This window comes from Stenotrophomonas sp. STEN033 (assembly GCF_056856655.1).
On sequence record NZ_JBXFWM010000031.1, the window covers coordinates 1 to 49622 of the forward strand.

Below are 49622 nucleotides of genomic sequence, written 5' to 3' on the forward strand. Positions count from 1 at the left end.
GGGCTCTACCGGTAACGCTTCTGCCGAGCATGGCTCGGCACTACTGTCAGGATTATCGGTAAGACTTTTGCCGAGCATGGCTCGGCACTACTGTCAGGATTATCGGTAAGACTTTTGCCGAGCATGGCTCAGCACTACGGTCGGGATTATCGGTAAGGCTTTTGCCGAGCATGGCTCGGCACTACCGGTAAAAACTGCGGGCACAAAAAAAGCCCGCTTTGAGGCGGGCCGCAGACGCTCGGAGAGCGATTCGTTTATCGGTTGATGTGGAAATGCCAGTCGCTGAAGTGGACGAACAGCCGGGTCTCCGTGTCCTGTTCCGGGCCGTCCGCTATCAGGCAGTGCGCGTCCAGCTCCAGCGCGTCACGCACCCGTTCAGCGATCAGCCGACACTGCCCTTCTGTAGCCGCCATCACCTTGACCGTTGGCCGAAACCGATCCAGCCCGGGCCTGCCGGCGATGTAGTTATCCGGAGTGGTACCGATCTCCTGGATCGTGATGTACGGAGCAGTGGCGTTTTCAGCGGCAGCGCCACTTTTGTAGATGCTGGCGGCAGGCACCAGATCCGTGATTCCGGGGGTTGCTGCAAGCAACATATAGACCGGGGATTCCATAGCCATCAGCGCCCAACCTTCTTTTCTGCCAGCTCCACGGCACGCAGGAAAGCGTCACGGAACACGCGCAATGCCTCCCCGCCCTTCGCCTCCAGCGCGGGGCGCAGGAATGGCCTTGCCTGCATCTTCACGGTCCCAAGCTCCAGAAATCGGCCATAGAACGTCTTGCCAGCGGAGCGGACCTTCTGCCCTGCCCGCCGTGCCCGGCGATTGCGGACATTGTCTGCCAGCTTGCGAGTACCCCCCTTCATGCCTACGTCGTAGCGTTCCGTCACGCCAACCGACTTCGGGTTCGGATGCCGCTTGGTGACAATGTTTTCGCGCAATGCGCCCGACCGGACAGCCACCCGGGTCTGGGCCTCGGCGCGAACCACCTTGGCGGCCTGCATCAGCGCGTAGCGCAACGGCCCACCGCCCTTGGAGCCAAGTGCCGGCGGCAGCGCACGAAGACGGTCGCCAATCTCTTTCAGCCCCCTTATCTCAGCCATCGTTGACCCCGGCCCCCACCAGCAGCGTCATCGTCCGGCGGGCTGTGTGATCGACAATCGGCGGCGCTTTGATGCTCCAGACCATCCCGTCCCACGCCACCCGCATTTCAGCAGTGATGCCGGACAGATAGCGGACTTCGAACCGGCCAACCGTTTCGGCCCGGATCGACTCGGCTGCAAGGAACTCCCGGCCAGGCCCAGAAACGAAGTCCGCTGGCACACTCGCATGCACATCGACCCACGCCCATTCTCGGTCACCATTCGCGGCGATGACCTGCTGCCGCCTCTGGATGGTGATGCGGTGGCGCAGCTTCCCGGCTTTCATGGGCATATCTTGCGGAACGGGAAGAGCAGGTTGTCGACCGTTGGATTTGCCGCCAGCGGTCCCGCCACCTGCGCCTCCCGGTTTTCGAACAAGTCGCCAACCATCAGCAACAGCGCCGAACGCAGAGCTGCCGGAACCAATCCAGCTGTCGCCCCGTAACCCGCAGTGAACCGGATGCGCACTGCACCAGGCTCGGTACGGGTAGCCGGCCAACGGCCACCGAACACCGGGATGATGTAACCGGGATCGCCAGCCTCAACCACATAGGATGACGACGGCAGCGTCTGCACGACGCCGGCAGGATCCGTATAGTTGATCGACGTGATCGCCAACAGCGGTGGGAGCGGCAACACGAGCAGCAGCGACGGGAAGCCATCAAGCGTCAGCTCCCATTCCTGCTCAATAAGCGCCCGACCCAGCACACCAGTGACACCATCCAGGTGTGAAACGGCACCGGCGATCATTGCGGACAGCTTTGCATCGTGGGCGGCATCAAACAGCTCAACATGAGCCCGCGCTTCGTCGACCGTGATCGGCGTCGTGCTTGGCGGTGAAATCTGGCGCAGTCGCATGGTCATCTCCAAAGCACTGACGACAAGGGCCGGCGCGCCGGCCCCTGCGATCAATCCTCTGCGGAATCCCGGAGGGATTCGGCGTACTTCACCGCTGCGGGATCGGCGTCCAACGCGCCGGCATTCCCCTTCAGGGTTGCTGAATCAACGGTGATCACGTCGTTCGGCTGGCGCTGTTCGCCGGCGATCACGCTGGCCACCAGCACCCGCGCCTTCACCTTCTTGCCGGCAGGCGGCGGCGGGGGCTGCTGATTCTCGGCGGCACCTTCCGCCTTCAGTGCATCGATGCTTTTCTGCAGCAGTTCATCGCGCTGCGCGGCCTCCAGCTTGTTCCAGTCATCGGCAGACAGGCCGGAGGCGGTATGCGCGTGTGCTACCAGGTTGCCGAGGGGAATGATCCGGCCCTCCGCCAGCTCCACTTCGGCGGGAAAGCTATCGGACCCATTGAGTATCACTGCGGGGGCGCTGTTCGCTGCCTCGTTCTTCTTGGACATAGCCGTTTCCTCTACTCATGGAAAAGGCGCCCGGCCGAAACCGGGCGCCGCGCATGCCTGTGACCAGGCGATGGCCGCGATTAGGTCGCGGCGTTCTGGTAGTACTTGACCGTGGCGCCCGACGTATCGAGCAGGTTGCCGCCGGCGCGCTGCCAAGCCAGGAAGCCGACCTGGCCTTTCTTCGTGTAGACCGAGTCCGTGAAGCGGAACAGCGTGGCAGCCATCACATCGCGGATGCGGTAGTTCGACAGCCGGCCGAACAGAATCGACTTCGCATTCGCCGCCATCACCGCAACATCCTGGTTGACGGTGATCGGGCGGTTCAGCACGGTGGCCGGGGCGGAGCCGAAGTCCGGCACGAAGATCGGGCGGCCTTCCAGATCCTTCAGCTTGCGCAGCACCTTCACCGATGCGTCGTTCATCATGAAGCCGACCCCCGGCGCATTGCGGTAGGCGGGGTCCACCGCATGTTCCAGATCCACCAGGTCGTCATAGGTGACGGAGGTGGTCTGCCCGGTTGCGCCCACCTTGCCGGAGGATGCGCCGATCACGATGCCGCGCGGCTGGGCGGTGCCGGTGCCGGTGGTGAAGTACGTGTTCTGGATGCGGGCCAGACGCTCGGCCAGCAGATCCACCACGATCGAATCGATATCGAGCTGCGAGTCCTGCAGCAGCTCCAGCGGCACGGTAACCACCTTGGAGCTGAACTTGTAGGTGTTCAGCGCCACCGTGCCGAAGGCCGGATCCAAATCAGTTGCGGCAGTGTTCTCGGCCACCAGTTCGCCAACATTGCCGGTGTCGTCCATCGTCGGCCAGTTCATCGGGTTGCCCTGGGAGGTGGCAAAGCTGGTCGCCACATCACGCATCCCGCCGAAGGCCTTCATGGCCTTGATCAGCTCGGCAGCCACCGACGACTCCACCGAATAGCCACCCTCGGCCGGCGTGGTGGTGGACATGGTGTTGCGGACGATCTGCCATTCCTCGGCCGACAGAGCGTTGTCGCCGCCACGCAGCCACTTGTTCAACAATGCGTTACGGACTTCCTTCCCGTCGATGCGATCGACGATCTCGATGCCCATGTTGCGGGCACCGCGCTCAACGTCCAGTGCGTTGACCTTCTCCAGGCGGTCGATCTCGGCCTCGATGCGGCCGATCTCTTCCATGTTTGCGTCATAGGCGGTCTGGTGTTCCGGCTTCCAGTTCGCGCCGGCGTTGTTCTCCAGAAGATTACGGGTGTCCTTCGCCAGAGCGGAACGGCGCTCCCGCAGAGCCTGAATCGACTTGCTCATTGTGTTTTCCTCTTGGGCATAAAAAAACCGCCTTTCGGCGGCGGGGTTGCGCGCGGGAGCGGTTCCTACGCGGTGCAGGTTTCGACCAATTCAAGCGCCCGCATGCGATGGGCGTGAGCCAGGTCGTGATCGGTCTGGGCATCGTTGGTGATGACCGGGACTTCTTCCGGTTCGGGTTCGGGCTGCAATTCGGCCGGCGGCCGGTCGTAGGCCGACAGATTCCAGGTGCGAGCATTGGCCGTGCCATTGGCAGCGCCTCCGGCGATGCGATCGGCGAAACCATGCTCCACCGCTTCGGCCGCGGTGAAGTAGGTTTCGTCATCCATCCACTGCTCGACCTGGTCGCGCGCGGCGCTGACCTTGCCCATGTAGTCATCGACGATGGAACCGTCCACCTTCTCCAGCAGATCGGCGGTTTCTCGCAGGTCGTGGCGGTTGCCGAGCGCGAAGGTCCAGCCGTTGTGGATCATCACGAATGCGCCCTGCGTGATCTCGATCTCGTCGCCATGCATGGCGATGAAGGAAGCAGCCGACGCAGCGATACCGTCGATATGGACAATGATCCCGCCCTCATGCTTCTTCAGTGCCGCCACCATGGCCCGGCCTTCGAACACGTCGCCACCCGGGGAGTTGATGTGCAGGTGGATGGTCTTGCCATTGAGCGGCGCCAGGTCTCGGGCGAACTGCTTGGCAGTCACGCCGCCATCGGTCCACCAGTCATAGCCGATGATGTCGTACAGGTAGATGGCAGCCTCGTTCGCGCCTTCCTTGGCTTCTATCCGGTACTCGCGCGGCGCATTACGGTTAAGCGCCTGCAGGCGGAGCAGTCGGTTCATCATCTTGTTCATCAGGCTTTTCCTTGTCGTCCGGCTTCTTCGCCGCCGCCGTGGGTTTGAACAGCACGTCACCACCGGGGACCGGCGGCAGGTTCTTCAGAGCGCGTACTTCGTTGACGGTCATCCAGCCTTGCGCGCCCGGGCCGCCGAGCGCCTTGCCGAAGTATTCGGCCTGCGCCTTGGAGTCGCCTTCCAGCTGGCCGTCGACATTGAATTCAACGAAGAAGCGGTCAAGCCTTGGAAACAGTTTTCGATTCAGCTCCTGCGCGTAACGATGCAGGTGCGGACGTAGCGCATAGCGAACGAAGCCCTGCGACATCTGCTCGATGCCGCTGCCCCAGCTGGTGCTGGCCGAGGTCTCGCCGATCATATGCGGCGGGACACCAATGGCCCGAGCGATGTCGACAACCTGAAACCGGCGGGACTCCAACAGCTGCGCATCGGCGGCCGTCATCGACAGCTCCTGCACGTCCAGCCCTTCGGTCAGGATCAGCGGGATTTTGCTGTGGCCCTGGCCGCTGCCGTACTTGGCAACCCACGCATCCCGGAACTCGGTCTGCTGCTGCGGCGTCATCGCCTTCGGCGCCTTCACGGCGTACTGGATCGAGGCGCCGCCACCGAAGGTGAGTGCGGCATGTTCGTCAGCCTTCAGCGCAATGCCGATGGCCTGCCGTGCACCAAGGGCAATGACCGACGGCGAGCAGGTGCCGTTGAAGCCGAAGTTCGGGAAGTGCAGAACGTCGTCTTGGTCGGCAACGAAGTAACCATCGCTCCCGTCCGCGAGCTTGTCCTGGATCCTGTAGAGCAATCGCTGGCCGCTTCGGGTGATCTCCACATTGTCGCGCGGCACCGGAATCACGTTCGTGACAACCGGCGAATACTTGCTGGCCCGCACCAGGTAGGCGATTCCATCGCCGCGCAGCAGGGTCTGGGACATGATGAACTCCCAGAACGCGGCGGCGCTGAACCGTGCGCAGGGCTGTTCGTTGAACAGCCACCAGTAATCATGATCGCCGGCCTTCTCCCGGCCGCGCCGGCCATCCTCCCCCACGACCTTGCGGTAGAAGCTACAAGGCGTGGTGGAGACCGCGCCGGCCAGCAACCGGACGCCGGCATAGACAGCGGCCACCTTCATGGCCGTCCGCTCGGTCACCACCGCGCCGGAATCCGTCGCGCTGGCACCGAAGATCTGACCCATCCGTACAGCATCGGATGACGGGACATCCTGGTATTCAATTTGCGCGCGCACCCCAGCCGCTACCTGCGCGCTGCGATCCATGGCAAGCGCAACGCCAAGGCGCTCGCGGGCAAGTTGTGCGGTCAAGGTGAGACTCCCATCAGAGCGAGACAAAGCCCTGTTGAATGGATTCCGGTTCTGGTTCGCCCCCGCTGACGCCAATGGCCATCAGCAGCGCGACGATGTCGTCGATCTTGTCGGCCGAGCGCTTCTTATCCGGCGCGTTGTTGAGGTTTGCGTCCTTCCGCGCGACAAGATTCGCCGCGCACCAGGCCAACACAGGATCACCGCCATGGGCCAGCTTCTTGCTGACGTAGGCCAGTTCCAGCGCCTGCATGGCGGGGTGGTAGGACTTCGGCCCCTGGATGAACTCCACCATCGGGACCTCAGCCTCGACGAGACGGCTGCACAGTTCAGTCGCATTCCAGCGGTCGAACCCGATTGCCTGGATATTGAACTGCTCGCGCGCCTCCAACACCGCAGCCTCGATGACCGCGTAATCGGTCACGTCGCCTTCGGTTTGCTCGAGATACCCCGCCGCAACCCAGCCTGCATATGGCACCGTGCCGCGCTCGGTCCGCTGTTCGATGGCACCCTTCGGCACCCACCGTCGTCCCCAAGTCAGCAGCATGTCTTCCACTTTCCACACCAGCCGGAACGCGGTCATGTCACGCGTGCTGGCAAGGTCGAGCCCTCCCCAGCACGGCACGTCACGCAACGCCTGCAGGTCCACCGCGCCACCGCAGGCCTTCCACTTCGGCAGGAGAATGAAGCCGGACGCCGAAGCGGCAGGCCGGTTCAATCGTTTGATCTGGAACTCGGCCAGCTTGGAAGGCATGGCCTTCGCTTCGGTGGCCTCCTTCTTAATCGCCGCCAAGAGGTGCGGATTGGTATCCGCCAGCGGATTGGCCTTGATCCAGACTTTAGGATCGAAGTCGGCATCGTCATCGTCGACCGCGTGGAACACGGCCAAGAAGTGATCGGCGGCCACGCCGAACACCCCTTCCAACAGCTGTTTCGCGAACTGCCTTATCTCTGCCCACGGCCCCGGATTCGCGTAGCCCTCGGTAGTCGTGTAGAGCCACAGCGGATTGCTGCGCGCACCGGCGGCGGAGGTCAGCACGTTCAACAGGTCCGCCGTCTTGTGCGCGTGGATCTCGTCCAGTCCGACGTGGGACGGGTTCAGACCATCCTGCGTCGAGGCCTTGGCGTTGATCGGCTTGAAGCTGGCGCCGGTGTCGAACTTGGTAACCGCGTTGGCCCAGCACTCGATGCCGAACGCTTCTCGCAGCGCCGACTTCTTCTCCGCCATCCGTTTTGCGGTGTTCCAGATGATCCGCGCCTGGCTGCCAGTGGTAGCCGCGCTGATCACCTGCGCGCCTGGCTCATCCTCACAGCACATGCAGTACAGGAGGATCGCCGCAGCCAACGTCGACTTCGCGTTCTTCCGCGCCACCGCGAACAGAGCCGACGTGAAACGGCGCGTGCCGTCGGCTTTACGGAACCCAAACAGCTGAACGATGAAGAACACGTGCGATGGGTGCAGCACGATGTTCGGCTGTGGTGACCCATCCGGATTCTTCCACACGCCTTCAACGTGCGGGAGCTTCTGGATGAAGTCGCAGGCGTCGTTGGCATGCCATGGATCAAACGTGAAAGGCGGACGTTTTCCGTTTGCCCGCTTCAGGTCATCCAGGAACCGTTGTGCTGCCTGCCGGATCCGCTTTCCGACTTTCACCCCTTTTTTGTCAGCGATCGCCTTCCGCGCGTAATCGATGGCTACTTCGACAAAATCACTTGGATCCGCGCGCCGGCTTCCGCCCGTTGCTCGCGAACTCGTTTTCTGCCGGCGTGTCGCCATGGGGTCGTACTTTTCCTTGTGCGACCGGGGTCAGACCGAAGTCGTTCGCCAGGCCGCGGTATTGAGCCAGCATCGAAGCGTTCGGCGCTTCGCCGGCGGACCACAGCTGGACCAGCTTTCCGTGGAGCGCGCACATCTGACCAAGAGCAGACATCCCTGCTTCGGTCAGCAATTTGTTGGCAACGAGGATCGGTGCGAGGCGATTCCACTCTTTGATCGCGTGCGCATTCGGAAGCCAGTCCGGCGGATCCGGTGCCTCAGAGACGACGGGCATATCCACCAATGGCGGACCCTCACGATCGGGCCGAGCCGTTCCGGCTACCACCTTCAGGTTGTGGGGCTTGCGTGGGTTCGCCATCGTTCTACCTGCGGGATGTTCCCCTCTCAAAAATCGGTTTTTCTCAACTGACGGTGCAAAAATTTAGTTGGGCGCACGTGTCGAGAAAGGTTCGCCCCAGACTTTTCCCCCTCCCCCACCGGCCCATTCATACTTTTGTTGATAACCTGTTGATAAGTTTCATTCAGTTCCACATTCAGCCCGTGGAACATGGCTATCGATACTCGTTCTCATGGGCCTCTCACGGCCGTTGCTGGTCCATGTAGCGATGACCTTCGGCTACCTGTTCCGGGTCGGTATCGCCATCCACCGTCACGCTGATCTGCTGTTCCTGCTCGCGGTCTTCGATCAACACGCCGGTCAACCCTTTCACCACGAGTGTCAGTTCGCTGATCGCATCAATCAGTTCGCGACCAGTTTCCTCAGTCATCTGGTTCATCACTTCCTCCGGTTTCCCCAACCACCATCATCAGTCGCAGTCTTCCTGCTGTGACAGGGGGCGCACAAAGGCTGAAGGTTGTCGGCCTGGTTGTTGTTTGCGTTGCCGTCGATGTGGTCAACCTGGTTGGCACCGCGCGTGATGCCCTTCGCCACGCACATACGGCAGAGCGGTTCGCGGGCCAGCACCGACGACCGGATAGCACGCCATGCTGCACTGTTCGTCGCCAATGCTCGACGGGCCTGCCGGCTCAACTCCGGCTGGCAGTAGCGCTTTGCAGCGGGGTAAGCCACACGATGCTTGGGTGCTGCCTTCGGCATCAGCGCTGACCCTCCCGCTGCCGGTCCAGGCAATCGGCCGTGCTGGCCCGCTTATTCTCACTATCCACAAAGCCCATCACAGCCGAAACATAAGCGGCCGCCCACTTCCGCCAGTCCTTGCTGCCAACCGGCGGCGCATCAGGGCGCATTGCAATCGTTCGTTCGCTGCACCCTGCAGGAGGCACGTATTGCGGCGGCGTAGGCTTCTTGACTGGCCCGCACGACGGCAGCGTCACCAGCAGGATCAGCACCAGCAGGATCACGGAATATCGTTTCATGGATGGCTTCCTTCGCCACTTCGGCACGCTGACGCACTTCTGCAGCTTCGACATCAACCCGTTCTGCTGTCTGCTGACTGACCTGGACGCTCTCAGTGATGGCCCTCACTTCAGCCTGTGCTGCCTTGGCCTCAGACTTTGCAGCCTTAGCTTCAGCGCGCGGTGCACTGCCACCCTTGTGGAAGATCAAGAGAGCAGCGCCGGCCACCAGCACCAATAGCCCGATCAGCGCATACAGCCTGAAGGTGTGCATATCACCCTCCAGCCAACATACGGGCAACGAGGGTTGCCCACTGATCGAACGTGGCATAGCCGGCAGCCACCAGCACCGCGCCAACCAACGCTATCCCGGCGATCAGATTCCAACGCCTGCGATCGAGCTGAGCCATGACGATCAATCTCCAATCAGCGGCGCAGCCGAGGCCAGCACCGGAATAACAACGAACTGAAACGTCGCGCCGATCTTGAACTGACCGAACATCGCTGGGTTCTGAACCATGAACCGCGCATCAGCGCTCGGCCCCCAACGCGCGAACGTGTTGCATTCGTCGTGTTCTTCATCGTCGGCCGCGTCATTGCCGACAGCAGCGAAGTGGACGGTCTCGCCTGTCTTCTTACCGTTGAACTCATGCACCTTCACCGCGGTGACCTGCATCAGCGCGCGCATCGTTTCAGCCTTGCTCGGCCAGGCACTTCTGGTGGCGCTTCAGCTGCCGCTCCCACACGCCCCAGCACCGGCGATTCGGCTGACCATTGATGGTGGTAGAACAGTCGTACCCACCCGCCTTGCGCCAAGCCAGCAGTGCATCGCAGGCCGCGCGGTAGTTCCCTTCCAGCAGACGCCGCCGCATCGACGACGCCCGCCAGTTCGCGGGGCCGTACTGGTAGGTGAAGTCCATGAACAGATCGTATTCGCCCTGAGTCAGGCTGACGCCCTGCAGTGAATCCCGGAACACCTGCTCATCGCGTGACACATGCGCCTGCGCTGTCACCAGCGCGCGCACCGGCGTGGTGGTGTCACCCATGCGCACCGGCGCCCCATCGTCCTTGATCGTCGAGCCGAAGCCGTATGTCGGCCGATCATTCTTCGTTGGGATGACCGCGGTATCCGTATAGCCCTCTTGGACCGCAATCCCGACCAGGCCGGCCGCACTCAGTGACAACGCAGCGACAATGATGCGAACCGGCGAAGCCTTATTCGGAAGCGTCGACATCGGCCTTCACCTTCTTGGGCTTTCCAAACCAGCGATAGACCTTCTCGCCGATCAGAATCAGCGTATAGACCATCGCGAGGAATGCAGCAGCGGCCGACCAGTCAAACCCCGCCAGCACAGACGAAAAGAAGCTGACCGCCAACCCGAGGTTGACGTTGTCGAAGGCGTTCTGGCGCACGGTGTTCCTCCGAATAGCCGACACCCCCGGCTGCTGGAAATGAAAAAGCCCCCGGCGCTTTAGCGTCGAGGGCTTGTATGGATGATGGGAATTTATAGGGTGTTTTCTGTCCCGTCAAGTGGTCAAGCAATCATCGGCTCACAAAGCACATTTCGCAGCGCGCGTAAGGCCGTATCTCGTTCACCTTCCAACCACGATGCAGCTTCATTCACCCGCGCCTGAAGCACCTCACGCCGTGAACAGATCAGGTAGGCGTACTCCGCAAAATGGGTAGTGTTGTAGGTTGCACCAGCGAACTTCCTGATCGCGAGCGCGCCACCGAAGCGTGTCAGAACGATGCGTTCGCGGGTGTCTCCCTTCCTGCGTTCCTGATCCTCCCACGACCGCTGCAGCGCCTTTTCATGTAGCAAGGTCGAACCGTAGTAGGTTTCCAGCACCAGCATCGCCGTCTTCCCATGCGTGGTCGCCACCATAGCCAGGCACGCGGCAATGTCCTGGTCGGTAAGGCGCGCCGCATGTGTTCCGCCGAAGCCTTCCCGAAGATCCACATATGCACTCTTGCCCATCAATGCCGCGATTCGCTCTTCCTGCGGTCGACGCTTGTCCTTGCTATTGAAGGTCTCGTTCATCGTCAGATCCCCTGGCGCTCGTAATTGGTTGCCAATCGGCTGAACTTCTCGATCTGTTCGTCCAATGCCTTGTACTGCTCATGACGGCTTCGCCTGCCGGCATCACCACCCGTCCCGCTTTGCTTCTTCAGTTCAGTCTTCTCCGTCTGCAGTTCGTTGACCTTGGCCCGGGCCCATGCCGCTTTCGTTGGGTAGCGCATGGGCCGCCCTTTCGTCTGGGCAGCAGCCTTCCGGCGCGCGATCTCGGCATGCAGGTCGTCTATCGAGACCTTGCTAAGGTCAGTCATTCTTCGGTCGCTCCATCGTGGTGGTGATGCGGACATGCACTGCGCCATGCGGCGGCAGCGGTTCGCATAGGTCGGTGATCGGGAAAAATCGGCTGTCGTTGATGCCCATCGCATCGGCGATGCCATCCAGCGCGGGCTTCATGCTGGATTGCAGGCCATCGCGGTCACGGTTGCGGCGGTTCGGGGGGAAGCCGTCCAGCCAGACATAGAGGCGACCTTCCGCCGGCAGGTCCACGCGCAGGAACTGCCAGCCCGCCTCCACTGCGCGCAGATGCGCATCCTGGCGCGCCGCCTTCACCACCCCAGACTTCTTGCCCCAATGCGAACGTGCATTTGGATGCAGCACGCGGGCCGGCCACGGCAGCACCAACATCGGTGCCGGAGTGCGGTAGTTCTCAATGCGCTTGGCTGGTGGCGTGTCGGCGGTCTGGGCTTCATAAAGCGCGCGCATCCCGGCCGGCATGTCTTCCACGTTGCAGAAGCGCAGGCTGCGCATCGACTTCGAACTGCTCATTTCTGCACCTTCCGCTTACCCCGCCTACCGCGCTTGAACAGCGCCACCTCAATTTCATGTGGCGAGGTGCATCCCCCGACAACCAGGTGCCAATGCGATGCATAGCTGGGAAACGCAGCAGTGAATTCAGGCCGCAGATACCGTTTCCCAAGGAAGCGGAAGGACATGGGTTCCTTCATGCCTGTCGCTCCAACACCGCAGTGGCTTCATCCGCCAACCCAGATCCGAAGGCGACTTCGTCGTAACCGGTTCCGGTCAGCCCAGAGGTAGTGGACGCTGTAGCCGACAACGGAGCGGGCGCGGTGATATCACCGAACAGACGTTCGATGTCCCCCATGTGTCTGGCGGCAATGTCTGGGCTCGCCGGCTTGGCAACCGTGACCGTCGGTGATGGGAGTTCCTGCGAGGGTTCCGGCAGCTCGGATCCTTGCATGCGGGCTTCCAGTGCCACGTCGTAGGCGGCACGCAGCAGTACGTCCGCACCGCGCATATCGGCCTGCCGCAAGGCGTAGCCGTCAACGTATCCCAGCACGAACCGGGTGAACGGCGAACGGGATGCCGTGGCTTGGGTTGACTCCAGCCGTACGCGGGCGAACGTCGGGATTCCCAAGCACATGGCCCGGAAGCGCGGAGCGCTTGGCGGGAACTCGCCGCCCTCTGTGATGCAAGCATCCAGCCCGGTAGCGAACTGCGCACCAGTCACACCGGCCAGCGCGCGTTGCCATGTTTCGCCGTCGATGCTCAGCCGGTCGGTGTCCGGGTTCACCGCGCTGGCGCCATGTGCCGATGCCCAGGTATGGCCGTACAGCGCCGTCATCCGCTCCCAGAGCCGGCGCAGGAACATTTCGCGTGGCGGCTCAGCGGTTGCCAGTGCGGAGGTCGCGTTCGTCGGCGCGGCGGTGGCTGTCGGCAGCGCGTTCGGCAAGGCTTCGGCGAGGGGTTTCATGGGTGGCGTTCCGGTGCGGTTGGTGGCGGTTCAAGTCTTCAGCGGCGCGGCGGATCCAGTTCCGCCAAGTTGCGTCCCAGTCCTGTTTCCGGCCCTTGGCCCCGGCCACGGCGTGCCAGTAATCGCGGAACTTCGCCGCTTCGGTGCGGCCGTCCACGCCGTTCTCGGTGGCGAACAGCAGGTCGTCGGTGTTGGGTTGCCAGGCCGCTGGGAGACGGGTGCCGGTGGCGGCAGGTCGATGGCGCTTGTCGTCGACAGCGCGCGCCTCAACCCCCGAACGTAGTGAGGGGGTTATGGTTATTGATGGATCATGTGAACCTGGTTCACCGGTTCCGGTAGTCTGGTTCACCGGTGAACGTGGTTCATGGGTGAACGTGGTTCCGGGGAGGGGTGAACGTGGTTCCGGGGTTGAACCGCTATTCAGCGGCAACTCCAGCTGGCCCATTGGCAGATCCCACACCGTCGGACGCTGACCATATGGGTAGTTCTTTGCGGCGGTGATGGACTGGTTGCCACGCTGGATCACACCACCAGCTTCCAGCTGCTGCAGGATGTTGCGGATGCCGCGCACTGTCATGCCCGTTTCAGCGGCAAGCGTGGTCGCACCGGGGAAGGCGTCACATCCATCTTGGCCGGCATAGTTCGCCAGCACGAGCAACAGGTGGTTTTGTGCCGCAGAAAGGTCGCCAACACGTGCGCGCTTGATGGCCCAGGCCATGGCTTGAACGCTCATGCCCTCCCCCCCTGCATCCGCTCCATTACAGTCGCCAGCTCGCGCAACAACGGTGCACTGGTGTCCTGCATCAGGTTGCCGAACTCAGCAAATGGACCCCAGCCCCCGTAGTAGCTGATCGCGGCTCCCACGACGACCATTTCTGCCGACAGCAGGCGCATGCGGGCCGGCAGGTCGTGCAGCTCAATGCGTTCGTCAACCATGGCAGCCTCCACACATCGCGGCCAGGCGTTCCAACCGCTCGGCCTCGGCCAGGTAGTGCGCGGCGTGTTCCCGCTGCTCGGCGGGGCTGAAATAGGGATTCACCGTGGCCGTTTGCGCTGCCACACGGTTGGCTTCCGCCAGCCGGCGCGGGTCGTCGTCCAGAAGGTCGAGTTGGTCGGTGGATTTCATGCCGCGACCCTTGCCGATATTTGCGCCCGATCCAGATTGGCCCGCGCCAGCGCCGCTATCGGTGGAGGGCTGACGCTGTTGCCAACCATGCGCACTGCCGCGCTGACACTGAGGGGCGTGCCGTTAGCGGTGCGATCGATGATGTAGTCGCGCGGGAAGCCTTGGGCGCGGAACAGCTCATGCGGCTTGAGCATGCGCAGGCCGATGTCCACGATCACGTAGGGTGTGCCCTTGATCACCACAGTGACCAAAGCGAGGCGGTCGCGAGTGGTGATGGTGTCCACTGGATCTCGCAGCGTTGGCACATTCGCACCAGTGCCGTAGTACTTGACCAAGAAAGCGGCCACACGCAACGCACCAGCCTCCTGTTCGGGGCTTAGGGTGCATTCCACGACGCCGAAGCGGGTGGCGCCTGCAAGGATTGTAGGCAGTGGTTCCTGCAGGTCATTGCCGACCACGTTCTGAGCCATTGCAGTGAGATGGGCGGCGACCAGGCGCTGCTGGCTGCCGCTGGCAGTGATGGTGCTGACTGGATCGCGCGCATCATTGCCCGCGCCCTGATAGAAGCCACCGTTGGCCTGCTCGAGGAAAGCCGTGGCAAGCCCATGGTGGCCGCCCTGTGCCGCGATGGTGCTCAGCGGCTCCTGTGGGTCGGCACCAGCCATGTTGTTGCGCAGCGTGACCAGTGTTGCGGCCGAAACGCCCAACGCGTGGGCTGCACCTGCCGGGCGCGCCGCACCGGCCCCAGCCGTGATGGTCGGTACCGGCTCGGTGGCAGGCGTGCCAATGCTGTCGCCTCGGAACTTGACCAAGTGCGGAGCGACCAGTGCGGTGTCTGCCTTAGTGGTCATCGTGTAGAGCGGTTCGCCGCCGGAGCGTGGCTCCGACTGCCCGGCCCTGCCGCCGACGCCCGCGAGGATCGGCGAGACAACCGAGAAGTGGCCGCCTTTGACTCCTGCGCAGACGGTCCGCAGCGGCTCGTCGGCAGCCATGGTGCGTTGATTGCTGGCATTTGCATGTTCGGCAATGAAGGCCGTTGCCGCGGCGGTGTTGTTGGTGCTGGCAGCCGCTGCCGGCACGATGAAAGGGTCGGCTGAGTTGATGACGTGGCGCATAATGCCCTTGGCAATTCGGCGCATCGTGGCCTCAGCCAACGGTCTGGCGCGAGTAAAGATCGACGGGCAAGGGATACCAAAGTCCAGGCAGTCGGCGGCGGTCACCCGCGGCTGCTGGTTAAGGCCCGGGCCATGGGTCGGTGCCGGCCACACAATTGGCACGCCGTCACGGCGGCCCAGGAGGAACAGGCGCTCCCGACTTGTGCCGGCGCCGTAGTCGCTTGCGATCAGCTTTTTCCATTCGACCACGTAGCCGAGGGCGCGCAGGGCGGCGACAAACTGGCGCCAGGTTCGGCCGCTGTGGCGCTTGTCCGGCACCAGCTGCTGGTTTTCCACCGGCACCCGCTCACCGCGCTCTGCAACGGCCCCATCCATCTTGATGACGCGGCCGGTTTCCTTGCAGCGCTTCGCCACAAGTGGCCCCCACGTCAGGATTTGCCAGACGTTCTCCATCGAGAAGATGCGCGGCGCGGTGGTGGTGCCGTTGAGCAGGTCTGCGCGCATGAGCATGCCGATCCACTTCAGCACCACCCACGACAGAGCACGGGTTTTCCGGCTGCGTGGCTGACCGCCCTTGGCTTGGCTGAAGTGAGTGCAGTCCGGAGAGGCGTGGAACCAGCCGATGGACCGACCAGCAACATCGACGCGCGGATCTGCATGCCAGATGTCTTCCCGGTGGTGCTGTGTGAGCGGGTGGTTCGCGGCATGCATGCCGATCGCCAGCTCGTCGTGGTTGTAGGCCAGCGCTGGATCGATGCCAAGAGCCTGCTTCAGCCCTTCGCTCGCGCCACCGCCGCCGGCGAACAGATCGACAACGATCTCATCGGGCAGCAGATGCGACTTCTGCGGCAAGGGAAAGTTGAAGTGCAGTGATCCGTCAGCCATGTCGCACCTCTTCTACCGATTGATGCCAGTGGATACAGGTCCTCATTCCCCTGCCCTCCCTCTGACTCCCTTCGATTCCCTGCGACTCCCTGGCGCTCCCTCTGCACTCCCTGCAATTCCCTCGGCTTTCAGAAGCCGGCCAAGTACGTTGTGTTCATCCAGTTTTCTGAGTGCCCACTCATGCATCACATCCCTGGCAATCTCGGAGCGGTCCCTGCCCGTAACGCGGTTAAGCGCCTCCAAGACGCAATCCGTCTCGGTGGTGATCTTTCCTCGGAAATCCTTCAGCGGAAGGGACATGCAGTACCTCGCGAGCCGCAAGCGGCGGCTTGTTTGTTAATTCAGGGATTGCCGCTGAACGCTTCGGCGCCCATGCGGATGGGTGGACGGGCGTGGGCCCGTCGGGGTATTGCCGGGAAAAGCGGCGCCGCCGTTGCGGTACGCTGCGCAAGCGACCGATGCCGGATCTCCGATGCACTGACTAGGGATGGCATGGCGGCCACGTCAGGCGCGCTCCACCGGCACGGTGCGGGCGGCTTCGAGCCACCACACCACCAGAGTGGAACCAATGCCGATCAAGGACAGGATCACGGACGCCATCAGAATCCATTCAAGGATCCGGACGGGAATCGGGAAGAGGCTGACCAGGGCGAGCAGGCCGATCAGGTACAGGGTTGCCGCCCGAATCATCAGAAGCCGGTCGCGAGTGCTGTTCTTCACCTCCAGCTTGTGGCCTTTGGTGCCTCTACTTGCGGTGGTTGCGTGGTCTTTCACGATCCCTCCCAAGCCGAGTGTTCCGCCGGCCGTGCATTGGGCAACGGTCGCAGCGCGCGCCGTGTTGATGCTTCTGATTGCCAGCGAGGCGGCATGGAAGACCGGTCGCCGATGGCGGCGGTTCGCGTGCAAGAGATAGCCACGTCAGGCGCTCTCCACCGGCACGATGCGTTCGGCATCGGGATCTGGTTCGGGCTGGGTGGCAGCGGCAGATGTGCCGCGCAGGTACTCCCAGTCGACGTCTGGTCGCAGAAGCTCGCAGCGGACCGAACCGCCACTAGCCTTCTCGATGTTGATGCAAAGGCCCTCACCGAGCAGTTGCCCGGTACTGATGGCCTTGCGCAGATATCCAATCGTGGTGCCGATGGCAGCGCAAAACGTCTGCCGGGCGTCGTTGGACAACGAATTCAAATAGGTTCGGAGCTGTTCCATGGCGGAACATTACCAAACGGTAATTACCAGTTCAACACTGTTTGGTCATTTACCATCAAGTAATCGACTATCGCGCCATGCCTGTTCAGAACCAACACGTTGTCGCCGCACGCCGCGCCAGGCTTCAGGCGTGGATCGATTCCCATCACAAAGGGAGCCAAGCCAGCTTCATCGCTGCCACCGGGATCAATCAAGGGGAGTTGTCTGGCCTGTTGAAGAACAAGTCATTCGGCGAAAAACGAGCAGCAAGCTTGGAAATTCAGGCGCATATGCCTGGTGGCTACTTGGTCAACCCGTTGGCGGACCAGGCGGAGCCATCCCATGCTTCCGCTTGGGCGGCCTATCAGGCGGCACCAGCTGCGACCCGGGCAGCAGTTGACCTCCTGTTGTTGCCGAAGAAGCAGCGCGTAGCGTTATTGACAGCTTCACCACCAGCACTAGCAGGTGGTGTTGATCTCGTTGAACAGTATGCGCAGATGGCGCTTGCTGGTCGAAAAACAGCATGAACAACTGCTATTGAGGTTGGTCTGGTCGGATGGGGAATGGGTGACTTGAAGAGAAGCGTTGGGGCGCAGCGATTTGAGCCCCTTTCTCCAGCAACCTTTATGCCCACTGATTTCACAAATCAAAGGGGAAAAAGAAGTGAACATGCTTATCGCAACCAGCACCACCGGCTCCAGCTCCGGACTGGCATCGATCGCTGTTGCCATCATCTTGCTGATTCTGTATTTCCTGCCCGCACTGGCTGCACAGCACAGGGGGCGCGAAAATCTATTCATGATCGCGGGTTTGAATTTCTTGCTGGGATGGACGGTACTCGGCTGGATTGTCATGCTGATCATTGCTTTCACAGGCAAGACTAAGGCCGATGTCTTGCGCGAGAAGGAACACACGGAACTACTGCGCAAGATTGCGGAAAACGGCGGTACCCCCCCGCCGCTGTAACGCCCGTAACTGCTGCACTCGAATCCCATCAGGCACCAACTAGGTGGAAGCGCCTGAAAGCTGAACGCTGGATAAATATATTACCATTTGGTATTTCATTAATGATTACCGTTTGGTAATTTGACCCTGCCCTGAACGAACAGGGCAGGCGACCGGCGGGTCGCAAGGGTTCCCCTCCTTCCCTCGACCCGCCGGCGCCTCTCTCTCAATCAGAGGCGCCGAATGAACACCACCACCGATTTCGTCATCCCGCAGAACAGCTTCGCCAGCGCACCGGCATTGGAAGTGCGCGAGCTGGGCGGCGGTGATCGCATCTATCAGAAGCAGGCCCTGGCTGAGCTCGCCGAACTGGGCGGCGACTGGCGCTTGGAGACCCCGCACGAACTGTTCGCTTTGCGCTCGCCGCTGAGCCACCAGAACGTCAACGGCGCGCACAGCCACGACGACTCGATCCAGCAGGGCTACTACTGGACCAGCGAGGAAATCCCCTGGTATGAGGGCGGGCGCGTCGTGGTCGGCTTCAACTCCGGCTTCGTCCTCAGCAGCAGCGCCGACTTCCGTGCGTTCGCTCGCGCGGTTCGCGTGGCCGGTCAGTAATTGGCCCCTTTGACGAGGTCGCCGAAGCCATGAACGGACAGCGCGCGAATCACTTCACCGACGCCTGCAGCCGGGCGCACTACAAGCCGAACCCTCTGCGGCTTGTGGCGTCTCCCCAGAGCCACGCGGAAACGGTCACTCCCCTCGACCAATCCGCCGCCCGGCTGCAGCGCGTCACCTTTCCGAAGCCGGCTACACCCGGCAAGACCCTTAACTTCTGGTCGCTGACCTACCGCGACAAGTTTGTCGGGCGCGCGGCGCTGGTGCTTGGGGTTTCGGGTGCGGCGGTCGTCACCGCCGGCAAAGCACTGGGAGTGCTGTGATGAACGGTAACCAGAAGAGCCGCTGGAAGCCTCTCACGGAGCGGGCCGCTGATCCAGCCCCGCTGCCGTTCGATGGTGTCGATTTCTCACTGTCGCCGCGCGAGCGTGACCAAGCAAAAGACGCAGCGGAATTCCTTGAAAAGAGGCGCTGCCGGCTGAACGAACGCGACGGAAAGCGAGGCGACCGTGAACGCTGATAGCGCACGCGTGCGCGACGCCATCCTCCACCAGGCAACCGAATGCGAACGCTGCCTGCGCTTGGCAATGTTTGCAGAGGAAGAACCGGCACTGTCGTTGGGGCTGATTGAAAGCCTCCGAAAGACCGCCGCTTACCACTCCGACCATGCGTTCCGCTGGTCGCGTCATTTCACTTCCGAGGCCACCGCATGAGTACCGTAACTACAGGGGCGATTGCCCTGGAAGATGGGCAGCGCGCGTTCACCATGAACGGGCAGACGGTTGCACTGACGGACACCGAGTTCCGCGTGTTGAAGGCGCTGGCCAGCAACGCAGGATCCGTTGTCACGCGCGGTGAACTGACCTCCGTTCTCTACGAAGGGAAGGGAGCGCCGGCGAAGTCGAACGTGCTGGAAGTACTGGTGGTGCGCCTGCGGAGGAAGCTGGCAGACATCGGCGCCCCCGCCATGATCCAAACCACTCGGAGCATTGGCTATAGCTACGTCGGAGCGGTGCAGTAATGCGCGCCGTCCCGGAACTTCGGCTGCTGGGTCATGGGCTGGATGCCATCGTCATTCCGACCGCCCGACCGCTGAACTGGCTGGAACGGCTGTTCCGGGTTGGCGCTCCCACCGATCACCGCTATCTGCGCACGATCTCCGATAGCGATCGCCTCGCACGATATCTCGACGCCGCGCTATTCAACCCGATGTATCGCGACCAACAGCTGCTGGACCTGCGCGAGTGTCGCGGTGCGAACTACCTGAAAGCCTGGCGCACCGGCAACTTCCCGAAAGTCGGACGGATCCGTCATCTGATCGCAATCCCCCGTCTCTCCCTGTTTCGTCGCGCCAACAGCGCGCGCGGCTGATCACCTCCCCGTCCAGATGCGCGCGCGGCTACTCCCGCTCGAAACACCACCGATTGACAGGCAGGTCTCGGATGCCGCCCAGGCCGCCGAGCAGGAATGTCTGATGCGGCGCCGCGCGAACTATTTCCACATCGAACGCATGAGCCTGAGTGAGCGTTCCTTCTTCCCTCCGGATTTCGATCCGGGCCAGGACTACGACAACCTATGAAGCTGATTCCAAACTGGCTACTGCGCCTCATTGCGCCCGCCATCATTCGCCGCGCCATGCCCACGCCGTACTTCCATCTGAAGAACGCCGACGGCTCGCCATACATGAACCGCTATTGGCTGTTCCGGCTGTTCCGCGAGGATGACCAAGACCATGAAGGCGGCTCCGGCCAAGACACCGCGCACGGCAGGATTGCAGCGCGCGTCCACTGGATCCGCAGCAGCGATGCGGGACGGGTTTTCCATGACCACCCGTGGGATTTCATCACTATCATCCTGCGCGGCGGCTACTTCGAGCTGACCCCGATTGACTCGGTATCGCTTGATTTCCGAAAGTGCTGGCATGGCGCCGGTTCGGTGCTGTTCCATCGTGCCGAGGACTGGCACCGCCTGCAGATATCCCCCGAGCATGCTGGGGATGAGACCTGGACGCTTTTCATCATGTTGCCGAAAAGGCAGTCATGGGGTTTCCGCGTTCGCGGCCAAAAGATCCCTTGGCGCGCTTACCTGTCCATCTGTCGCGCCCGCAACGAAATCACCTGACCCGCCCGGCTCTGGCGTAGCCGGGGCCCCACCTTGCCCAGAAGGATTACCACGTGCATCCGACCCTCTTCATCAACATTGAGAACATCCACCTGAGTGGCGGCGCGCTGGCCGGCGTTCCCACTTTCACCGACGGCTTCATCCCCGAGGCACCCGGCGAATTCAACGACTGGGAGAAGCGCATCTGGCGCAGGGGCTATGAGGCAGCGCACGGCGGTAGCGCGCCGGCTGGCGAAACTCTCGAAAAGCGCGAGTTGGGTGGCGGCGAGAGGATCACCCAGCAGCAGATGCAGGAAGAACTTGCGGCGATGGGCGCGGATTGGCACCTGGAGACCCCCGCCGAATTGTTCGCCCACGTCGACTACGGCCACAAGAACCAGCATGGCGCCTATAGCCGCGACGAATCCCTGAAGGACGGCTACTACTGGACCAATCAGGAAACCCCCTGGTATGAGGGCGGGCGCGTCGTGGTCGGCTTCAACTTCGGCTACGTCGACCTCAGCTTCGCCTACGGCCGTGCGTTCGCTCGCGCGGTTCGCGTGGCCGGTCAGTAATTTGACCTTGGACTGACCATCATGGGCTACCAAACCCCAAAGCTCGCGCAGGATGTCCGTCGTCTCCGCATGGAGATCGAGAACGCCGTGCGTGGTTTCGACCGCTTCCACAAGTACAGCAGCGGCGATGATCTGCGCGAGCAGGTGAAAGTGGTCCAGCGCGCGGTGAGCCGCTCCTGGAACGATAAGGAACGGCAAGCGCAATGGCTGGAGAAGCTGGTTCACGAGGTTGACCAGCTGAAGGCCGACATGCAACTGGCGCAGGATGTGCGCGCCTTCCGCAGCCTGCGTCAATTCCAACACCTTTACCTGCAGGTCGATGGGATCGGTCGCCAAGCCGGCGGCTGGTTCAAGCAGAAGCACCCCAGTGCCCAGAATCCGCAGCGGCAGCACCGCGGCGGAGCGCGGCCAGATACTGAGTACCCATGCCGCCCCGTTGGGGTCAATTCATGACGAGCGCGCGCTACCAGAACGGATGCGCCCGTGGGTCCAAAGCGCGTGGGGAGGCGCTGCCCTGGTATGAGGGCGGGCGCGTCGTGGTCGGCTTCAACAACGGCAACGTCAACAACAACAACGCCAACAACCGTGCGTTCGCTCGCGCGGTTCGCGTGGCCGGTGAGTATCAGGGTGCGGAAGGTAAGCCGCTGTTTCATGAACTATATGACGCCTATCTGTCGGCACGCCGGGGGAAGAAGCCGAGCCGTAACAAGCTGGCGTTCGAGACACGGTGGGCGGACAACCTGCTGGTGCTGGAGCAGCGCATCATCGCCGGCACGTGGGAGCCATCGCCATACACCTGCTTCGTGGCGACCAGACCGAAGGCTCGCGAGATCCACGCGCCGGACTTCGCTGACCGCGTTGTCCACCACTGGGCTGTGGCGAAGATCGAGCCAGCAATCGAGCGGGTGTTCATCCACGACTCCTTCGCGAACCGCGCCGGCAAAGGCAGCCATGCTGCGGTAAGCCGTGCCAGGCAGTTCATGCGCCAGGTTCACAGCGGCGAAGGTGGCGGCTGGTATCTGCAGCTCGACATCGCGAACTTCTTCTACTCCATCCCGCGCCGTCGGCTCTGGGAGAACCTGAAGCGTCACATGGTCCGCGCGGCGGTGCCGGAGGCAGTCCAACGGATCATGCACGCGCTGTTGCGCCGCTCCGCGATTGAATCCGGTGTCCGCTATCGTTCCACGCCGGAACAGCGCGCGATTGTGCCGGCCCACAAGCAGCTGGCGAATGCACGGCCAGGCCGCGGGCTGCCGATCGGGAACCTGCCATCGCAGTTCCTCGCAAACGTCTACATGAACGAGTTTGACCAGTACGTGAAGCATGTGTTGCGCGTGCGGCGCTATATCCGCTACGTCGATGACTTCGTGCTGTTCCACCGCGACCGCGCCCAACTGGAGCGATGGCAGGTCGACATCGAACGCTTCCTTGCTGATCGACTTGGCCTGTCACTGAAAGCAGACATCCGCCTGCGCCGATTGACGGATGGCCTGGACTTCCTCGGCTATGTGATTCACCCGACCCATATGCGCGTCCGCCGCCGCGTGGTCGCTCATGCCCGCGCGGCTATCGCCGAATGGGAGCGGGACCATGTCCGGGACCAGCATCTGGTGGCTTCGCCGGATGACCTGCGCCGGATCCGCAGCCAAGTCGCGAGCTACGCCGGCCACTTCCGCCATGCCAATACCTTCCGGCTTCGCCGTGGCCTGAACCACCGGTTCCCATGGTTGCAGGATGCCACTTTGAATCGCCGCTTCCACCATTCCCTGGAGCGGCAAACGCTCCGTATCCGCTATGGAGCACGTCATGACTGATCCAGCCACTACGAAATCCCCCAGCTATGACGCGCTGCTGCTGATGATGCAGTCAGTGTGCGGCGCGCTGGATCGCGCTGGCCTGGATGATTGCGATGATCCCGGAGAGGCTATCGACGTGATCCGCGAGAAGTACGAAAGGCGCATCGCTCTGCTGGAAAGCACCCCCGCAGCGCCGGGGATCGACCTTGGCACGGTTGTCCGAAGCTGCTGCGAAGCCGAGCAGGCGGACCCGGATCACCCCGACACGATCTGCATCAACGTCAACGACCTGACCGCGATCATGCAGCAGTGCGTGATCGACGCCAGCCCCAAGGGCGGCAGCGATGCGGTGGCTTGGCACGGCCCCGACGACCTACCAGAGGTGTCGCCCGGCGATATGGGCTGGTTCTGGGTCGCGGTGCGGCGCGCCAACGGCATGACCTACAACTTTCCGGCGAGCTACTTGAACGCCATGTTGCTGTCCGACGATGACGGCCGTCATGACGAGCCAACGGCGGGGAACCGTTACAGCTATGGTGCCGCCGATGAGGACGATGGCAGTTTCCCCGCTACCGGCTGGCACGAAGCCAAAGAGCACAGCGAATACGACAGCATCTACATGCCACTGCTCGCGGACGGCGACGAGCTGATCGCATGGCGAGCCGTCGAGGATTTCACCCTGCAGGCCACCAGCGCCGAGGTGAAGCCGTGAGCGTGCTGCCGATTGATGAAGTGCGCGAGCGCCTGCACAACCTTGCCGACTATGCCGGTGGCTGTAGCTTCCCCAGCCTTGCCGGGGATCTCCGGGCACTTCTTGAAGATCATGCCCGGCTGCGCGCAACACTGGCCGAGAGCGAGCAGAAGGCCACCAGCCACGGCGCGGGGGTGGCCTGATGGGCATGGACTTGTATCCCCGCAACAAGGCATTGGGCGAGTTCACCGCTGGCGCCTTCTTCTGGCCGTGGATGCTGGAATCAGGCGTCGGCCTTCCGGTCGGCTATGGCAAAGGATTCACGCCGGGCCAGTACCTACAGATCAATCGACCTGATGGCATGTCTCTGGCGCACAACGACGGCGCGCGCGTTACAGCGAAGGAATCCAAGCAGATGGCGCAGATTGCGCGGTGGGTCGCCGCCTATCAAGACTCACTCTATGCCAAGTGGGAGCGGATGCCCGAAAGCGAGCGTAACGACATGGCCGCGCTGGAACGCTTGGTCCATTGCAACAAGCCAGTACGGCGGGACTTCGTTGCAAGGCTTGTCGCATTTGCAGATTGGGCAGAACAATCGGGAGGCTTCCGTGTCCACTGAGAAAATGGATGACCAGCAGCTCGCCAGGGAGTTGCTGGCGCAGGCCTACGCGAACGAGGGTGGCTGGGTTGCAGACGCGGCTGCCGAAGTGCGAGCGGGCCACCTTGACCGGCACGACAAGGCAGCAATCGCAGCAATCACCGCCGCCCTGCGCGCCGCGCCGGAGGGGTTCGTGATGGTGCCGGTGGGAGTGCTACGCAGCATAGGTGGCTGCGCCTATCCGGTTTCGACCGATATAGACCCCCGGGGATACAGGTGGTCGGAGGCGTACTTGGACGAGGCACTACCGCATATCAGGGCCGCGCTCGCCGCCCGCCCGCAGGGGGTGAAGTGATGGCCGGTGGAATGGAATGGGTACGCAGGAACTACGGCGTGCCAGCAAAGCGCGGTGGTCGCGTCGAGTACACCGGTGATGGCAGGCCCGAGCTGGGCACGATTCGATCTGCAAGTGGTGGTCACCTCGCAATACAGCTTGACGGCATCAGCCACACGATGCCGTTTCACCCGACGTGGGAGCTGCGCTACTTGGACAACCAGCAGGAGGTGAGCGATGCGTAAGACCTGCACCACGTGCGACCGCGCGCCGCTGGAAGGAGAGCAGCATGGCTAACGATATCGCTCTGCTGCGCATCGATGCGGTCATCGCAAAGGTGGGCATGAGCCGCACGACGATCTATCGCAAGATCAAAGAAGAAAAGTTCCCAGCACCGCGCAAGTTGGATGGAATTGCCGTGTGGTTTCAACCCGAAATAGATGCCTACATCCTCGATTTTGTCGAGGGAAAAACCTGGGCACCAAACATGGGGCAAAACATGGGGCAGGAACTGCGGCCATGAAAAAAGCCGCTGTAATCAGCGGCTTAGTTCAAAGCTTGGCGGAGTGAGAGGGATTCGAACCCTCGATAGAGCTTTTAACCCTATACTCCCTTAGCAGGGGAGCCCCTTCAGCCACTCGGGCATCACTCCGTTTCTCTTGCCCCGCTGCGTGTATTCCTAAGCGGGGCGCGAAGAATAACGTTAAACGAGGTGAAAGGTAAACCCCTTATTCGGAAGTTTCTTCACTTCCCGGAGTCGCGGGCTCATCGCCACGCTGGATACGCTGGAAAATCTCCTCGCGATGGACAGCAACGTCCTTCGGCGCGGTAATACCGATACGTACCTGGTTGCCCTTGACGCCGAGCACGGTCACGCTGACCGAGTCGCCGATCATCAAGGTTTCGCCTACTCGGCGAGTCAGGATCAACATTGTGTAAATCTCCATGGAACCGGTGGGTTTCCCACCGGCATTGGCGCGCTTCGAGCTATGCGCCCCACGACAAAGGGGAAAAGACTCCCAATGTTACCGTCAGGGCGCAAACACCTTCAAGGTGCACGACTTGTCACATTCAGGCCAGATGCGGCTTGACCCATGCCACGACGCCCTCAAGGGCCGCCACCAGCTTGGGACCATCCTCACCGCCACCCTGGGCCATGTCCGGACGACCACCGCCCTTGCCGCCGATCTGGGCCGCAACGTGCGCCAGCAACTCGCCCGCCTTGACCTTGCCCAGCGCCGCACCATTCACGCCCGCCACAAGCGCGGCCTTGCCGTCCTGCACACCGGCCAGCACGATGATGGCGTCGCCCAGCTGCTGCTTCAGGCGATCCATCGCGTCGCGCAGCGCCTTGGCATCAAAACCTTCCAGACGCACCGCCAGCACCTTCACGCCGGCCACATCGACCGCCGAGCCGCCGAGATCGGCAGTGGCACCAGAGGCAACCTTGGCCTTCAGGGCTTCCAGTTCGCGCTCCAGCTTCTTCTGCCGCTCACCCAGCTGGCGGATCTTGTCGACCACGTCGCCGGCACTGCCGCCGAGCAGCTGCGCCGCTTCGTGCAGGCGCGCCTCCTCGTCGGCCACATAGTCCAGCGCGCCCTGCCCGGTCACCGCCTCGATACGACGCACGCCCGAGGACACACCGCCCTCGGAAGTGATCTTGAACAGGCCGATATCGCCGGTCCGCGAAACGTGGGTGCCGCCACACAGCTCGGTGGAGTACTCGCCCATCTTCAGCACGCGCACGTTCTCGCCGTACTTCTCGCCGAACAGTGCCATGGCACCGAAGTCCAGCGCTTCCTGCATGCCCATGTTGTGCACTTCGGCAGCGTTGTTGGCACGCACCTGCTCGTTGACCTTGCGCTCGATGACGGCCAGTTCTTCGGCGGTGATCGGCTGGAAGTGCGAGAAGTCGAAACGCAGGCGATCCGGCGCCACCAGCGAGCCCTTCTGCTGCACGTGGGTGCCCAGCACTTCGCGCAGGGCTGCGTGCAACAGATGGGTAGCCGAGTGGTTGAGGATGGTGGCGCTGCGACGCGCGGCATCAACCGCACCGGACAGCACGTCACCAACCTTCAACGCGCCCTGCTCCAGCTTGCCGACATGGCCGTGGAACTGCCCGGCGAACTTCTGCGTGTCGCCCACGGCCAGTTTGACGCCGTTTGCCGACAGCACGCCGGTATCGCCAACCTGGCCGCCCGACTCTGCGTAGAACGGGGTCTGCGCGGTGAACACGATGACCTCATCGCCCGCCTGCACGGCGTCGACCGAACGACCGTCCTTGATCAGCGCGACAACCTTCAGGCCATCGGCCTGCAGGCGGTCGTAGCCGAGGAACACCGTCGGGCTGAGGCTGGCAACAAGTTCGGCGGAAAGCGTCACGCCGCCACCGAACTTGCCGGCAGCACGCGCGGTCTCGCGCTGGTGCTCCATCGAGGCATCAAAACCGGCCATGTCCACCGTCATGCCACGTTCGCGGGCGATGTCGGCGGTCAGGTCGACCGGGAAGCCGTAGGTGTCATACAGACGGAACGCGTCGACGCCCGGAATGACGCCATCGCTGACCTTGGCGGCGACGTCATCGAAAATCTTCATGCCCGAATCGAGCGTTTCGGCAAAACGCTCTTCTTCGGCCAGCAAAGCGCGCACCACGGTGTCGGCCTGCGCCGGCAGTTCCGGATAGGCCTCGCCCATCTGCTCGATCAGGGTCGGCACCAGCTTGTTGAAGAACGGCTGGCGCACGCCCAGCATCCAGCCATGGCGAAGGGCGCGGCGGATGATACGGCGCAGGACGTAACCACGGCCTTCGTTGGACGGCAGCACGCCATCGACGATCAGGAAGGAACAGGCACGGATGTGGTCGGCGATGACCCGCAGCGACTTGTTCTCCAGGTCGGCCATGCCGGTCAGCTCGGACGCCTTGCGGATCAGCGCCTGGAACAGGTCGATTTCGTAGTTGGTGTGCACGTGCTGCAGGATCGCCGCCAGGCGCTCCAAGCCCATGCCGGTGTCCACGCACGGCGCCGGCAGCGGCTGCAGCGAACCGTCTGGCTGGCGATCGAACTGCATGAACACCAGGTTCCAGATTTCGATGAAGCGGTCGCCATCTTCATCCGGCGAGCCCGGCGGGCCACCGGCGATATGCTCGCCGTGGTCATAGAAGATCTCGGTGCAGGGACCGCAGGGACCGGTATCGGCCATCTGCCAGAAATTGTCCGACGCGAACGGCGCCCCCTTGTTGTCGCCGATGCGTACGATGCGCGATTCCGGGATGCCGATCATGTCGCGCCACAGCGCGTAGGCCTCGTCATCGGTCTGGTAAACGGTAACCAGCAGGCGATCGGCCGGCAGCTTCCAGACCTGGGTCAGCAGCTCCCAGGCCCAGGCAATGGCGTCCTTCTTGAAGTAGTCGCCGAAGGACCAGTTGCCCAGCATTTCGAAGAAGGTGTGGTGGCGGGCGGTGTAACCGACCTGGTCCAGATCGTTGTGCTTGCCGCCAGCACGCAGGCAGCGCTGGACGTCGGCCGCGCGCACGTAGCTGCGCTTTTCCGCGCCAAGGAACACGTCCTTGAACTGCACCATGCCGGAATTGGTGAACAGCAGGGTCGGGTCGTTGCCTGGCACCAAGGGTGCCGACGGCACGATGGTGTGGCCCTTGCCCTTGAAGAATTCGAGGAAGTCAGCGCGGATCTGTGAGGTCGTAAATTTGGCAGGTGTATTCATGGGGACTGGCGGTAAGCTGGCAAACGGGTCCCGGCAGCCTGTGCAGGCGCGGGAATTCGGGACAACCGAAACCCTGAAAGGGTATCAGGCCCAGCCCGCCCAGTCCTCATCAGTCCTCGGGATCGTAGCGACTGGCCTGGCGGATGCAGTTGCCATCAAACCCGCGCCGGGCCAATAGATCCGCGGCTTTGCGCCGCTGTGCCAGATCTTCCGGGCCACTGGCACCAAAACGGCGGCATACCAGCTCACGCGCATTTTCGGTCCAATCGCCTTCAAACGAGGCCATGGCGGCCTCGATCAACTCGCTATCCAGTCCGTGGGTGCCCAGCTCTGCGCGGATGTGCAGCGGCCCGTAGCCGCTGGCTGCACGGCTGTGAACCAACGACTGGGCAAAACGGGTGTCATCCTGCCAGCCTTCATCGGCCAGCTTGGCCACCGCCGCATCGACCGCATCAGGATCCACGCCGCGGGACTTGAGCTTGCGGCCAAGTTCCTTGCGCGAGTGTTCACGCCTTACCAAAAGCCCCAAGGCACGCTGCAACGGCGTCTGCTGGCGCCCCCGCTTGCTTTTGCCCGCAGGCTGATCATCGATTTCCGTCATCGTGCCCACCACGCTCTATTCCGCCACGACCAACCCCGCCCCATCCGTGGCGCGGGATCTTCATGGACAAAATGCCGCAGGAGCGGACGACGTCACTGACGATGCGCCGCCCGCCCCCGCGGGAAAATCACTCCTCGCCGTCCTCGTCGTCGCCTTCTTCGCGCGCCGCTTCGGTGGGTTGGAACTTTTCGCGAAGCTCCGCCTCGAGGCGGGCCGCAACCTGCGGGTTGTCACGCAGATAGCCGCGGGCGTTGTCCTTGCCCTGGCCGATGCGCTCCTCGCCGTAGCTGTACCAGGCACCGGCCTTGTCGACCAGCTTGGCATCCACGCCCATGTCGATCAGCTCGCCTTCGCGGGAGATGCCTTCGCCATAGAGGATTTCGGTGATGACCTGCTTGAACGGAGGCGCCAGCTTGTTCTTGACCACCTTGATCTTGGTCTGGTTGCCAATGATCTCGTCGCCCTTCTTGATCGCACCGATACGGCGGATATCCAGGCGCACCGAGGCGTAGAACTTCAGCGCGTTGCCACCGGTGGTGGTTTCCGGGCTCTGGCCCGGCATCATCACGCCGATCTTCATGCGCAACTGATTGATGAAGATGACCAGCGTATTGGAGCGCTTGATGTTGCCGGTCAGCTTGCGCAGCGCCTGGCTCATCAGGCGGGCCTGCAGGCCCGGCAGCTGGTCGCCCATTTCGCCTTCGATTTCAGCACGCGGGGTCAGCGCGGCAACCGAGTCGACCACCACGATGTCCACCGAGCCCGACCGCACCAGCATGTCGGCGATTTCCAGCGCCTGCTCGCCGGTGTCCGGCTGCGACAGCAGCAGGTCGTCTACATTGACGCCCAGCTTGGCCGCGTAGATCGGGTCCAGTGCGTGCTCGGCGTCGATGAAGGCAGCGGTGCCGCCCAGCTTCTGGCATTCGGCAATGGCCTGCAGGGTCAGGGTGGTCTTGCCGGAGGATTCCGGACCGTAGATCTCGACCACGCGGCCCTTGGGCAGACCGCCGATGCCCAGTGCGATGTCCAGCATCAACGAGCCCGTTGGGATCACTTCGACGGGTTCGACAACACGGTCGCCCATACGCATTACCGAGCCTTTGCCGAACTGCTTTTCGATCTGACTCAGTGCGGCGGTAAGTGCGCGCTTCTTGTTCTCGTCCATCGTGTTCGTCCTCGGGGTTGATTTCGTTGATTTCGTCATGGGGTCCACTGTAGGGGTGTCGTATCGCACAGGCTGAGACTGCAACCGAGACGACAAAATTATTTGGCCGACAAGGATACCGACAGCAGCCCAAACACCCGCCCTACGTAAGGAAAACAGTCAGTTGCGGCTGCGAAATGCGCAGATCCCGGCTCAGCTGGTTTCAATTCCGCGCGCCTCACACCGGCCGGTTTCAGCGATTTGGCCTGAGCAGGCCGCAATACAGCCCTTCGATGGAGAAATCCTGATCGGGCAGGACCTCGATCGGCGCGTAGTCCGGGTTGCGCGGCAGCAGGCGGATCCGGTCCTTGGCGATCTTCAGCAGCTTGACCGTGATCTCATCGTCGATGCGGGCGACCACGATCTGCCCGGAAACGGCATCACGGGTGCGATGAACACCGATCAAGTCGCCATTGAAAATGCCTTCATCGATCATCGAATCACCCTGCACTTTCAGCAGGTAATCCGGCGCCGGCGAGAAGAACACCTTGTCCAGTACGACGTAATCGTCCGAGCCGATGTCCGCGCCAATCGGCAGACCAGCAGCGACCCGACCCAGGATCGGTAGGCGCAGCACATCGTCATTGGCAGCCTGCGCCGGCGCATGCGACTCGGTATCGCCCTCGCCTTCCTGACGCAGCAGGCGGATGCCGCGGGCACGGCCGGGAACGCGCTCGATGGCGCCAGCCGCTTCCAGTGCGTCCAGGTGGTACTGGGCCGAGCGCACACCCTTGAAACCAAAGGCGCGGGCGATCTCGGTCTGCGATGGCGGCATGCCCTCGGCCTCGATGCGCTCAGCGATCAAGTCGAGGATGGCCTGCTGGGTGTCGGTGAGGTTCATGATTAGTAGTATTACTACTAACAAAAAGATCTGCAAGCCCCTCGGCGAAGATCAGTGGTGGCGACCGCTGCGCCAGATCGAGAACAGTATCCACACCCCGCAAATGCCCGCACCGACGAAGCCGCCCAGGCCGAGCGCCAGGAACCAGCGGCTGGAAAGCCCACCTACGCTGTGCATCACGATCGAGGAGCCAATGATCAAGGCAGCCGTAATGACACCGACCACCAGGCGGTTGGCGGCGCGGTTCACCTGATCGCCAAAGCCCTGCAACGCCGTGGTTTCCACGCGCAGCTTCAACTGCCCGCGCCTTGCAGCCTGCACCAGCCGGCGTAGATCGCGCGGCAGTTCACCGGCGAGATCCAACATCCCAAGCAGGCTGCGGCGGCCACGCTTGAGCAGCGCCTTGGGCGCATAGCGCTGCAGCACCACCCGTTCCAGGAATGGGCGCGCCGCACTGGCCATGTCGAAGTCCGGATCCAGCTGCCGGCCCATGCCTTCCAGGGTCAGGAAGGCCTTGATCATCAGCGCGAGGTCGGCTGGCAAGGTCAGGCTGTAGCTGCGCAGCAACTGGGTGATGTCGCCGAGCATCAGGCCGATGCGCAGGTCCTTCAACGGTACGCCGCGGTATTGATCGACGAATTGGCTGATGTCCTGCTGCAGGCGCGCTTCATCCACCTCCACGCCGCCGGCCCAGTCCAGCAGTACGTCGGCAACCACCTGCGGCTCCTGCTCGACCAGCCCGTGCAGCAGCTGCGCGACCTGGAAACGGCGCGCTTCGGACAGCGCACCGACCATGCCGAAGTCGATCACGCCGATGCGGCCGTCGCGCATGTAGAAAATATTGCCGGGATGCGGATCGGCATGGAAATAGCCGTCTTCCAGCACCATTTTCAGCACGATATCGGCGCCACGCCGGGCCAGCGCTGCACGATCCAGACCGGCGTCGTCGACGGCCTCCAGCTTGCGGCCGGGAATGCCATCAACGAAGTCCTGCACGTTGAGGCTTTCGCAGGTCCACTGCCAGTGCACGCCGGGAATCAGGATGTCATCGCGGCCATCGAAGTTGCGTGCGATGCGCTCGGAATTGCGGCATTCGGCGGCGAAATCCATCTCGCTGCGCAGCGACTGGGTGAACTGCTGCACCACTTCCGCCGGCCGATAGCGGCGCAGATCCGGCAGGCGTGCCTCGACGATCTCAGCCAACCGCGCCAGCAGCCGAAGGTCTGCTTCAACCACGTCGCGAATGCCGGGCCTGCGCACCTTCAGCACCACTTCGCGGCCGTCGTGCAGACGTGCGCGATGCGCCTGCGCCAAGGAGGCGGCAGCCATCGGGGTTTCATCCAAGAAGGCGAACACCTGCGCTGGAGGCGCTCCCAGATCGGCCTCCAGCTGCTCGCGGATCGCGGCATAGGGCAGCGCAGGCACTGCGTTCTGCAGCTCGGACAGCTCGGCGATCCACTCCGGCGGCAACAGGTCCACGCGCGTGGCCAGCACCTGGCCAAGCTTGACGAAGGTTGGCCCCAGTTCCTGCATCGCGCTGCGCACGCGTACTGGCGCGGTCATCCGCAGCATCTGCTGGCTGTCGTTCCAGCGCACCAGCCGGCCCGCGCGTTCCAGTACCGAAGCCAGGCCCGTACGCCGCACCACGTCGCCGAATCCATAGCGGATCAGGACTGCCGCTATCTCCTGCAAGCGGCCCAGATCACGTACCGTGCCCAGTGTTTCCCACATCGCAACTTATCCCGGTTGGTGGCCGGACCAGCATGTCACAGATGCTCGTCGATGCCCCGCAATGCCGCCGCTACGGTTTGCCGCCGTATGGCATCACGGTCGCCATCGAACTGGAACAACTGCGCACGCGCGTAGCCACCGCGGCGCTTCCAGCCTATCCAGACGCTGCCGACCGGTTTGTCCGGGCTACCGCCGCCGGGGCCGGCGATGCCGGTCACCGCCACCGCGATGCCCGCACCGGAGTTGATCAACGCGCCGGCCACCATTTCCAGCACGGTTTCACGACTGACCGCACCGAACTGCTCCAGGGTCTGCGCGCGGACGCCAAGCAGGCGCTGCTTGGCTTCGTAGCTGTAGACCACCATGCCGCAGTCAAAAAACGCAGAGGAGCCGGCGATATCGGTCATGCTCTTGGCAATCCAGCCGCCGCTGCAGCTTTCCGCGGTTACCAACTGCAGGGCGGCGTGCCGCAGGCGTTCGCCGAGCGCGGCGGCCAGAGCATTGAGTTCGGCATCGGTTGGATTGGACATTGCGATAGGGGGCTGGACGAAAACCCTTATGTTTTACCGCAGATGACACCCGCGTGGGAGTTGTAGGAGCGGCGTAAGCCGCGAAGCCCACAAATCACCAGATTGCACGGGTGCTACCAGCTTCGGGAACCCTTGCTTGGCGGCTTACGCCGCTCCCACAAACAAGACAGCCGGCACGAGGCCGGCTGTCTCTTTCCGCCCGAATCACCATTCGGGCAGCTTTTCCGGCAACAGCGGGCGGATCACCGCGCCGTCTTCGCTTGCCGCCAGCTTCTCGGCTTCGGCAATCGGGATATCCACATCGATCAGCCAACCTTCTTCATCAGCCTGTTCGCTGCGGATGACTTCCAGCTGGTGCAGGCGCGCACGCAGGCGGCCAGCACTTGGCGGCAGACGGATCTGGCCGGTGACATGCTGCAGGCCCAGACGCTTGCCCAGTACCGATTGCAGCAGCTCCAGCCCACGGCCATCGCGCGCGGAAACCCATACCCGCTCGCGCCGTGATTCATCCGGCACGCCATCCTGTGCGTCGTGGCGCACTTCGGCACCTTCGATGCGATCAATCTTGTTGAACACCAGCAACTGCGGCAGGTCACCCGCGCCTACGGCCTCCAATACCTCATCGACCTGGGCGATACGCTCCTCGCGCAACGGATCAGCGGCATCGACCAGATGCAGCAGGAAATCCGCCTCACGCGCTTCGGACAGGGTCGAGCGGAACGCCGCCACCAGATCGTGGGGCAGGTCGCGCACGAAACCGACGGTGTCAGCCAGCATCGCGTTGCCGCCGGGCAGCGTGATACGCCGCACGGTTGGGTCCAAGGTCGCAAACAGCAGATCGGCCGCGTACGCACCTGCGCCGGTCAAGGCATTGAAAAGCGTGGACTTGCCAGCGTTCGTGTAGCCAACCAACGCGATACGCGGCATTTCGCTGCGCACGCGCGCGCGACGCATCTGGGTGCGCTGCACCTCGACCTTTTCCAACCGCTTCTGCAGCTGTTCCACCCGCTTTTGCAGCAGACGACGGTCGGTTTCCAGCTGGGTTTCACCCGGGCCACGCAGGCCGATGGAACCACCGCGCTGACGCTCAAGGTGGGTCCAGCCACGGACCAGCCGCGTGGCGATATGCCGCAGCTGGGCAAGCTCGACCTGCAGCTTGCCTTCATGGCTGTGCGCACGTTGGGCGAAGATGTCCAGGATCAGCCCGGTACGATCAATGACCCGGCGTTCCAGGTAGCGCTCCAGGTTGCGCTCCTGCACCGGGCTGAGCTGATGGTTCACCAGCACCAGATCGGCGCCAGTGGCATCGGCGGCAGCCTTCACTTCCTCCAGCTTGCCGCTGCCGATCAGGGTGGAGGGGTTCGGCCTGTCCATGCGCGCACTGATGGTCGCGGCAATGCTCGCCCCGGCCGAGCGCGCCAGATCGGTGAACTCCTCCAGTACATCTTCTTCCAACCGGCCAACATGCGGCTGGATCAACAGCGCATGTTCGCCCTTCTTCGAGCGGTCAAACATGCGCCGCCACCTGCTTATTCGTTGTCGATATCGTCATCGCTTGCCTGAGTTCCATCACCCGACTGCACGTAGCCACCACCCGGCCCCACGCGCACGTTGCGCGCCGGCACCACGGTGGAAATGGCGTGCTTGTAGACCATCTGGCTGACGGTATTGCGCAGCAGCACCACGAACTGGTCAAACGACTCGATCGTGCCCTGCAATTTGATGCCATTCACCAGGTACACCGAAACCGGCACGCGCTCGCGGCGCAACGCATTCAGAAACGGATCCTGCAAAGACTGCCCCTTGGACATCGTCTACTCCTCGTTATTGTTTTTATGGACCGGACCGATGGCGGCATCCCCTGCCCGTCCGGAACCCCGATGGTACACCGCCGCGCGCCCGCTCAGCCTTCCACAAAGCGGGAAACCGCGTTCCGCACACCAGACATGTCCCGAACAGGGTCAAACCAGCGCGCATCCAGCTCACTACGCAGCCAGGTGAGCTGGCGCTTGGCCAGTTGGCGGGTGGCGAACACGCCCTTGTCGCGGAACTCGGCGGCTGTGCCCTGCCCGTCCAGGAACTGCCAGGCCTGCCGGTAACCCACCGCACGTACCGCTGGCAGGTCCAAGGGAGCGGCTACCGCTGCCATCTGCGGCAGCGCGCGGAGTGCCCGCACCTCATCCAGGAAACCGCGCTCCAGCATCAGGTCGAAACGGCGCTCGATGCGCTGATGCAACACGGCGCGATCGGCCGGCGCCAGCACCAGTTTCAGCACCCGCGCGGGCAGGCGCGCGATTCCCGGCATCGCCTGCCAATGGCTGATCGGCTTGCCGGTCAAGCGATACACCTCCAGTGCCCGTTGGATACGCTGCGGGTCGGTGGCATGGATGCGCGCCGCAGCCACCGGATCGACCTCCGCCAATTGCGCATGCAAGGCCGGCCAGCCGCAGACCTCCGCCTCGGCGGCAATGGTCGCCCGCAGGCCGGGATCGGCCTCCGGCATCGGCGACAGGCCTTGCAGCAGCGCGCGGAAATACAGGCCGGTACCGCCCGCCAGGATCGGTACTTTGCCGCGCGCAACGATGTCACGCACGGCCTCGGTCGCATCCGCCGAAAATTCAGCCGCCGAATAGGTCTGCCAGGGATCACGCAGATCCAGCAGGTGATGGCGGATGCCATCCTGCTCGATGGCATCGGGCTTGGCCGCACCGATCTCCAGGCCACGGTAGACCAGGGCCGAATCGACGCTGACAATCTCGCCGTCGTAAGCCTTGGCCAGGGCAATGGCCGCAGCGGTCTTGCCGGAGGCGGTCGGCCCCATCAGGGCAACGGCCAAGGGGCGCTGATCGATACCCATCAATCCTCGTCCGGCCAACGCGGCATAGCCGGACTGGCAGCCCGCGGGGCCGGCACCGCATCAAACGCAGCCAGCACCTTGAGCGCATCGACGGTCGCAGCGACGTCATGCACGCGCACCACCATCGCACCTTTCTGCACTGCCAGCAGGTGCGCGGCCAACGAACCGGCCACACGTTCGCTGGCCAGCAGCCGACCGGTGACATCACCGATGCAGCGCTTGCGCGAAAAACCCGCCAGCAACGGTGCGCCCAGATCGTTCAGGCGGTCCTGTGCAGCAAGCAGGGCGAAGTTCTGCGCAGTGTCCTTGTTGAAGCCATAACCCGGGTCCAGCAGCAACCGCTTGCGCCCGATGCCCGCCATTTCGGCGGAAAAGATCCGCTCGGCGAGGAAACGCTGCACATCGCCGGCAACGTCAACGTAGGCCTGCGCAATGCCTGCATCGTACGGCCCGCCCACCGCGTGCATCAGCACCACTGCCGCCTTCGACGCGGCAACCACCTCCATTGCCCCAGGCTGCTGCAGGGCCTGCACGTCGTTGATCATGTGCGCGCCAGCGGCCAACGCGGCGCGCATCACCTCCGGCTTGAAGGTATCCACACTCAGCGGCACCGCCACCTGCGGGAGCAAGGCTTCGATTACCGGCACGACCCGATCGATCTCTTCCTGCACCGATACCGGGCTTGCCCCCGGACGGGTGGATTCGCCACCGATATCAAGCAGATCGGCACCTTGTTCCACCAACGCCAATGCGTATGCGACGGCGGCGGCAGTATCCGCATGCTGGCCACCATCGGAAAACGAATCCGGAGTGACATTGACGATACCCATCACCTGCGGCCGATCCAGCCGCAGCGTACGGTCGCCACACTCCAGGGTGGGATGAACATCAAACATGGGCGCTCCAGCACACTGCAACAGCCGCTAGTTTAAGCCAGCGCAGCCACGCCCAAACGCGCGCATGGACAGGCTCGGGACAGCGCGGCAACCGCTCAATCCTTGTTGCGGGCGCGGATCCGGCTGCCGATCAGGCTGAGGATCACGCCCAGCACCACGCCAATGAAGATGCCGGCCAGGAAGTTGTTGGTCTTCACCCCGAAACCGACGCCGGCCACGGTGGCGATGATCATCTCCGGCACGTTGGCCGAGGGTGCCTTGGGCGGCGGCGCGGAATCATTCATGAGGCATAACCAGAGAAAACCAAAGTCCCGCTATTCTCGCCCAGCCTGACCGCAGGCGCATATGAAAACGGGCCGGAAGACCGGCCCGTTGCTGTTGCCTCGACGCTGCCGGCTCAGTGCTGGCCGGCAGGGTCGGTGATCGGCGTGACCGGCTGCGGAGCGTCGCCGCCCTTGCCGTCGTCGGTACGGTCGTTGTTGCCGCCCTTGTCCACCCAACCCGCAGGCGGCGACGGCTTGCGGCCTTCCATGATCGCCTTGACCTGCTCGGCGTCGATGGTCTCCCAGTCCAGCAGCGCAGCGGTCATCGCCTCGACGATATCGCGCTTCTCTTCCAGGATCTTGTAGGCAACCTGGTACTGCTCGTCGAGGATGCGCCGGATTTCCGCGTCCACCTTCTGCTGGGTCGCCTCGGAAATGGTCTTGCTGTGCATGCCATAGCCGCCTTCTTCATCAGCGTAGACCATGGTGCCCATCACATCGGACATGCCGTACTTGGTGACCATGCCACGGGCCAGCTTGGTCGCACGCTCGAAGTCGTTGGAAGCGCCGGTCGACATTTCACCGACGAAGATCTCCTCGGCAATACGGCCGCCGAACAGGATCGCCAGTTCTTCCAGCATGCGGTCGCGGTACTTGCTGATGTGGTCGTGCTCCGGCAACTGCCAGGTCACGCCCAGCGCCCAGCCGCGCGGCATGATGGTGACCTTGTGCACCGGGTCGGCCTTGGGCAGCGACATGGCGACGACGGCGTGGCCGGACTCGTGGTAAGCGGTGTTGCGACGCTCATCCTCGCGCATGACCATGCTGCGACGTTCCGGACCCATGTAGATCTTGTCCTTGGCGTCCTCGAAGTCCTTCATGTCGACTTCCTGCTTGTTGCGACGAGCCGCAAACAGGGCGCCTTCATTGATCAGGTTGGCCAGGTCGGCACCGGAGAAACCCGGGGTGCCGCGTGCCAGCACTTCCGGACGCACGTCATCGGCAGCCGGCACCTTGCGCAGGTGCACGCGCAGGATCTGCTCGCGGCCCTTGATGTCCGGCAGGCCGACCATGACCTGGCGATCGAAACGGCCCGGGCGCAGCAGCGCCTTGTCCAGCACGTCCGGACGGTTGGTGGCGGCGATCACGATCACGCCCTCACCGCCCTCGAAGCCGTCCATCTCGACCAGCATCTGGTTCAGGGTCTGCTCGCGCTCATCGTGGCCACCGCCCATGCCCGAGCCGCGGTGACGGCCCACGGCATCGATTTCGTCGATGAAGATGATGCAAGGCGCGTGCTTCTTGGCCTGCTCGAACATGTCGCGCACGCGGCTGGCACCGACGCCGACGAACATCTCGACGAAGTCCGAACCGGAAATGGCGAAGAACGGCACCTTGGCCTCGCCGGCGATGGCGCGGGCCAGCAAGGTCTTGCCGGTACCCGGCGGGCCGACCATCAGCACGCCGCGCGGAATCTTGCCACCCAGCTTGGTGAACTTGGAGGGGTCACGCAGGAACTCGACCAGTTCACCGACTTCTTCCTTGGCCTCGTCGCAGCCGGCGACGTCGGCAAAGGTGACCTTGATCTGGTCCTCGCCCTGCAGCTTGGCGCGGGACTTGCCGAAGGACATCGCGCCCTTGGCGCCGCCGCCACCGCCCTGCATCTGCCGCATCATGAAGATCCAGAAGCCGATCAGCAGCAGTATCGGCAGGAACTGCAGCACGATGCCCCAGAAACTCGGGCCAGCCGGTTCCTGACGGGCAACTTCAACATTCTTGGAATACAGCTGGTCCAGCAGCTTGGGGTCGGCCGGTGCATACAGGGCACCGTCGGAACCGTCAGCGCGCTTGAAGCGCAGATGGTTGGTGGTGAGGGTGGTCTTGTCGGTGTATTCGACCGACTTGATCCGGCCCGCGTCCACTTCCTGCAGGAACTGCGTGTAGTTGCGGGCGTCGCCAGCAGCCGCTGCGCCGCTGCGCGGGGCAAAGCTCTGGAACACCACCATCAGCACGACGGCGACAACCACCCACAACAGGAGGTTCTTGGTCAGGTCGTTCATCCTCATCGGCTCCGGTGTCCCTCTAGATACTAATTTCTGATAAGTCGTATGGTTGAGCTTACTTCATCTGGCTGCGCTTGCCCTGCCCGAGGGCATAAACCTCAGGTGAACGCTTGCGCGAAGCATCCGGCTTGCGGATGGCGACTTTTTCATAACGACGGCGCAGTTCACGCACGTAGTCATCAAAGCCGACGCCCTGGAACAACTTGATCAGGAACGCCCCACCGGGCTTGAGGTGGTTGTCGGCAAAATCCATCGCCAACTCCGCCAGGTGCATCATCCGCGGCTGGTCAACCGCATCCATACCACTCTTATTGGGGGCCATATCCGACAGCACAAGGTCCACTGGCTGATCGCCGAGCATGGCTTCAAACTGCGATAGGACGGTTTCTTCCCTGAAGTCCCCGTGAAGGAACTCCACGCCCGCCAGCGGCGGCATCTCCAGAATGTCCAGGGCCAGGACGCGACCGGTGTCGCCCATCTGCCTGCGCACCTGCTGCGACCAGCCCCCGGGCGCGGCGCCCAGATCGACCACCACCATGTGCGGCTTCAGCAGGCGGTCACGCTCCAGCAGCTCCTCCAGCTTGTAGGCCGCGCGCGAGCGCATGCCCTCCTTCTGGGCCTTTTTCACAAAAGGATCGGAAAAGTGTTCTTTCAGCCAGCGCTGGCTGCTTTTGCTACGGGAAGGCATCGGCAATGGGGCTCACAGGGGTGGTCATGATACCCTGAACCCCCTTGATTACCTGTAGTCCTGCATGTCCATCGTCCTGACCTCGGCCCAGAACCGATTCCTGCGCGGCATTGCGCACGACCTGAAAGCACTGCTGCAGATCGGCGGCAAAGGGGTCACCCCGGCCTTTTTGGCCGAGCTGGATGAGGTGCTGGAACGCCACGAACTGGTCAAGGTGAAGGTTGCAGCAGAAGACCGCGAGGCCCGCGACGCGCTGATCGATGAGCTGATCCAGGCCAGCGGCGCCGCCTTGGTGCAGCGCATCGGTCATGTTGCCGTGCTGTACCGCCCGGCCAAGGAAAAGCGCCAGATCGTACTGCCGCGCGGCTGATCGCCGAGGAATATCCATGCAGTTCAGTCGCGAACTTCCCGATTACACCTACTCCCTGCGCTCGGCCGATGGCCACCATGCGCAGGTGAATGACCGCGCACTGAGTCGCAGCTTCATCCTTGCGCCGAACAACCTTATAGAGGACTGGCCGGTTGCGTCGGTGGCCGAGTTGCGTGCCGAGGATCTGGAGGCAGCACTGGAGTTGAATCCAGCGCTGGTGATCCTGGGTACGGGCGAGAAGCAGATCTTCCCGCCGGCCGCGATCATGGCGGCCTGCCTGACCCGTGGCATTGGCATCGAGGTGATGAACAACGCCTCGGCCGCACGCACGTACAACGTGCTGGCCGGCGAAAACCGCCGCGTGGTGATGGCCATCATCCTGGAAAGCACCCCGTAGCGCGCAGCCACGCTGCGCCGGTGCATTATTGTGGGAGCGGAAGCTGACGATCAGTCAGCGTGCAGGCCGTCGGCAATCCCAACAACGCCTGATCCGCAGAACCTGCTGGCGAGGCCAAATGCCTCCCTGTAGTGCCGAGCCATGCTCGGCAAGGGCCTTACAGGCAATGCATCAGATGGTTCATCAGCTTCGCGGCTTACACCGCTCCCACGAGTCCGCTGCGTGCTGGCGCAGCACCGGGAAAGCGGCTGCCGAGCATGGCTCGGCACTACAGGAGTTGCGATCTAGCGAGCCAGCGGCTCACCTTTCAGCCAACACACCAGCAGCGTCGACAGGGCCACACAAGCATGGAAGCCGGCGAACGCGACCGGGCTGGTCGTGGGCGGAAACAACAGAAAGCCTGCCGGCAACAGGACTGCCACCAGCGCGTATACCACCCAGCCCTGCCAGGCCAGGGGCCAGCTCCAACCTTGCCCATTACTTGCGGCCTGGAACCAGTACCTCGGCTTCTGCATCTGCCCCCTCTTCAAACATGGATGCGATCACGGCACCGAAGCAATCCCGGCACCGCCCTCGACTATTGGGTCTGACACATCTGCTGCGGGTCCCGCCCGATGATCAGGACGGGACCGCAGACATCTAGCGGCTCGGCAGATAGACCAGCGGATCAACCGGCTTGCCGTTGTAGCGGATCTCGAAGTGCAGCATGTCGCGCGAGGTGCCCGTACGGCCCATCTCTGCAATCTGGTCACCGGCCTTGACGCTCTGACCTTCATTGACCAGGCGCTTGCGGTTGTGGCCATAGGCCGACAGCCACTGGTCGTTGTGCTTGATGATGATCAGCTCGCCATAGCCCACCAGGCCAGCGCCGGAGTACACCACCACGCCAGGGCCCGCGGCACGCACTGCCTGACCACTGCTGCCTGCGATATCCACGCCCTGCTTGGTGGCTTCACCGGCGACGAAGCGCCCGACCAGGGCACCGTCAGCCGGCCAGCGCCAGGCAATGCCACTGTTGACCGGCGTAGGCGTCGCTGCCGGTGGCGGCGTAGCCGGACGGGTGGTGCTCGTCGTCGAGCCGGTGCCCGCCGGCCGACTGGCCGTCGCACCGCCCGGGTACAGCCGCAGGGCCTGACCCGGGTAGATCGTGTAAGGCTCGGACAGGCCATTCCAGGCCGCGAGATCACGCGGGGTGATGTTGTTGATCCGGGCAATGCCGAACAACGTATCGCCACGTCGCACGATTGCGGTCTGCCCAGGCTTGGCCACGGAGGTGCGCGGCGTGGTCGAGGTGGACGTGCCCGAGCTACCGCCCGAGGGCTTCACTACCGTGGCGGTACCGCACGCCGCCAACGAGACCACGGCCAGAACAGCCAGTGCCCTGCCCAAGCCCTTGCCCAACATCAATGCATTCATGCGAATTTAGCCCTCCAGACCAGCCATGCCACCAGGCCCACCACCAATGCGGTGGCAATCCAGCCCAGCGGCTCAATCCAGCGCCGCAACCGTTCAGCCGCCTGTGCGCCGCCGAAGCGGATCACCGCCGCCAACAAATAAACCCGCTTGCCGCGCCCAACCAGCATGCTCAACACATACTGCGGCAGCGGCACGCCGACGATACCCGAGGCCCATGTGAAGACCTTCATCGGGATGGGCATGAAGCCACCCAGCACCAGGAAGGTAAACACCGCCCACGGCGACTCCGCCATCTTGGCCTGCAGGGTCGCGATGCCGCTTTCAATGGCCGGCAGCATGCCCATCGCCTCGAACATCGGCTTGAGCACCTCGAACGCATAATGACCCAGTGCATAACCGACCATCGCACCGGCCATCGAGCCAATCAGGCTCAGCGTCGCGAAGCGCCAGCCCTTGCGCGGCTGCGCCACGCACATCGGCATCAGCATCACTTCCGGCATCACCGGGAAGATGATGGCCTCGATGAAACTGAGCACAGTCAAATAGGTAGGCGCGCGCTCATTGGCGGCCCATACCATGGCGCGGTCGTATAACGGCCCGAAGATCTTCATTCCGTGAGTAGTCCTGTTCTCAGTCCAGCATGCCCGGCAACAACGGTACGAAACTCACCGGTGCCAGTTCTTCCTGGGTAATGGTGCCATCGGCCTGCCGGGTCAGTTGCAACAACACCTGTCCACCCGGCCCGCCAACCGGCGCCACCAGGCGCCCGCCCACGGCCAACTGGTCGATCAAGGCATCCACCAGCGCCGGCGCAGCCGCGGTCACCACGATGGCATCGTACGGCCCGTGTTCGGGCCAGCCGATGCGGCCGTCGTCATGCTTGGTACGGATGTTCATGCCCAGATGCCGGAAACGCTTGCGCGCCTGCCGCAGCAGGTCGCCGATACGCTCGACGGTGAACACCTCCAGCCCCAGCGCCCCCAGAATGGCGGCCTGGTAGCCCGAGCCGGTACCAACTTCCAGTACCTTTTTCGGCGCAACCGCCAGCACCACCTCGGTCATTCGCGCCACCACCCAGGGCTGGGAGATGGTCTGGCCATGGCCGATAGGCAGAGCGGTGTCCTCGTAGGCGCGTGAGGCCAGCGCCTCATCAATGAACAGATGGCGTGGCACCACCCGCACGGCGTTGAGCGTGGGCTCGTCAGCGATGCCCACTTCGCGCAGCCGATCCACCAGACGGTCGCGCACCCGCTGCGAGGTCATGCCGATACCCACGGCCTCCGGCTGCAGGCGCAGGCGCGGCGTCATTCAGGCTTCCCCAGGGTTTCGGTCAGCCCACCCACCCAGCTGGCGACCTTTTCCAGCGCCGAATAGCGGGTCAGGTCGACCTGGATCGGGGTGATCGAAATATGCCCGGTACGCACGGCATGGAAATCGGTGCCAGGACCAGCGTCCTGCTCGCTGCCGGCCGGGCCGATCCAGTACACGGTATTGCCGCGCGGGTCGGTTGCCGGGACACAGGCTTCGGCACGATGACGGTTGCCAAGCCGGGTAACTTCAAAGCCGCGGATCTCGTCCCAGGGCAGGTCCGGCACGTTGACGTTGAGAATGGTGTCGGCTGGCAGGGGATCGGCGATGAGCCGGGACACGATTTCCACCGCGGCGCGTGCGGCGCTGAGGAAATGCTTGGCTTCATGCTTGTGCGTGACCAGCGACACCGCCACCGACGGCAGGCCGAGACCGCGCCCTTCCATCGCTGCCGACACGGTGCCCGAATAGATCACGTCGTCGCCGAGGTTGGCGGCATTGTTGATGCCAGACACCACGATGTCCGGCTCGTACTCGAGCATGCCTGTCAACGCCAGGTGCACGCAGTCGGTAGGCGTGCCCGCGACCGCGCAGGTGTAGTGGTCAATGCGGCGCAGACGCACCGGTTGATCCAGCGTGAGTGAGTTGGAGGCGCCGGAGCGATCACGGTCCGGTGCCACCACGGTGACTTCATGTCCGGCGCTGCGGAGCTGCTCGGCCAACATCTTGATGCCGGGGGCGTCCACACCATCGTCATTTGATACAAGTACGCGCATTAAAGGCCTGGGTTACTGGATCAACACGCGACGCTCCCACTCAGCGCCGCAATCGCCGGAACCTCCGGTTAGTACATCACCGTGACGGACCGACCTGAGCAACCATGATACCGGAATGCGCCGCGGCACTTTCCACCCCCGCAGGGCTTGCCTGCGACTGTGCGCACGTTACGCTGTACAAATGTCGTACCCAGATGAAGAAGATGACGCCGCACTGTTCCGTTCGGCCATTGGCGAGGTAACGCCGATGCGCCAGATGGAGGCACCGGCTGCGGGCAAGCCACGGCCCAAGCCGCGCGCGCGCATGGCCGAGCAGGATGAATCCGAGGCATTGGGTGAATTCGCCCGCCTGTTACGTTCCAGCAAACCCCTGGAAGCCGGCGACAATGCCAGCTACCGCCGCGACAATCTGCCGCCGCAGATGTTCCAGCGGCTCAAGCGAGGCCAGTATTCCGTACAGGACGAACTGGACCTGCACGGCGCCACCGCCGCCCAGGCCGAAAACCTGCTGCGCCAATTCCTGCTGGAGGCACGGGCGCATGAACACGGCTGCGTGCGCATCATCCACGGCAAGGGCCTGCAGTCAGATGGCGGCGCGCCGGTATTGAAGAACCTGGTCGACCGCATGCTGCGTCAACGCAATGATGTGCTCGCATTTCACTCCGCACCGCCCACCCAGGGCGGAACCGGCGCGGTACTGGTGCTGCTGGCCAACCGCTGAAACGACCAAGGCAGGCGGCGGGAACCGCGTTGTAGCTTTGTAGCCCGGGTAAGCGCAGCGCACCCGGGGTTGTTCACATGAGGCTTTGAGGCACCATTGGCCCCTGCCTCCCGGGAGCGCTGCGCTTACCCGGGCTACGCCACGGCCAATCAGTCGGCGGCGCTTTCTTCGCTGGATGGTTCGGCGTCAGGTGCCGGGCCGCCGGCAATTTCATTGCGGCTGGCATCGGTCACTGCGCCCAGTTCATGCAGCACCGCGGTGGCGTAACAGCCGGACGGCAGCGCAAACGACACTTCCAGTACGTCCTCGGCCAGCCATTGGTGCTGCATCAACAAAGGCTTGAGCCGCAGCGAGCGTCGCTCCTGCTTGAGCCCGGCTTGCTCCAACCCGGCGCGCAAGGCCAGGGCCTGCGCATCGGACAGCGCCTGCTCTTCCAGCGTCCGTGCGGCATCGCTCGAACGCAGCTCGCCCACACCCCACAAGGGCGCACTGGGATGGATGTCGAAACGTGCCAGACGCTCGGCCAACACATCCGTCATCGGCTCCGGACCGAACACCGAGCGGCTGCCATCCAGCATCCACACTTCGCCTTCCAGCGCGGCGTCCCAGTTACCCTGCTCCACCCGTGCGGCCAGCACGCGGTTGAACAAGGCCGAGCGCGCGGCCGACAACAGCATCGAACGCTGGTCCTTGCGCACACGGCGGCCAGCAAACATCTGCAGTGCTGCCGGCACATTGCCGCCATCGCGGCCAAAGCGCTGCTCACCAAACCAGTTCGGCAGGCCGCGCGCGGCGACGACCTGCAGGCGCTGCTCAATGGCTGCCTTGTCGCCCTGCACGCCGCGCAACACCAGTTTGAAGCGGTTGCCCGCCAACGCGCCGCGCTGCAGCTTGCGGTTGTGCCAGGTCGAGGCCAGCACGTTCAATTCGTCCGATTCCAGCAGGGCCAGATCCGGCGCAACCCGCTTGGGCAGGTGCACGCTGAAACGCTGCGTGGTCACCGCATGGCGATCCTTCTGCCCTGCATAGCTCACGCCCATTTCCGGCACGCCCGCCCACTGCGCCAGCTGCCTGGCGATGGCCACGGTATTGGCGCCGCGCTTGCGGATGTCCAGCAGCAGGTGCTCGCCTTCGCCGGTTGCCTCGAAGGCGGGGATTTCGTCGACCTGGAAATCTTCCGGCACGCTGCGGATCGCAGCGCTCAGTACCGGCGCGCCGAACGCCAAGGGCAGCGCGGTCATGCCGCCACCAGCAAGGCCACGGCCTGCGCGGCAATGCCCTCCTCGCGCCCGGTGAAGCCCAGCTTCTCGCTGGTGGTGGCCTTGATGCTGATCCGGTCCAGGTCGATCGCCAACAGCTGCGCGACCTGCTCGCGCATGGCCTGCGCATGCGGGCCAACCTTGGGACGCTCACAGATCACGGTGATGTCGACATTGCCAACCACCCAGCCGCGCGCGCGCAGCAGCTCATTGCAATAACTGACAAAGCGGCTGCTGTCCGCCCCCTTCCAGCGCTCATCGGAAGGCGGGAAATGCACGCCGATATCCCCCAACGCCAGCGCGCCGAGCATGGCATCGCACAGCGCGTGCAAGGCGACGTCGCCATCGCTGTGCGCCAGCACGCCACGGCTGTGCGGCACGCGTACGCCGGCCAGCATGATGTGATCACCCTCGCCGAAGGCATGCACGTCATAGCCTTGGCCAATACGGATGGGAGGGAAGGAAACAGGAGAATTCATGGCAGGTACTTCTTGGCAGAGCCGGCGCCACTGCGCCGGCAAGGGATCAGCTGCCGCGCCGCGACAGCTCGAATTCGAAACGGGCCAGGTCAGCCGGAGTGGTGACCTTGAAATTGCTTTCCGCGCCTTCGACCAGCAAGGGCCGCACGCCCTGACGCTCCATCGCCATGGCCTCGTCGGTGACGTCAACGCCGGCTGCAGCCGCATCGAGCAAGGCCCGGGTCAGTTGATGACGACGGAACAGCTGCGGGGTGAGCGCGCGCCACAGACGCTCGCGCGGCTCGGTGCAATCAATGCCGCCGTCGTCGCCGGCACGCTTGAGGGTGTCGCGCACAGGCGCCGCCAGGATGCCGCCGACAGGATCGGCACGGCCCACTTCCAGCAGGCGGCTCAGATCAGCGGCCGCCAGATTCGGCCGTGCTGCGTCATGCACGAGCACGAAGTCGTCGGCACGCACGCTGTCCGGCAAAGCCTGCAGGCCAGCCAACACTGACGCTGCGCGGGTCTCTCCTCCCACGCAGGTCAGTACGGGCTTGTCGGCGAACGAGCTCCAGCCCGGCCAGTCGCCGTCGTTCTCGGCAATGGCCACCATCACCCCGGCCACGCCGGGATGCGACAGCAAGGCCTGCAAGGTGTGCGCCAGCAGGGGCTCACCCTCGGCCAACAGATATTGCTTGGGCATCGGCCCGCCAAAGCGGGTACCGCGCCCGGCGGCCGGCACCACTGCCCAGGTCTGCACGATCATGGGATGTTCTCCGGCGGAGACTGCGGGTCGCCCTGCCCTGCTGCCGCTGCATTGGCAGGCGTGGCGGCGGGCGCAACCGGGGCCGCCACCGGCGCATCCTCGACCACCCGGTAGAACTTCTCACCGGGTTTGATCATGCCCAGCTCGCTGCGTGCACGCTCTTCGATGGCCGCCTCGCCGTCCTTCAGATCCTGGACTTCGGCGGCCAGCGAATCGTTGCGCTGCTGCAGACCATCGTTGTCACGTTTCTGGTTGGCCACCTGCGCCTCGAGCATCATCACTTCGCCCGAGTTGCCCTGGCCAAACCAGAAGCGGTACTGCAGCAATGCCAGCAGTACCGCCAGCACCAGCAGCAGCCAGCGCCAATTACGCATGACGATCAGCGCTTGAGCGAGACAAACGCGTCACGGCCAGCGTAGCGCGCGCCGCTGCCGAGGGCTTCCTCGATGCGCAGCAGCTGGTTGTACTTGGCCACGCGATCGCTGCGGCACAGCGAGCCGGTCTTGATCTGGGTGGCGGTGGTGGCCACGGCGATATCGGCGATGGTGGTGTCTTCGGTTTCACCCGAGCGGTGCGAGACGATGGCGGCATAACCGGCCTTGTCGGCCATGGCGATCGCTTCCAGGGTCTCGGTCAGGGTGCCGATCTGGTTGACCTTGATCAGGATGGCGTTGGCGGTGCCCGACTCGATGCCTTCGGCAAAGATCTTCGGGTTGGTCACGAACAGGTCGTCACCCACCAGCTGCACCTTGTTGCCGATGCGCTGGGTCAGCAGCTTCCAACCGGCCCAGTCGTTCTCGGCCAAGCCGTCTTCGATGGTGATGATCGGGTACTGCGCGGTCCAGTCGGCCAGGAAGTCGACGAACTGCTCGGAGGTCAGGCGCTTGTTCTCGCCGACCAGGTTGTACTTGCCGTTCTCGTAGAACTCGCTGGAGGCGACGTCCAGGCCCAGCAGGATGTCTTCGCCGGCGGTGTAACCGGCCTTGCCGATCGCTTCCAGAATGGTGTCCAGCGCTTCGACGTTGCTGCGGAAGTCCGGTGCGAAGCCGCCTTCGTCACCCACCGCCGTGCTCAGGCCGTGGCCCTTGAGCACCGACTTGAGCGCGTGGAAGATCTCGGTGCCAGCACGCAGCGATTCGCTGAACGAGCTGAAGCCGACCGGCAGCACCATGAACTCCTGGAAGTCCACGTTGTTGTCGGCATGCGCGCCGCCGTTGATGATGTTCATCATCGGCACCGGCAGCGACGGTGCAACGCCGGTCTTGGCGCCCAGGTACTGCCACAGCGCCTGCTTCTTCGACGCCGCAGCGGCATGCGCGGCCGCCATCGAAACACCGAGCAGCGCGTTGGCACCCAGGCGGCCCTTGTTCTCGGTGCCGTCCAGATCAATCAGGCGGCGGTCCAGGCCCTGCTGGTCTTCGGCATCAAAGCCGACCAGGGCCGAGGCGATCGCGCCATTGATGTTGGCAACGGCGTTGCGCACGCCCTTGCCCAGGTAGCGGGTCTTGTCGCCATCGCGCAGTTCCACGGCCTCCTTGGTACCGGTCGAAGCACCGGACGGAACGGCGGCGCGGCCGAACGAGCCGTCGGCCAGGGTGACTTCGGCTTCCAGCGTGGGGTTGCCACGGCTGTCGAGGATTTCACGGGCGTGGATCTTGGCGATATTGGTCATGTCTGGGGGTCAGGCTCGTCTAGGTGCGTCGGGTTGTCGACGGGGAACACAAAAACCGTGCCGCAGTTTAGCCGAAGCGCGGGCCGACGCGGCGCGTTGCTTTCGCCTGAAAGCGGCCGGGACGCTGAAACGGACAAGGCCCGCGCAGGGCGGGCCTTGTTTGGGCGTTGCACCGGTAGTGCGGCGGCGCGCGCCCCGCGGCGGGGGACGGCAGTGGCCACCGGCACGGCGCCCCGCGCCCCCCCCCAGGGGTTTG

72 protein-coding genes and 1 tRNA gene are annotated in these 49622 nt (G+C 63.4%); 21 read left to right on the top strand and 52 right to left on the bottom strand.

The annotated features are described in order from the left end of the window. Positions 1–254: 254 nt before the first annotated feature. The 28 genes from AC1VXC_RS11845 to AC1VXC_RS11980 form a co-directional block, all read right to left on the bottom strand. On the bottom strand, positions 255–620 hold the full coding sequence (locus AC1VXC_RS11845) for a DUF3168 domain-containing protein (protein WP_481538278.1): 366 nt from the start codon (positions 618–620) through the stop codon (positions 255–257). Further along, positions 620–1102 (bottom strand): HK97-gp10 family putative phage morphogenesis protein, encoded by a 483-nt coding sequence (locus AC1VXC_RS11850; protein WP_481538277.1) that lies wholly within the window; start codon positions 1100–1102, stop codon positions 620–622. The genes AC1VXC_RS11845 and AC1VXC_RS11850 overlap by 1 nt, the downstream gene beginning before the upstream one ends. Continuing rightward, the gene (locus tag AC1VXC_RS11855; RefSeq protein WP_481538276.1) at positions 1095–1427 is read right to left on the bottom strand and encodes a phage head closure protein; all 333 of its coding nucleotides are present in this window, start codon (positions 1425–1427) and stop codon (positions 1095–1097) included. Before AC1VXC_RS11855 ends, AC1VXC_RS11850 begins: the two co-directional genes overlap by 8 nt. Next, positions 1424–1999 (bottom strand): head-tail connector protein, encoded by a 576-nt coding sequence (locus AC1VXC_RS11860; RefSeq protein ID WP_481538275.1) that lies wholly within the window; start codon positions 1997–1999, stop codon positions 1424–1426. The genes AC1VXC_RS11855 and AC1VXC_RS11860 overlap by 4 nt, the downstream gene beginning before the upstream one ends. Positions 2000–2049: 50 nt before the next feature. Next, entirely contained in the window at positions 2050–2493 is a 444-nt protein-coding gene (locus AC1VXC_RS11865) for a hypothetical protein (RefSeq protein WP_481538274.1), read from the bottom strand. An 80-nt stretch (positions 2494–2573) separates the two neighbouring features. After that, entirely contained in the window at positions 2574–3782 is a 1209-nt protein-coding gene (locus AC1VXC_RS11870) for a phage major capsid protein (RefSeq protein ID WP_481538273.1), read from the bottom strand. A 65-nt stretch (positions 3783–3847) separates the two neighbouring features. Then, positions 3848–4630: a head maturation protease, ClpP-related gene (locus AC1VXC_RS11875; protein ID WP_482995047.1), complete on the bottom strand. Its 783-nt coding sequence runs from the start codon at positions 4628–4630 to the stop codon at positions 3848–3850. Then, positions 4587–5942, bottom strand: a complete 1356-nt coding sequence (locus AC1VXC_RS11880) for a phage portal protein (protein WP_481538271.1) — start codon at positions 5940–5942, stop codon at positions 4587–4589. Before AC1VXC_RS11880 ends, AC1VXC_RS11875 begins: the two co-directional genes overlap by 44 nt. A gap of 13 nt (positions 5943–5955) precedes the next feature. Then, positions 5956–7716 (bottom strand): terminase large subunit, encoded by a 1761-nt coding sequence (locus AC1VXC_RS11885; protein ID WP_481538270.1) that lies wholly within the window; start codon positions 7714–7716, stop codon positions 5956–5958. Beyond that, complete coding sequence (locus AC1VXC_RS11890; protein ID WP_481538269.1) at positions 7649–8074, bottom strand: hypothetical protein; 426 nt, start codon at positions 8072–8074, stop codon at positions 7649–7651. Before AC1VXC_RS11890 ends, AC1VXC_RS11885 begins: the two co-directional genes overlap by 68 nt. A 220-nt stretch (positions 8075–8294) precedes the next feature. Next, on the bottom strand, positions 8295–8492 hold the full coding sequence (locus tag AC1VXC_RS11895; protein WP_481538268.1) for a hypothetical protein: 198 nt from the start codon (positions 8490–8492) through the stop codon (positions 8295–8297). Then, positions 8492–8812, bottom strand: a complete 321-nt coding sequence (locus tag AC1VXC_RS11900) for an HNH endonuclease signature motif containing protein (protein WP_482995048.1) — start codon at positions 8810–8812, stop codon at positions 8492–8494. Before AC1VXC_RS11900 ends, AC1VXC_RS11895 begins: the two co-directional genes overlap by 1 nt. A 138-nt stretch (positions 8813–8950) precedes the next feature. Then, positions 8951–9343 (bottom strand): hypothetical protein, encoded by a 393-nt coding sequence (locus AC1VXC_RS11905; protein ID WP_481538267.1) that lies wholly within the window; start codon positions 9341–9343, stop codon positions 8951–8953. Between the two features lies 1 nt (position 9344). Then, positions 9345–9479: a hypothetical protein gene (locus AC1VXC_RS11910; RefSeq protein WP_481538266.1), complete on the bottom strand. Its 135-nt coding sequence runs from the start codon at positions 9477–9479 to the stop codon at positions 9345–9347. Positions 9480–9484: 5 nt separating this feature from the next. Next, complete coding sequence (locus tag AC1VXC_RS11915) at positions 9485–9757, bottom strand: hypothetical protein (RefSeq protein WP_481538265.1); 273 nt, start codon at positions 9755–9757, stop codon at positions 9485–9487. Positions 9758–9761: 4 nt separating this feature from the next. After that, the gene (locus tag AC1VXC_RS11920; RefSeq protein ID WP_481538264.1) at positions 9762–10304 is read right to left on the bottom strand and encodes a lysozyme; all 543 of its coding nucleotides are present in this window, start codon (positions 10302–10304) and stop codon (positions 9762–9764) included. After that, positions 10285–10482 (bottom strand): hypothetical protein, encoded by a 198-nt coding sequence (locus tag AC1VXC_RS11925; protein WP_481538263.1) that lies wholly within the window; start codon positions 10480–10482, stop codon positions 10285–10287. The genes AC1VXC_RS11920 and AC1VXC_RS11925 overlap by 20 nt, the downstream gene beginning before the upstream one ends. Positions 10483–10604: 122 nt before the next feature. After that, positions 10605–11111, bottom strand: a complete 507-nt coding sequence (locus tag AC1VXC_RS11930; RefSeq protein ID WP_481538262.1) for a hypothetical protein — start codon at positions 11109–11111, stop codon at positions 10605–10607. Positions 11112–11113: 2 nt separating this feature from the next. After that, positions 11114–11398, bottom strand: coding sequence for a hypothetical protein (locus AC1VXC_RS11935; protein WP_481538261.1), 285 nt, complete (start codon positions 11396–11398; stop codon positions 11114–11116). Continuing rightward, entirely contained in the window at positions 11391–11912 is a 522-nt protein-coding gene (locus AC1VXC_RS11940; protein WP_481538260.1) for a hypothetical protein, read from the bottom strand. The genes AC1VXC_RS11935 and AC1VXC_RS11940 overlap by 8 nt, the downstream gene beginning before the upstream one ends. Before the next feature lie 175 nt (positions 11913–12087). Then, a complete protein-coding gene (locus AC1VXC_RS11945; RefSeq protein WP_481538259.1) occupies positions 12088–12858 on the bottom strand; it encodes a hypothetical protein in 771 nt (256 codons plus the stop codon). After that, positions 12770–13576, bottom strand: a complete 807-nt coding sequence (locus AC1VXC_RS11950) for a helix-turn-helix domain-containing protein (RefSeq protein ID WP_482995049.1) — start codon at positions 13574–13576, stop codon at positions 12770–12772. The genes AC1VXC_RS11945 and AC1VXC_RS11950 overlap by 89 nt, the downstream gene beginning before the upstream one ends. A gap of 11 nt (positions 13577–13587) precedes the next feature. Further along, positions 13588–13794 carry a hypothetical protein gene (locus tag AC1VXC_RS11955; RefSeq protein ID WP_481538257.1) on the bottom strand — a complete coding sequence of 69 codons (207 nt, stop codon included), beginning with the start codon at positions 13792–13794 and terminating at the stop codon, positions 13588–13590. Beyond that, entirely contained in the window at positions 13787–13984 is a 198-nt protein-coding gene (locus AC1VXC_RS11960) for a hypothetical protein (RefSeq protein ID WP_481538256.1), read from the bottom strand. Before AC1VXC_RS11960 ends, AC1VXC_RS11955 begins: the two co-directional genes overlap by 8 nt. Then, the gene (locus AC1VXC_RS11965; RefSeq protein ID WP_481538255.1) at positions 13981–15984 is read right to left on the bottom strand and encodes a DNA cytosine methyltransferase; all 2004 of its coding nucleotides are present in this window, start codon (positions 15982–15984) and stop codon (positions 13981–13983) included. Before AC1VXC_RS11965 ends, AC1VXC_RS11960 begins: the two co-directional genes overlap by 4 nt. Positions 15985–16026: 42 nt before the next feature. Further along, positions 16027–16284 (bottom strand): hypothetical protein, encoded by a 258-nt coding sequence (locus AC1VXC_RS11970; RefSeq protein ID WP_481538254.1) that lies wholly within the window; start codon positions 16282–16284, stop codon positions 16027–16029. 204 nt (positions 16285–16488) lie between these two features. Continuing rightward, a complete protein-coding gene (locus AC1VXC_RS11975) occupies positions 16489–16758 on the bottom strand; it encodes a hypothetical protein (RefSeq protein WP_481538253.1) in 270 nt (89 codons plus the stop codon). Positions 16759–16902: 144 nt separating this feature from the next. Beyond that, complete coding sequence (locus AC1VXC_RS11980; protein ID WP_481538252.1) at positions 16903–17190, bottom strand: YdaS family helix-turn-helix protein; 288 nt, start codon at positions 17188–17190, stop codon at positions 16903–16905. Between the two features lie 77 nt (positions 17191–17267). Between AC1VXC_RS11980 and AC1VXC_RS11985 the strand changes: the two genes are divergently transcribed. From AC1VXC_RS11985 to AC1VXC_RS12070, 18 genes are all read left to right on the top strand, one after another. Next, positions 17268–17696, top strand: coding sequence for a hypothetical protein (locus AC1VXC_RS11985; protein WP_481538251.1), 429 nt, complete (start codon positions 17268–17270; stop codon positions 17694–17696). 142 nt (positions 17697–17838) lie between these two features. After that, the gene (locus AC1VXC_RS11990) at positions 17839–18135 is read left to right on the top strand and encodes a superinfection immunity protein (protein WP_481538250.1); all 297 of its coding nucleotides are present in this window, start codon (positions 17839–17841) and stop codon (positions 18133–18135) included. Between the two features lie 222 nt (positions 18136–18357). Next, positions 18358–18732: an Lcl C-terminal domain-containing protein gene (locus AC1VXC_RS11995; protein ID WP_481538249.1), complete on the top strand. Its 375-nt coding sequence runs from the start codon at positions 18358–18360 to the stop codon at positions 18730–18732. A 29-nt stretch (positions 18733–18761) separates the two neighbouring features. After that, entirely contained in the window at positions 18762–19055 is a 294-nt protein-coding gene (locus AC1VXC_RS12000) for a hypothetical protein (protein ID WP_481538248.1), read from the top strand. Continuing rightward, entirely contained in the window at positions 19055–19252 is a 198-nt protein-coding gene (locus AC1VXC_RS12005; protein ID WP_481538247.1) for a hypothetical protein, read from the top strand. Before AC1VXC_RS12000 ends, AC1VXC_RS12005 begins: the two co-directional genes overlap by 1 nt. Continuing rightward, on the top strand, positions 19242–19445 hold the full coding sequence (locus AC1VXC_RS12010; RefSeq protein WP_481538246.1) for a hypothetical protein: 204 nt from the start codon (positions 19242–19244) through the stop codon (positions 19443–19445). Before AC1VXC_RS12005 ends, AC1VXC_RS12010 begins: the two co-directional genes overlap by 11 nt. Next, entirely contained in the window at positions 19442–19753 is a 312-nt protein-coding gene (locus AC1VXC_RS12015) for a helix-turn-helix domain-containing protein (protein ID WP_481538245.1), read from the top strand. Before AC1VXC_RS12010 ends, AC1VXC_RS12015 begins: the two co-directional genes overlap by 4 nt. Then, entirely contained in the window at positions 19753–20103 is a 351-nt protein-coding gene (locus tag AC1VXC_RS12020; protein WP_481538244.1) for a hypothetical protein, read from the top strand. Before AC1VXC_RS12015 ends, AC1VXC_RS12020 begins: the two co-directional genes overlap by 1 nt. Positions 20104–20307: 204 nt before the next feature. After that, positions 20308–20853, top strand: coding sequence for a hypothetical protein (locus AC1VXC_RS12025; protein WP_481538243.1), 546 nt, complete (start codon positions 20308–20310; stop codon positions 20851–20853). 53 nt (positions 20854–20906) lie between these two features. After that, positions 20907–21407, top strand: a complete 501-nt coding sequence (locus tag AC1VXC_RS12030) for an Lcl C-terminal domain-containing protein (RefSeq protein WP_481538242.1) — start codon at positions 20907–20909, stop codon at positions 21405–21407. Positions 21408–21428: 21 nt separating this feature from the next. Then, positions 21429–21860, top strand: a complete 432-nt coding sequence (locus AC1VXC_RS12035; protein ID WP_481538241.1) for a four helix bundle protein — start codon at positions 21429–21431, stop codon at positions 21858–21860. Next, the gene (locus AC1VXC_RS12040) at positions 21857–23221 is read left to right on the top strand and encodes a reverse transcriptase domain-containing protein (RefSeq protein WP_481538240.1); all 1365 of its coding nucleotides are present in this window, start codon (positions 21857–21859) and stop codon (positions 23219–23221) included. The genes AC1VXC_RS12035 and AC1VXC_RS12040 overlap by 4 nt, the downstream gene beginning before the upstream one ends. Then, positions 23214–23915, top strand: a complete 702-nt coding sequence (locus AC1VXC_RS12045) for a hypothetical protein (protein ID WP_481538239.1) — start codon at positions 23214–23216, stop codon at positions 23913–23915. The genes AC1VXC_RS12040 and AC1VXC_RS12045 overlap by 8 nt, the downstream gene beginning before the upstream one ends. Then, entirely contained in the window at positions 23912–24097 is a 186-nt protein-coding gene (locus tag AC1VXC_RS12050; protein ID WP_481538238.1) for a hypothetical protein, read from the top strand. The genes AC1VXC_RS12045 and AC1VXC_RS12050 overlap by 4 nt, the downstream gene beginning before the upstream one ends. Beyond that, positions 24097–24513, top strand: coding sequence for a DUF4160 domain-containing protein (locus AC1VXC_RS12055; protein ID WP_481538237.1), 417 nt, complete (start codon positions 24097–24099; stop codon positions 24511–24513). The genes AC1VXC_RS12050 and AC1VXC_RS12055 overlap by 1 nt, the downstream gene beginning before the upstream one ends. Beyond that, positions 24503–24847, top strand: a complete 345-nt coding sequence (locus AC1VXC_RS12060) for a hypothetical protein (RefSeq protein WP_481538236.1) — start codon at positions 24503–24505, stop codon at positions 24845–24847. Before AC1VXC_RS12055 ends, AC1VXC_RS12060 begins: the two co-directional genes overlap by 11 nt. After that, positions 24847–25071, top strand: coding sequence for a hypothetical protein (locus AC1VXC_RS12065; protein WP_481538235.1), 225 nt, complete (start codon positions 24847–24849; stop codon positions 25069–25071). Before AC1VXC_RS12060 ends, AC1VXC_RS12065 begins: the two co-directional genes overlap by 1 nt. 44 nt (positions 25072–25115) lie before the next feature. After that, positions 25116–25349, top strand: a complete 234-nt coding sequence (locus tag AC1VXC_RS12070) for a helix-turn-helix transcriptional regulator (RefSeq protein ID WP_481538234.1) — start codon at positions 25116–25118, stop codon at positions 25347–25349. 36 nt (positions 25350–25385) lie between these two features. On the opposite strand, the gene AC1VXC_RS12075 is transcribed toward AC1VXC_RS12070, so the two are convergent. From AC1VXC_RS12075 to rlmE, 15 genes are all read right to left on the bottom strand, one after another. Continuing rightward, positions 25386–25478: transfer RNA gene (locus tag AC1VXC_RS12075), tRNA-Ser, on the bottom strand. 76 nt (positions 25479–25554) lie between these two features. After that, positions 25555–25758, bottom strand: coding sequence for a carbon storage regulator CsrA (gene csrA / locus AC1VXC_RS12080; protein WP_057628248.1), 204 nt, complete (start codon positions 25756–25758; stop codon positions 25555–25557). A 139-nt stretch (positions 25759–25897) separates the two neighbouring features. Further along, on the bottom strand, positions 25898–28549 hold the full coding sequence (alaS, locus tag AC1VXC_RS12085; RefSeq protein ID WP_481538233.1) for an alanine--tRNA ligase: 2652 nt from the start codon (positions 28547–28549) through the stop codon (positions 25898–25900). Positions 28550–28658: 109 nt separating this feature from the next. After that, complete coding sequence (recX, locus tag AC1VXC_RS12090) at positions 28659–29150, bottom strand: recombination regulator RecX (protein ID WP_313171571.1); 492 nt, start codon at positions 29148–29150, stop codon at positions 28659–28661. A gap of 127 nt (positions 29151–29277) precedes the next feature. Then, positions 29278–30315 (bottom strand): recombinase RecA, encoded by a 1038-nt coding sequence (gene recA / locus AC1VXC_RS12095; RefSeq protein ID WP_313171569.1) that lies wholly within the window; start codon positions 30313–30315, stop codon positions 29278–29280. A gap of 232 nt (positions 30316–30547) precedes the next feature. Continuing rightward, positions 30548–31195 carry a transcriptional repressor LexA gene (gene lexA, locus AC1VXC_RS12100; RefSeq protein WP_481538232.1) on the bottom strand — a complete coding sequence of 216 codons (648 nt, stop codon included), beginning with the start codon at positions 31193–31195 and terminating at the stop codon, positions 30548–30550. Between the two features lie 51 nt (positions 31196–31246). Continuing rightward, complete coding sequence (gene ubiB, locus AC1VXC_RS12105; protein WP_481538231.1) at positions 31247–32926, bottom strand: 2-polyprenylphenol 6-hydroxylase; 1680 nt, start codon at positions 32924–32926, stop codon at positions 31247–31249. A gap of 35 nt (positions 32927–32961) precedes the next feature. Next, positions 32962–33456 (bottom strand): CinA family protein, encoded by a 495-nt coding sequence (locus AC1VXC_RS12110; RefSeq protein WP_481538230.1) that lies wholly within the window; start codon positions 33454–33456, stop codon positions 32962–32964. A 204-nt stretch (positions 33457–33660) separates the two neighbouring features. Beyond that, positions 33661–34971, bottom strand: a complete 1311-nt coding sequence (gene hflX, locus AC1VXC_RS12115; protein ID WP_313171562.1) for a ribosome rescue GTPase HflX — start codon at positions 34969–34971, stop codon at positions 33661–33663. 14 nt (positions 34972–34985) lie between these two features. Then, complete coding sequence (hfq, locus tag AC1VXC_RS12120; protein ID WP_313171558.1) at positions 34986–35267, bottom strand: RNA chaperone Hfq; 282 nt, start codon at positions 35265–35267, stop codon at positions 34986–34988. A gap of 92 nt (positions 35268–35359) precedes the next feature. Further along, positions 35360–36313 carry a tRNA (adenosine(37)-N6)-dimethylallyltransferase MiaA gene (gene miaA, locus AC1VXC_RS12125; RefSeq protein ID WP_313492595.1) on the bottom strand — a complete coding sequence of 318 codons (954 nt, stop codon included), beginning with the start codon at positions 36311–36313 and terminating at the stop codon, positions 35360–35362. Beyond that, complete coding sequence (gene folP / locus AC1VXC_RS12130; protein WP_313171554.1) at positions 36313–37209, bottom strand: dihydropteroate synthase; 897 nt, start codon at positions 37207–37209, stop codon at positions 36313–36315. The genes miaA and folP overlap by 1 nt, the downstream gene beginning before the upstream one ends. A 95-nt stretch (positions 37210–37304) precedes the next feature. After that, positions 37305–37493, bottom strand: coding sequence for a hypothetical protein (locus AC1VXC_RS12135; RefSeq protein ID WP_313171552.1), 189 nt, complete (start codon positions 37491–37493; stop codon positions 37305–37307). Positions 37494–37606: 113 nt separating this feature from the next. Further along, positions 37607–39532 (bottom strand): ATP-dependent zinc metalloprotease FtsH, encoded by a 1926-nt coding sequence (gene ftsH / locus AC1VXC_RS12140; protein ID WP_313171550.1) that lies wholly within the window; start codon positions 39530–39532, stop codon positions 37607–37609. Between the two features lie 58 nt (positions 39533–39590). Beyond that, entirely contained in the window at positions 39591–40223 is a 633-nt protein-coding gene (gene rlmE, locus AC1VXC_RS12145; RefSeq protein ID WP_313171548.1) for a 23S rRNA (uridine(2552)-2'-O)-methyltransferase RlmE, read from the bottom strand. 64 nt (positions 40224–40287) lie between these two features. On the opposite strand from rlmE, the gene yhbY reads away from it, so the two are divergent. Both yhbY and AC1VXC_RS12155 read left to right on the top strand, forming a co-directional pair. Continuing rightward, positions 40288–40593, top strand: coding sequence for a ribosome assembly RNA-binding protein YhbY (gene yhbY / locus AC1VXC_RS12150; protein ID WP_313171546.1), 306 nt, complete (start codon positions 40288–40290; stop codon positions 40591–40593). Between the two features lie 16 nt (positions 40594–40609). Next, positions 40610–40990 carry an Mth938-like domain-containing protein gene (locus AC1VXC_RS12155; protein WP_313171544.1) on the top strand — a complete coding sequence of 127 codons (381 nt, stop codon included), beginning with the start codon at positions 40610–40612 and terminating at the stop codon, positions 40988–40990. Positions 40991–41629: 639 nt separating this feature from the next. Here AC1VXC_RS12155 and AC1VXC_RS12160 read toward each other — a convergent pair. The 4 genes from AC1VXC_RS12160 to surE are packed head-to-tail and all read right to left on the bottom strand — an operon-like array spanning position 41630 to position 44490. Further along, complete coding sequence (locus tag AC1VXC_RS12160) at positions 41630–42406, bottom strand: peptidoglycan DD-metalloendopeptidase family protein (RefSeq protein WP_313171542.1); 777 nt, start codon at positions 42404–42406, stop codon at positions 41630–41632. After that, the gene (locus tag AC1VXC_RS12165; protein ID WP_313171540.1) at positions 42403–43017 is read right to left on the bottom strand and encodes a YqaA family protein; all 615 of its coding nucleotides are present in this window, start codon (positions 43015–43017) and stop codon (positions 42403–42405) included. The genes AC1VXC_RS12160 and AC1VXC_RS12165 overlap by 4 nt, the downstream gene beginning before the upstream one ends. A 19-nt stretch (positions 43018–43036) precedes the next feature. Continuing rightward, positions 43037–43714 (bottom strand): protein-L-isoaspartate(D-aspartate) O-methyltransferase, encoded by a 678-nt coding sequence (locus AC1VXC_RS12170; RefSeq protein ID WP_313492590.1) that lies wholly within the window; start codon positions 43712–43714, stop codon positions 43037–43039. Next, positions 43711–44490 carry a 5'/3'-nucleotidase SurE gene (gene surE / locus AC1VXC_RS12175; protein ID WP_313171536.1) on the bottom strand — a complete coding sequence of 260 codons (780 nt, stop codon included), beginning with the start codon at positions 44488–44490 and terminating at the stop codon, positions 43711–43713. Before surE ends, AC1VXC_RS12170 begins: the two co-directional genes overlap by 4 nt. Positions 44491–44671: 181 nt before the next feature. Between surE and AC1VXC_RS12180 the strand changes: the two genes are divergently transcribed. After that, positions 44672–45211, top strand: a complete 540-nt coding sequence (locus tag AC1VXC_RS12180) for a Smr/MutS family protein (RefSeq protein WP_313171534.1) — start codon at positions 44672–44674, stop codon at positions 45209–45211. A gap of 149 nt (positions 45212–45360) precedes the next feature. On the opposite strand, the gene truD is transcribed toward AC1VXC_RS12180, so the two are convergent. The 5 genes from truD to eno are packed head-to-tail and all read right to left on the bottom strand — an operon-like array spanning position 45361 to position 49366. After that, on the bottom strand, positions 45361–46452 hold the full coding sequence (truD, locus tag AC1VXC_RS12185) for a tRNA pseudouridine(13) synthase TruD (protein WP_481538228.1): 1092 nt from the start codon (positions 46450–46452) through the stop codon (positions 45361–45363). Beyond that, positions 46449–46949: a 2-C-methyl-D-erythritol 2,4-cyclodiphosphate synthase gene (ispF, locus tag AC1VXC_RS12190; RefSeq protein WP_481538227.1), complete on the bottom strand. Its 501-nt coding sequence runs from the start codon at positions 46947–46949 to the stop codon at positions 46449–46451. Before ispF ends, truD begins: the two co-directional genes overlap by 4 nt. Before the next feature lie 46 nt (positions 46950–46995). Further along, a complete protein-coding gene (gene ispD / locus AC1VXC_RS12195) occupies positions 46996–47694 on the bottom strand; it encodes a 2-C-methyl-D-erythritol 4-phosphate cytidylyltransferase (RefSeq protein ID WP_481538226.1) in 699 nt (232 codons plus the stop codon). Beyond that, a complete protein-coding gene (gene ftsB / locus AC1VXC_RS12200) occupies positions 47691–48068 on the bottom strand; it encodes a cell division protein FtsB (RefSeq protein ID WP_293707297.1) in 378 nt (125 codons plus the stop codon). The genes ispD and ftsB overlap by 4 nt, the downstream gene beginning before the upstream one ends. A 5-nt stretch (positions 48069–48073) precedes the next feature. After that, on the bottom strand, positions 48074–49366 hold the full coding sequence (eno, locus tag AC1VXC_RS12205; RefSeq protein WP_313171526.1) for a phosphopyruvate hydratase: 1293 nt from the start codon (positions 49364–49366) through the stop codon (positions 48074–48076). Positions 49367–49622 lie beyond the last annotated feature (256 nt).

Bases quoted from the DNA above. Each gene is read 5' to 3' on its own strand.
- AC1VXC_RS11845 (WP_481538278.1), bottom strand. From the start codon at position 620: ATGGCTATGGAATCCCCGGTCTATATGTTGCTTGCAGCAACCCCCGGA.
- AC1VXC_RS11850 (WP_481538277.1), bottom strand. From the start codon at position 1,102: ATGGCTGAGATAAGGGGGCTGAAAGAGATTGGCGACCGTCTTCGTGCG.
- AC1VXC_RS11855 (WP_481538276.1), bottom strand. From the start codon at position 1,427: ATGAAAGCCGGGAAGCTGCGCCACCGCATCACCATCCAGAGGCGGCAG.
- AC1VXC_RS11860 (WP_481538275.1), bottom strand. From the start codon at position 1,999: ATGCGACTGCGCCAGATTTCACCGCCAAGCACGACGCCGATCACGGTC.
- AC1VXC_RS11865 (WP_481538274.1), bottom strand. From the start codon at position 2,493: ATGTCCAAGAAGAACGAGGCAGCGAACAGCGCCCCCGCAGTGATACTC.
- AC1VXC_RS11870 (WP_481538273.1), bottom strand. From the start codon at position 3,782: ATGAGCAAGTCGATTCAGGCTCTGCGGGAGCGCCGTTCCGCTCTGGCG.
- AC1VXC_RS11875 (WP_482995047.1), bottom strand. From the start codon at position 4,630: ATGAACAAGATGATGAACCGACTGCTCCGCCTGCAGGCGCTTAACCGT.
- AC1VXC_RS11885 (WP_481538270.1), bottom strand. From the start codon at position 7,716: ATGGCGACACGCCGGCAGAAAACGAGTTCGCGAGCAACGGGCGGAAGC.
- AC1VXC_RS11890 (WP_481538269.1), bottom strand. From the start codon at position 8,074: ATGGCGAACCCACGCAAGCCCCACAACCTGAAGGTGGTAGCCGGAACG.
- AC1VXC_RS11895 (WP_481538268.1), bottom strand. From the start codon at position 8,492: ATGAACCAGATGACTGAGGAAACTGGTCGCGAACTGATTGATGCGATC.
- AC1VXC_RS11900 (WP_482995048.1), bottom strand. From the start codon at position 8,812: ATGCCGAAGGCAGCACCCAAGCATCGTGTGGCTTACCCCGCTGCAAAG.
- AC1VXC_RS11905 (WP_481538267.1), bottom strand. From the start codon at position 9,343: ATGCACACCTTCAGGCTGTATGCGCTGATCGGGCTATTGGTGCTGGTG.
- AC1VXC_RS11910 (WP_481538266.1), bottom strand. From the start codon at position 9,479: ATGGCTCAGCTCGATCGCAGGCGTTGGAATCTGATCGCCGGGATAGCG.
- AC1VXC_RS11915 (WP_481538265.1), bottom strand. From the start codon at position 9,757: ATGCGCGCGCTGATGCAGGTCACCGCGGTGAAGGTGCATGAGTTCAAC.
- AC1VXC_RS11920 (WP_481538264.1), bottom strand. From the start codon at position 10,304: ATGTCGACGCTTCCGAATAAGGCTTCGCCGGTTCGCATCATTGTCGCT.
- AC1VXC_RS11930 (WP_481538262.1), bottom strand. From the start codon at position 11,111: ATGAACGAGACCTTCAATAGCAAGGACAAGCGTCGACCGCAGGAAGAG.
- AC1VXC_RS11935 (WP_481538261.1), bottom strand. From the start codon at position 11,398: ATGACTGACCTTAGCAAGGTCTCGATAGACGACCTGCATGCCGAGATC.
- AC1VXC_RS11940 (WP_481538260.1), bottom strand. From the start codon at position 11,912: ATGAGCAGTTCGAAGTCGATGCGCAGCCTGCGCTTCTGCAACGTGGAA.
- AC1VXC_RS11945 (WP_481538259.1), bottom strand. From the start codon at position 12,858: ATGAAACCCCTCGCCGAAGCCTTGCCGAACGCGCTGCCGACAGCCACC.
- AC1VXC_RS11950 (WP_482995049.1), bottom strand. From the start codon at position 13,576: ATGGCCTGGGCCATCAAGCGCGCACGTGTTGGCGACCTTTCTGCGGCA.
- AC1VXC_RS11955 (WP_481538257.1), bottom strand. From the start codon at position 13,794: ATGGTTGACGAACGCATTGAGCTGCACGACCTGCCGGCCCGCATGCGC.
- AC1VXC_RS11960 (WP_481538256.1), bottom strand. From the start codon at position 13,984: ATGAAATCCACCGACCAACTCGACCTTCTGGACGACGACCCGCGCCGG.
- AC1VXC_RS11965 (WP_481538255.1), bottom strand. From the start codon at position 15,984: ATGGCTGACGGATCACTGCACTTCAACTTTCCCTTGCCGCAGAAGTCG.
- AC1VXC_RS11970 (WP_481538254.1), bottom strand. From the start codon at position 16,284: ATGTCCCTTCCGCTGAAGGATTTCCGAGGAAAGATCACCACCGAGACG.
- AC1VXC_RS11980 (WP_481538252.1), bottom strand. From the start codon at position 17,190: ATGGAACAGCTCCGAACCTATTTGAATTCGTTGTCCAACGACGCCCGG.
- AC1VXC_RS11985 (WP_481538251.1), top strand. From the start codon at position 17,268: ATGCCTGTTCAGAACCAACACGTTGTCGCCGCACGCCGCGCCAGGCTT.
- AC1VXC_RS11990 (WP_481538250.1), top strand. From the start codon at position 17,839: ATGCTTATCGCAACCAGCACCACCGGCTCCAGCTCCGGACTGGCATCG.
- AC1VXC_RS11995 (WP_481538249.1), top strand. From the start codon at position 18,358: ATGAACACCACCACCGATTTCGTCATCCCGCAGAACAGCTTCGCCAGC.
- AC1VXC_RS12000 (WP_481538248.1), top strand. From the start codon at position 18,762: ATGAACGGACAGCGCGCGAATCACTTCACCGACGCCTGCAGCCGGGCG.
- AC1VXC_RS12005 (WP_481538247.1), top strand. From the start codon at position 19,055: ATGAACGGTAACCAGAAGAGCCGCTGGAAGCCTCTCACGGAGCGGGCC.
- AC1VXC_RS12015 (WP_481538245.1), top strand. From the start codon at position 19,442: ATGAGTACCGTAACTACAGGGGCGATTGCCCTGGAAGATGGGCAGCGC.
- AC1VXC_RS12020 (WP_481538244.1), top strand. From the start codon at position 19,753: ATGCGCGCCGTCCCGGAACTTCGGCTGCTGGGTCATGGGCTGGATGCC.
- AC1VXC_RS12025 (WP_481538243.1), top strand. From the start codon at position 20,308: ATGAAGCTGATTCCAAACTGGCTACTGCGCCTCATTGCGCCCGCCATC.
- AC1VXC_RS12035 (WP_481538241.1), top strand. From the start codon at position 21,429: ATGGGCTACCAAACCCCAAAGCTCGCGCAGGATGTCCGTCGTCTCCGC.
- AC1VXC_RS12040 (WP_481538240.1), top strand. From the start codon at position 21,857: ATGACGAGCGCGCGCTACCAGAACGGATGCGCCCGTGGGTCCAAAGCG.
- AC1VXC_RS12045 (WP_481538239.1), top strand. From the start codon at position 23,214: ATGACTGATCCAGCCACTACGAAATCCCCCAGCTATGACGCGCTGCTG.
- AC1VXC_RS12055 (WP_481538237.1), top strand. From the start codon at position 24,097: ATGGGCATGGACTTGTATCCCCGCAACAAGGCATTGGGCGAGTTCACC.
- AC1VXC_RS12065 (WP_481538235.1), top strand. From the start codon at position 24,847: ATGGCCGGTGGAATGGAATGGGTACGCAGGAACTACGGCGTGCCAGCA.
- AC1VXC_RS12070 (WP_481538234.1), top strand. From the start codon at position 25,116: ATGGCTAACGATATCGCTCTGCTGCGCATCGATGCGGTCATCGCAAAG.
- csrA (WP_057628248.1), bottom strand. From the start codon at position 25,758: ATGTTGATCCTGACTCGCCGAGTAGGCGAAACCTTGATGATCGGCGAC.
- alaS (WP_481538233.1), bottom strand. From the start codon at position 28,549: ATGAATACACCTGCCAAATTTACGACCTCACAGATCCGCGCTGACTTC.
- recX (WP_313171571.1), bottom strand. From the start codon at position 29,150: ATGACGGAAATCGATGATCAGCCTGCGGGCAAAAGCAAGCGGGGGCGC.
- recA (WP_313171569.1), bottom strand. From the start codon at position 30,315: ATGGACGAGAACAAGAAGCGCGCACTTACCGCCGCACTGAGTCAGATC.
- lexA (WP_481538232.1), bottom strand. From the start codon at position 31,195: ATGAACCTCACCGACACCCAGCAGGCCATCCTCGACTTGATCGCTGAG.
- ubiB (WP_481538231.1), bottom strand. From the start codon at position 32,926: ATGTGGGAAACACTGGGCACGGTACGTGATCTGGGCCGCTTGCAGGAG.
- AC1VXC_RS12110 (WP_481538230.1), bottom strand. From the start codon at position 33,456: ATGTCCAATCCAACCGATGCCGAACTCAATGCTCTGGCCGCCGCGCTC.
- hflX (WP_313171562.1), bottom strand. From the start codon at position 34,971: ATGTTTGACCGCTCGAAGAAGGGCGAACATGCGCTGTTGATCCAGCCG.
- hfq (WP_313171558.1), bottom strand. From the start codon at position 35,267: ATGTCCAAGGGGCAGTCTTTGCAGGATCCGTTTCTGAATGCGTTGCGC.
- miaA (WP_313492595.1), bottom strand. From the start codon at position 36,313: ATGGGTATCGATCAGCGCCCCTTGGCCGTTGCCCTGATGGGGCCGACC.
- folP (WP_313171554.1), bottom strand. From the start codon at position 37,209: ATGTTTGATGTTCATCCCACCCTGGAGTGTGGCGACCGTACGCTGCGG.
- AC1VXC_RS12135 (WP_313171552.1), bottom strand. From the start codon at position 37,493: ATGAATGATTCCGCGCCGCCGCCCAAGGCACCCTCGGCCAACGTGCCG.
- ftsH (WP_313171550.1), bottom strand. From the start codon at position 39,532: ATGAACGACCTGACCAAGAACCTCCTGTTGTGGGTGGTTGTCGCCGTC.
- rlmE (WP_313171548.1), bottom strand. From the start codon at position 40,223: ATGCCTTCCCGTAGCAAAAGCAGCCAGCGCTGGCTGAAAGAACACTTT.
- yhbY (WP_313171546.1), top strand. From the start codon at position 40,288: ATGTCCATCGTCCTGACCTCGGCCCAGAACCGATTCCTGCGCGGCATT.
- AC1VXC_RS12155 (WP_313171544.1), top strand. From the start codon at position 40,610: ATGCAGTTCAGTCGCGAACTTCCCGATTACACCTACTCCCTGCGCTCG.
- AC1VXC_RS12160 (WP_313171542.1), bottom strand. From the start codon at position 42,406: ATGAATGCATTGATGTTGGGCAAGGGCTTGGGCAGGGCACTGGCTGTT.
- AC1VXC_RS12165 (WP_313171540.1), bottom strand. From the start codon at position 43,017: ATGAAGATCTTCGGGCCGTTATACGACCGCGCCATGGTATGGGCCGCC.
- AC1VXC_RS12170 (WP_313492590.1), bottom strand. From the start codon at position 43,714: ATGACGCCGCGCCTGCGCCTGCAGCCGGAGGCCGTGGGTATCGGCATG.
- surE (WP_313171536.1), bottom strand. From the start codon at position 44,490: ATGCGCGTACTTGTATCAAATGACGATGGTGTGGACGCCCCCGGCATC.
- AC1VXC_RS12180 (WP_313171534.1), top strand. From the start codon at position 44,672: ATGTCGTACCCAGATGAAGAAGATGACGCCGCACTGTTCCGTTCGGCC.
- truD (WP_481538228.1), bottom strand. From the start codon at position 46,452: ATGACCGCGCTGCCCTTGGCGTTCGGCGCGCCGGTACTGAGCGCTGCG.
- ispF (WP_481538227.1), bottom strand. From the start codon at position 46,949: ATGAATTCTCCTGTTTCCTTCCCTCCCATCCGTATTGGCCAAGGCTAT.
- ispD (WP_481538226.1), bottom strand. From the start codon at position 47,694: ATGATCGTGCAGACCTGGGCAGTGGTGCCGGCCGCCGGGCGCGGTACC.
- ftsB (WP_293707297.1), bottom strand. From the start codon at position 48,068: ATGCGTAATTGGCGCTGGCTGCTGCTGGTGCTGGCGGTACTGCTGGCA.
- eno (WP_313171526.1), bottom strand. From the start codon at position 49,366: ATGACCAATATCGCCAAGATCCACGCCCGTGAAATCCTCGACAGCCGT.